General features: G+C 60.8%; 52 protein-coding genes and 1 pseudogene (2 of these 53 running past the window's edge). 31 read left to right on the forward strand and 22 right to left on the reverse strand.

What is annotated here, in order from left to right; genetic code table 11:
• Both IB245_RS04820 and IB245_RS04825 read left to right on the forward strand, forming a co-directional pair.
• Nucleotides 1–951: the 3' portion of an amino acid ABC transporter permease gene (locus IB245_RS04820; protein ID WP_008025242.1), read on the forward strand. The gene continues 9 nt to the left of window position 1, outside the view; 951 of the gene's 960 nt are visible here — the last part of the coding sequence; its start codon lies off the left edge, out of view; the stop codon is at nt 949–951.
• Nucleotides 944–1,678, forward strand: a complete 735-nt coding sequence (locus tag IB245_RS04825; protein WP_008025241.1) for an amino acid ABC transporter ATP-binding protein — start codon at nt 944–946, stop codon at nt 1,676–1,678. Before IB245_RS04820 ends, IB245_RS04825 begins: the two co-directional genes overlap by 8 nt.
• 86 nt (nt 1,679–1,764) lie before the next feature.
• Here the strand turns inward: IB245_RS04825 and IB245_RS29300 are convergent, their stop codons facing one another.
• The 11 genes and pseudogenes from IB245_RS29300 to ubiE all read right to left on the reverse strand — a co-directional run bounded on the left by IB245_RS29300 (nt 1,765) and on the right by ubiE (nt 9,828).
• Complete coding sequence (locus tag IB245_RS29300) at nt 1,765–2,637, reverse strand: methyl-accepting chemotaxis protein (protein ID WP_412548038.1); 873 nt, start codon at nt 2,635–2,637, stop codon at nt 1,765–1,767.
• Nucleotides 2,623–3,681: pseudogene (locus IB245_RS29305) on the reverse strand (methyl-accepting chemotaxis protein); the annotation flags it as partial. The gene IB245_RS29300 and the pseudogene IB245_RS29305, both read right to left, overlap by 15 nt.
• A gap of 80 nt (nt 3,682–3,761) precedes the next feature.
• Complete coding sequence (locus IB245_RS04835) at nt 3,762–4,469, reverse strand: 16S rRNA (uracil(1498)-N(3))-methyltransferase (RefSeq protein WP_192226843.1); 708 nt, start codon at nt 4,467–4,469, stop codon at nt 3,762–3,764.
• Nucleotides 4,466–5,260 (reverse strand): twin-arginine translocase subunit TatC, encoded by a 795-nt coding sequence (gene tatC / locus IB245_RS04840; protein ID WP_008025235.1) that lies wholly within the window; start codon nt 5,258–5,260, stop codon nt 4,466–4,468. The genes IB245_RS04835 and tatC overlap by 4 nt, the downstream gene beginning before the upstream one ends.
• Nucleotides 5,257–5,718 (reverse strand): Sec-independent protein translocase protein TatB, encoded by a 462-nt coding sequence (tatB, locus tag IB245_RS04845; protein WP_192226844.1) that lies wholly within the window; start codon nt 5,716–5,718, stop codon nt 5,257–5,259. The genes tatC and tatB overlap by 4 nt, the downstream gene beginning before the upstream one ends.
• A 10-nt stretch (nt 5,719–5,728) precedes the next feature.
• On the reverse strand, nt 5,729–6,001 hold the full coding sequence (locus tag IB245_RS04850) for a twin-arginine translocase TatA/TatE family subunit (RefSeq protein WP_192226845.1): 273 nt from the start codon (nt 5,999–6,001) through the stop codon (nt 5,729–5,731).
• Between the two features lie 25 nt (nt 6,002–6,026).
• Nucleotides 6,027–6,359, reverse strand: a complete 333-nt coding sequence (locus IB245_RS04855; protein WP_008025232.1) for a phosphoribosyl-ATP diphosphatase — start codon at nt 6,357–6,359, stop codon at nt 6,027–6,029.
• The gene (gene hisI / locus IB245_RS04860; RefSeq protein WP_008041892.1) at nt 6,352–6,753 is read right to left on the reverse strand and encodes a phosphoribosyl-AMP cyclohydrolase; all 402 of its coding nucleotides are present in this window, start codon (nt 6,751–6,753) and stop codon (nt 6,352–6,354) included. The genes IB245_RS04855 and hisI overlap by 8 nt, the downstream gene beginning before the upstream one ends.
• An 80-nt stretch (nt 6,754–6,833) precedes the next feature.
• A complete protein-coding gene (gene ubiB, locus IB245_RS04865; RefSeq protein ID WP_008041890.1) occupies nt 6,834–8,438 on the reverse strand; it encodes a ubiquinone biosynthesis regulatory protein kinase UbiB in 1,605 nt (534 codons plus the stop codon).
• Nucleotides 8,435–9,058, reverse strand: coding sequence for an SCP2 domain-containing protein (locus tag IB245_RS04870; RefSeq protein ID WP_008025228.1), 624 nt, complete (start codon nt 9,056–9,058; stop codon nt 8,435–8,437). Before IB245_RS04870 ends, ubiB begins: the two co-directional genes overlap by 4 nt.
• Nucleotides 9,058–9,828, reverse strand: coding sequence for a bifunctional demethylmenaquinone methyltransferase/2-methoxy-6-polyprenyl-1,4-benzoquinol methylase UbiE (ubiE, locus tag IB245_RS04875; protein WP_007948968.1), 771 nt, complete (start codon nt 9,826–9,828; stop codon nt 9,058–9,060). Before ubiE ends, IB245_RS04870 begins: the two co-directional genes overlap by 1 nt.
• A gap of 155 nt (nt 9,829–9,983) precedes the next feature.
• Between ubiE and IB245_RS04880 the strand changes: the two genes are divergently transcribed.
• The 3 genes from IB245_RS04880 (at nt 9,984) to IB245_RS04890 (ending at nt 11,789) form a co-directional block, all read left to right on the forward strand.
• Nucleotides 9,984–10,259, forward strand: a complete 276-nt coding sequence (locus tag IB245_RS04880) for a polyhydroxyalkanoic acid system family protein (RefSeq protein WP_192226846.1) — start codon at nt 9,984–9,986, stop codon at nt 10,257–10,259.
• Between the two features lie 248 nt (nt 10,260–10,507).
• A complete protein-coding gene (locus IB245_RS04885) occupies nt 10,508–10,930 on the forward strand; it encodes a phasin family protein (protein WP_008025226.1) in 423 nt (140 codons plus the stop codon).
• 10 nt (nt 10,931–10,940) lie between these two features.
• A complete protein-coding gene (locus IB245_RS04890) occupies nt 10,941–11,789 on the forward strand; it encodes a phasin family protein (protein ID WP_192226847.1) in 849 nt (282 codons plus the stop codon).
• A 192-nt stretch (nt 11,790–11,981) separates the two neighbouring features.
• Here the strand turns inward: IB245_RS04890 and IB245_RS04895 are convergent, their stop codons facing one another.
• The 10 genes from IB245_RS04895 to IB245_RS04940 form a co-directional block, all read right to left on the reverse strand.
• Nucleotides 11,982–12,602 (reverse strand): TetR/AcrR family transcriptional regulator, encoded by a 621-nt coding sequence (locus IB245_RS04895; RefSeq protein WP_008041885.1) that lies wholly within the window; start codon nt 12,600–12,602, stop codon nt 11,982–11,984.
• A gap of 149 nt (nt 12,603–12,751) precedes the next feature.
• Nucleotides 12,752–14,434, reverse strand: a complete 1,683-nt coding sequence (phaC, locus tag IB245_RS04900; RefSeq protein ID WP_192226848.1) for a class II poly(R)-hydroxyalkanoic acid synthase — start codon at nt 14,432–14,434, stop codon at nt 12,752–12,754.
• 114 nt (nt 14,435–14,548) lie between these two features.
• Entirely contained in the window at nt 14,549–15,403 is an 855-nt protein-coding gene (phaZ, locus tag IB245_RS04905; RefSeq protein ID WP_008041882.1) for a poly(3-hydroxyalkanoate) depolymerase, read from the reverse strand.
• 144 nt (nt 15,404–15,547) lie between these two features.
• Nucleotides 15,548–17,227 carry a class II poly(R)-hydroxyalkanoic acid synthase gene (gene phaC / locus IB245_RS04910; protein WP_192226849.1) on the reverse strand — a complete coding sequence of 560 codons (1,680 nt, stop codon included), beginning with the start codon at nt 17,225–17,227 and terminating at the stop codon, nt 15,548–15,550.
• Between the two features lie 258 nt (nt 17,228–17,485).
• The gene (locus IB245_RS04915; protein WP_085988409.1) at nt 17,486–17,863 is read right to left on the reverse strand and encodes a gamma-butyrobetaine hydroxylase-like domain-containing protein; all 378 of its coding nucleotides are present in this window, start codon (nt 17,861–17,863) and stop codon (nt 17,486–17,488) included.
• A gap of 110 nt (nt 17,864–17,973) precedes the next feature.
• Nucleotides 17,974–19,311, reverse strand: a complete 1,338-nt coding sequence (gene hslU, locus IB245_RS04920; RefSeq protein WP_008025214.1) for an ATP-dependent protease ATPase subunit HslU — start codon at nt 19,309–19,311, stop codon at nt 17,974–17,976.
• A gap of 54 nt (nt 19,312–19,365) precedes the next feature.
• Complete coding sequence (hslV, locus tag IB245_RS04925; protein ID WP_008025213.1) at nt 19,366–19,905, reverse strand: ATP-dependent protease subunit HslV; 540 nt, start codon at nt 19,903–19,905, stop codon at nt 19,366–19,368.
• A 288-nt stretch (nt 19,906–20,193) separates the two neighbouring features.
• Complete coding sequence (locus tag IB245_RS04930) at nt 20,194–20,892, reverse strand: SPOR domain-containing protein (RefSeq protein WP_008025212.1); 699 nt, start codon at nt 20,890–20,892, stop codon at nt 20,194–20,196.
• Nucleotide 20,893: 1 nt separating this feature from the next.
• On the reverse strand, nt 20,894–22,630 hold the full coding sequence (gene argS / locus IB245_RS04935) for an arginine--tRNA ligase (RefSeq protein ID WP_192226850.1): 1,737 nt from the start codon (nt 22,628–22,630) through the stop codon (nt 20,894–20,896).
• A 235-nt stretch (nt 22,631–22,865) separates the two neighbouring features.
• Nucleotides 22,866–25,085, reverse strand: a complete 2,220-nt coding sequence (locus IB245_RS04940; protein ID WP_192226851.1) for a primosomal protein N' — start codon at nt 25,083–25,085, stop codon at nt 22,866–22,868.
• Nucleotides 25,086–25,370: 285 nt separating this feature from the next.
• Here IB245_RS04940 and rpmE point away from each other — a divergent pair, with 285 nt between their 5' ends.
• From rpmE to IB245_RS04955, 3 genes are all read left to right on the forward strand, one after another.
• Nucleotides 25,371–25,589 carry a 50S ribosomal protein L31 gene (gene rpmE / locus IB245_RS04945; protein ID WP_008025207.1) on the forward strand — a complete coding sequence of 73 codons (219 nt, stop codon included), beginning with the start codon at nt 25,371–25,373 and terminating at the stop codon, nt 25,587–25,589.
• Nucleotides 25,590–25,600: 11 nt separating this feature from the next.
• A complete protein-coding gene (locus tag IB245_RS04950) occupies nt 25,601–26,413 on the forward strand; it encodes a thermonuclease family protein (RefSeq protein ID WP_192226852.1) in 813 nt (270 codons plus the stop codon).
• 183 nt (nt 26,414–26,596) lie between these two features.
• Entirely contained in the window at nt 26,597–27,865 is a 1,269-nt protein-coding gene (locus IB245_RS04955; protein ID WP_008025204.1) for a malic enzyme-like NAD(P)-binding protein, read from the forward strand.
• A gap of 281 nt (nt 27,866–28,146) precedes the next feature.
• Here IB245_RS04955 and IB245_RS04960 read toward each other — a convergent pair whose 3' ends face one another.
• The gene (locus tag IB245_RS04960; protein WP_412548039.1) at nt 28,147–30,582 is read right to left on the reverse strand and encodes a penicillin-binding protein 1A; all 2,436 of its coding nucleotides are present in this window, start codon (nt 30,580–30,582) and stop codon (nt 28,147–28,149) included.
• A 218-nt stretch (nt 30,583–30,800) separates the two neighbouring features.
• On the opposite strand from IB245_RS04960, the gene IB245_RS04965 reads away from it, so the two are divergent.
• The 23 genes from IB245_RS04965 to gspL all read left to right on the forward strand — a co-directional run.
• On the forward strand, nt 30,801–31,865 hold the full coding sequence (locus IB245_RS04965) for a pilus assembly protein PilM (protein WP_192226854.1): 1,065 nt from the start codon (nt 30,801–30,803) through the stop codon (nt 31,863–31,865).
• The gene (locus IB245_RS04970) at nt 31,865–32,431 is read left to right on the forward strand and encodes a PilN domain-containing protein (RefSeq protein WP_008041859.1); all 567 of its coding nucleotides are present in this window, start codon (nt 31,865–31,867) and stop codon (nt 32,429–32,431) included. Before IB245_RS04965 ends, IB245_RS04970 begins: the two co-directional genes overlap by 1 nt.
• Complete coding sequence (gene pilO / locus IB245_RS04975; RefSeq protein WP_192226855.1) at nt 32,428–33,051, forward strand: type 4a pilus biogenesis protein PilO; 624 nt, start codon at nt 32,428–32,430, stop codon at nt 33,049–33,051. The genes IB245_RS04970 and pilO overlap by 4 nt, the downstream gene beginning before the upstream one ends.
• Nucleotides 33,048–33,575 carry a pilus assembly protein PilP gene (locus IB245_RS04980; protein ID WP_192226856.1) on the forward strand — a complete coding sequence of 176 codons (528 nt, stop codon included), beginning with the start codon at nt 33,048–33,050 and terminating at the stop codon, nt 33,573–33,575. The genes pilO and IB245_RS04980 overlap by 4 nt, the downstream gene beginning before the upstream one ends.
• Nucleotides 33,576–33,588: 13 nt before the next feature.
• A complete protein-coding gene (pilQ, locus tag IB245_RS04985) occupies nt 33,589–35,673 on the forward strand; it encodes a type IV pilus secretin PilQ (protein WP_192226857.1) in 2,085 nt (694 codons plus the stop codon).
• Between the two features lie 4 nt (nt 35,674–35,677).
• Entirely contained in the window at nt 35,678–36,196 is a 519-nt protein-coding gene (aroK, locus tag IB245_RS04990) for a shikimate kinase AroK (protein WP_032828585.1), read from the forward strand.
• Nucleotides 36,197–36,347: 151 nt separating this feature from the next.
• Nucleotides 36,348–37,448 carry a 3-dehydroquinate synthase gene (gene aroB / locus IB245_RS04995; protein WP_008041853.1) on the forward strand — a complete coding sequence of 367 codons (1,101 nt, stop codon included), beginning with the start codon at nt 36,348–36,350 and terminating at the stop codon, nt 37,446–37,448.
• Nucleotides 37,449–37,458: 10 nt separating this feature from the next.
• Nucleotides 37,459–39,066: an AAA family ATPase gene (locus tag IB245_RS05000; protein WP_192226858.1), complete on the forward strand. Its 1,608-nt coding sequence runs from the start codon at nt 37,459–37,461 to the stop codon at nt 39,064–39,066.
• Between the two features lie 350 nt (nt 39,067–39,416).
• Entirely contained in the window at nt 39,417–43,862 is a 4,446-nt protein-coding gene (gene gltB, locus IB245_RS05005; protein WP_008025189.1) for a glutamate synthase large subunit, read from the forward strand.
• A gap of 33 nt (nt 43,863–43,895) precedes the next feature.
• Nucleotides 43,896–45,314, forward strand: a complete 1,419-nt coding sequence (locus tag IB245_RS05010; RefSeq protein ID WP_192226859.1) for an FAD-dependent oxidoreductase — start codon at nt 43,896–43,898, stop codon at nt 45,312–45,314.
• Nucleotides 45,315–45,560: 246 nt separating this feature from the next.
• On the forward strand, nt 45,561–46,628 hold the full coding sequence (hemE, locus tag IB245_RS05015) for a uroporphyrinogen decarboxylase (protein ID WP_008025187.1): 1,068 nt from the start codon (nt 45,561–45,563) through the stop codon (nt 46,626–46,628).
• A gap of 292 nt (nt 46,629–46,920) precedes the next feature.
• Entirely contained in the window at nt 46,921–48,387 is a 1,467-nt protein-coding gene (gene gbpA / locus IB245_RS05020; protein ID WP_192226860.1) for an N-acetylglucosamine-binding protein GbpA, read from the forward strand.
• Nucleotides 48,388–48,464: 77 nt separating this feature from the next.
• Complete coding sequence (locus IB245_RS05025) at nt 48,465–49,007, forward strand: cytochrome b (RefSeq protein WP_192226861.1); 543 nt, start codon at nt 48,465–48,467, stop codon at nt 49,005–49,007.
• A 101-nt stretch (nt 49,008–49,108) separates the two neighbouring features.
• On the forward strand, nt 49,109–49,513 hold the full coding sequence (locus tag IB245_RS05030) for a hypothetical protein (RefSeq protein WP_225609798.1): 405 nt from the start codon (nt 49,109–49,111) through the stop codon (nt 49,511–49,513).
• 7 nt (nt 49,514–49,520) lie between these two features.
• Nucleotides 49,521–51,449, forward strand: coding sequence for a type II secretion system secretin GspD (gene gspD / locus IB245_RS05035; protein ID WP_192226863.1), 1,929 nt, complete (start codon nt 49,521–49,523; stop codon nt 51,447–51,449).
• Nucleotides 51,446–52,927: a type II secretion system ATPase GspE gene (gspE, locus tag IB245_RS05040; protein WP_192226864.1), complete on the forward strand. Its 1,482-nt coding sequence runs from the start codon at nt 51,446–51,448 to the stop codon at nt 52,925–52,927. Before gspD ends, gspE begins: the two co-directional genes overlap by 4 nt.
• Before the next feature lie 3 nt (nt 52,928–52,930).
• Nucleotides 52,931–54,139 (forward strand): type II secretion system inner membrane protein GspF, encoded by a 1,209-nt coding sequence (gene gspF / locus IB245_RS05045; protein ID WP_192226865.1) that lies wholly within the window; start codon nt 52,931–52,933, stop codon nt 54,137–54,139.
• A gap of 3 nt (nt 54,140–54,142) precedes the next feature.
• Nucleotides 54,143–54,598: a type II secretion system major pseudopilin GspG gene (gene gspG, locus IB245_RS05050; protein WP_192226866.1), complete on the forward strand. Its 456-nt coding sequence runs from the start codon at nt 54,143–54,145 to the stop codon at nt 54,596–54,598.
• A 3-nt stretch (nt 54,599–54,601) separates the two neighbouring features.
• Nucleotides 54,602–55,069: a type II secretion system minor pseudopilin GspH gene (gene gspH / locus IB245_RS05055; protein WP_192226867.1), complete on the forward strand. Its 468-nt coding sequence runs from the start codon at nt 54,602–54,604 to the stop codon at nt 55,067–55,069.
• A complete protein-coding gene (gspI, locus tag IB245_RS05060; RefSeq protein WP_192226868.1) occupies nt 55,062–55,445 on the forward strand; it encodes a type II secretion system minor pseudopilin GspI in 384 nt (127 codons plus the stop codon). The genes gspH and gspI overlap by 8 nt, the downstream gene beginning before the upstream one ends.
• A complete protein-coding gene (locus tag IB245_RS05065) occupies nt 55,438–55,980 on the forward strand; it encodes a type II secretion system protein GspJ (protein ID WP_192226869.1) in 543 nt (180 codons plus the stop codon). The genes gspI and IB245_RS05065 overlap by 8 nt, the downstream gene beginning before the upstream one ends.
• Nucleotides 55,977–56,828 carry a type II secretion system protein GspK gene (locus tag IB245_RS05070; RefSeq protein WP_192226870.1) on the forward strand — a complete coding sequence of 284 codons (852 nt, stop codon included), beginning with the start codon at nt 55,977–55,979 and terminating at the stop codon, nt 56,826–56,828. The genes IB245_RS05065 and IB245_RS05070 overlap by 4 nt, the downstream gene beginning before the upstream one ends.
• On the forward strand, nt 56,825–57,671 hold the 5' portion of the coding sequence (gene gspL / locus IB245_RS05075) for a type II secretion system protein GspL (RefSeq protein ID WP_192226871.1). The gene runs 260 nt beyond the window's last position; 847 of the gene's 1,107 nt are visible here — the first part of the coding sequence; it begins with the start codon at nt 56,825–56,827; the stop codon falls past the right edge of the window. Before IB245_RS05070 ends, gspL begins: the two co-directional genes overlap by 4 nt.

The raw sequence follows: 57,671 nt of genomic DNA on the forward strand, positions 1-57,671 counted from the left end.
AAAAAAGCCCAATGGCCCTGGCACGTGTTGACCGTGCTGGTGCTGATCGGCCTGGCCGGCGCGTTGTATTACGCCACCTCGCTGATGTCCTACGAATGGCGCTGGAACCGCGTCCCGCAGTACTTCGCCTACCACGCCGAAGAATCCCAGCGCGCCGCCGACATCTCCACCGTCAGCGAACTGGTGCGCAAAGGCGACAAGGCTGAAGTCACGTTGCGCAACGACGCGGGTGACGAGCAACGCGTGACCGTCGACGACAACAGCCTGCAAGTCGCCCAAGGCGATGATGTGGCCGAAGGCGACGTGATCGGCGTGACTCGCCATTGGGCCGCCGGACCGCTGATGTGGGGCCTCTGGACCACCTTGTGGTTGTCCGTGGTGTCTGGCGTGCTCGGTCTGCTGATCGGCCTCGCCACGGGCTTGTGCCGTCTCTCGAATAATCCGACCCTGCGCGACCTCTCGACGATTTACGTCGAACTGGTGCGCGGTACGCCGCTGCTGGTGCAGATTTTCATTTTCTACTTCTTCATCGGCACCGTGATGAACCTGTCCCGGGAGTTCGCCGGGATCGCCGCACTGTCGCTGTTCACCGGCGCCTACGTGGCGGAAATCATCCGCTCCGGCGTGCAATCCATCGCCCGTGGCCAGAACGAAGCTGCGCGTTCCCTGGGCTTGAGCGCGGGTCAGTCGATGCGCCACGTGGTGCTGCCGCAAGCGTTCAAGCGCGTGCTGCCGCCGCTCGCCGGGCAGTTCATCAGCCTGGTCAAGGACACCTCGCTGGTGTCGGTGATTGCGATTACCGAGCTGTTGAAAAGCGGTCGCGAAGTCATCACCACCTCGTTTTCGCCATTCGAAATCCTGTTCTGCGTGGCTGGCCTGTATTTGTTGATCAACCTGCCGCTGTCGAAAATCGCCAGCCGGCTTGAGCGGAGGCTCGCGCAAAGTGATTGAAGTCCGCGATCTGGTAAAAGTCTTCGACACCCGTGGCCACGTGGTGCGCGCGGTGGATAACGTCTCCACCCAGGTGGCGAAGGGCGAAGTATTGGTGGTGATCGGTCCGTCCGGCTCCGGCAAGTCGACCTTCCTGCGCTGTCTCAACGGCCTGGAAGAGTTTGATTCGGGCTCGGTGAGCATCGACGGCCTGCAACTGGCCGATCCAAAAACCGACGTGAATGCCTACCGCCGCGAAGTCGGCATGGTGTTCCAGCATTTCAACCTGTTCCCGCACATGACCGTGCTGGAAAACCTCTGCCTCGCCCAGAAAGTCGTGCGCAAACGCGGCAAGAAGGAGCGTGAAGCCAAGGCTTTGGCATTGCTGGAAAAGGTTGGCATTGCGCAGAAGGCCAACGAGTTTCCGTCACGCCTGTCCGGCGGTCAGCAGCAGCGCGTGGCGATTGCACGGGCGCTGGCCATGGAGCCGAAGGTCATGCTGTTCGATGAACCGACCTCGGCGCTCGATCCGGAAATGGTCGGCGAAGTGCTGGATGTGATGAAAACCCTGGCCGTAGAAGGCATGACCATGGTCTGCGTGACCCACGAAATGGGCTTTGCGCGGGAAGTGGCGGATCGGGTGCTGTTTTTCGATCACGGCAAATTGCTGGAAGACGCCTCGCCGGCCGAGTTCTTCGATGCGCCGAAGGATCCGCGGGCGCAGGCCTTCCTTCGTCAGGTCCTCTGACGCCTTCGCGGGCAAGCCTCGCTCCTACAGGGATCTGCGATTAACTGTAGGAGCGAGGCTTGCCCGCGAAGGGGGGCGACTCGGTTTTAAACCCTGAACTTGCCCACCAGCATCTGCAAATGCGTCCCCAACCGCGCCAGCTCAACGCTGGACGCCGCGGTTTCTTCACTGGCTGCCGAGGTCTGCTCGGACACATCGCGCACGTTCAGCACGCTGCGGTTGATCTCTTCCGCCACCGCGCTTTGCTGTTCGGCAGCGGCGGCAATCTGTTGGTTCATCGACTGAATCGCCGACACGGTGCGGGTGATGCTTTCCAGCGAGCCACCGGCGCGGCGGGTCAGTTCGACGCTGCTGTCGGTCAGGGTGCGGCTGTTGTCCATGATGGTCGCGACTTGCTGGGTGCCGCTCTGCAGGCCGACGATCAGCTCTTCGATTTCTTCGGTGGACTTCTGGGTGCGCTGCGCGAGGCTGCGGACTTCGTCGGCGACCACCGCAAAACCACGTCCGGCTTCACCGGCGCGAGCGGCTTCAATGGCGGCGTTGAGCGCCAGCAGGTTGGTTTGCTGAGCCACGGATTTGATCACGTCGAGCACACTGCCGATCTTGTCGCTTTCGCGTTTGAGATGACCCATGGCGTCGGTGGAGTTGCCGACTTCCTTGGCCAGGCGTTCGATTTGAGCGATGGCTTCGCCGACCACCTTGTCGCCTTCGCGGGCCTGCTGATCGGCGGCGAGCGCGGCTTCGGAGGCTTCTTCGGCGTTACGTGCAACTTCCTGCACCGTGGCGGTCATTTCGTTCATCGCGGTCGCCACCTGGTCGGTCTCGACCTTCTGGCTGTTGACGCCGGCGCTGGTCTGCTCGGTGACTGCGGACAGTTCTTCAGCGGCGCTGGCGATTTGCGTGACGCCATCGCTGATGCCGCCGATCAATTCGCGCAGGCCCAGGGTCATGCTTTGCATCGCCCGCTGGAGCTGACCGAGTTCGTCCTGACGCTCGGAAACGAGGTTCTGGGTCAGGTCGCCGGCGGCGATGCGCTCGGCCACTTTCAGTGTTTGGCCCAGCGGAACGACGATCTGCCGGGTAATGGCCCATGCCGCGAACAGGCCGAAGACCAGCGCCAGGGCGGTGGCCAGCAACAGCATGTTCTTGGCGTGTGCGGCGTCAGTGTCGCGGATGATGGTTTGCGAGGCAGTTAGCTTTTTGCTGACGTCGAACAGGATGTCGCCTTGAGCGGCCATGCGTTTCAACGCGGCGGCGCTGGCGACCTGGGAGTCACGGAACTGGCTGACGGCGGCGCGGTAGGCTTTGAGTGAATCGCTGGCCTGTTGCAGGTTGGCGATGTGCTGTTCCGGCAATCTGGACGGCAGGCTTTCGAGGTTTTTCAACGCATTGTCGATGGCGTCCAGCGCCGGTTGTTCGGCTTCGGTCTTGCCGCTGTAGGTATAGCCGCGCACCTGGAAGCGAGCTTGCTGGATCAGTTTGCTCAGGTCGATAACGCTGTTGAAATCGGCGACGCTGTCGCCTTGCAGCAAGGATTTCTCGACTTCACCCACGCGCGCCACGGCGTTATCGGCCGTGGCGCCGAGTTTGCTGCGAGCATCTTCGCGGTTGGCGCCGGCCTGGGTCATGGCGGCGAAGGCTTGTTTGTACTCGCTGACTGCGGCCAGTTGCTGATCGACCATGGCTGCGTCGGCAGGTTGCTCGATCAGTGTGCGGGCGGTTTTCAAACCGGTGTCGAGTTGGCCGAGCAGGTCGTTGACGGCGCCAGGGCCTTGTTCGCCACGGCGCATTTCGTAGTCCAGGCGGGCCAGGCGCAGGTCTTTGGTCAGTTCATTGAGGCTGGCAATAAACCCGAGCTTGTCGCCGCGATTTACCACGTCACTCAGGCCGGTCCAGCCCGTGACGGTGATCAACAATGTCAGCAGCAGCACCAGACCGAAGCCGACACCCAGTTTGCGATTGACGCTGACGTTCCCCAGTTTCTCGGCTAGCCATCGGTACATGCTGCAACTCCCACGGACCACAAGTTGGTTTTATGGGAACTGTATCGGCAGGCGGTCAGGATTCTGTAGGAGCGTAATGGCTAGAAGAGGCGGGCGAGCAGCGCGGTGACGGCGGTCTCGACGCGCAGGATGCGCTCGCCGAGCTGCACCGGTTGCAGGCCGGACTTGGCCAGCAGGTCGATTTCGTAGGGGATCCAGCCGCCTTCCGGGCCGATGGCCAACGTGACCTGCTCGTCGAGGCCGCGGGGGCAGGGCGGGTAGTTGCCCGGATGGCCGACCAGGCCAAGGGTGCCTTCGGCAATCGCTGGCAGTCGATCTTCGACAAACGGCTTGAAGCGCTTCTCGATGACAATTTCAGGCAACACGCTGTCCCGAGCCTGTTCGAGGCCGAGGATCAGTTGTTCGCGAATCGCTTCCGGTTCCAGGAACGGGGTCTGCCAGAAGCTTTTCTCGACGCGATAGCTGTTCACCAGCACGATCCGTGGCACACCCATGGCCGCCACGGTCTGAAACACCCGGCGCAGCATTTTGGGACGTGGCAGGGCCAGCACCAGGGTCAGCGGCAGCTTGGCCGGTGGCGGTTGGTCGAGGGTGACGCGCAGTTCGGCTTCATCGGCGTCCAGGCGCAGCACTTCGGCCGAGCCCATCAGGCCGCCGATACGCCCGACACGCATGCTGTCGCCCACTTCACAGCGGTGGACTTCCTGCATGTGCGTCAACCGCCGATCACGCAGGATCACCCGGTCGGCCGCAATGAAATCGGCCTCTTCGAGGAGCAGCAGGTTCACGCTTGGGTCGCTGGCGGCTGGTCGTTGTGATCGTCAACCGGTTGGTCGTCCGGATGGTCGCCGCGCTTGCTGATCAAGCCGCCGAACAGGATGCCGATTTCAAACAGCAGCCACATCGGTACGGCCAGCAGCGTCTGCGAGAAGATGTCCGGTGGCGTCAGGATCATGCCGACTACGAAGCAGCCGATGATCACGTACGGGCGGATTTTCTTCAGGTATTTGACGTCGACCACGCCGATCCACACCAGCAGCACCACGGCCACCGGAATCTCGAACGCCACGCCGAAGGCGAAGAACAGCGTCATGACGAAGTCGAGGTAGCTGCTGATGTCGGTCATCATTTCCACGCCGGCCGGGGTGGCGGCGGCGAAGAATTTGAAGATCAGCGGGAATACCAGGTAATAGGCGAATGCCATGCCGGCGTAGAACAGCATGATGCTCGATACCAGCAACGGCACAGCGATGCGTTTTTCATGCTTGTACAGGCCCGGCGCAATGAAACCCCAGATCTGATGCAGGATCACCGGGATCGCCAGGAACAGCGACACCATCATGGTCAGCTTCAGTGGCGTCAGGAAAGGCGACGACACGTCGGTGGCGATCATCGTCGCGCCCACTGGCAGATACTGGCGCAGCGGCGTGGAGACGAAGGTGTAGATCTGCTGGGTGAACGCAAACAGCCCGGCGAAGATGATGAAGATCGCCGCTACACAGCGCAGCAGACGGGTACGCAACTCGGTGAGGTGCGAAACCAGCGGCATGTGCTGGTCGTTTTCTGGGAGATCGCTCATGAGGCTCGCGGCGGCAAAGTGGTGTCGTGAGGAGCCGGCGTTGTCGGCGCGGCGGCAGGAGCAACGGGTTCTGCATGCGCCACGACCGGCGCCGCTTCAACCGCTTCCACCGCTTTCACGGTTTCCGTCGGCGCAGCAGCAGGCGCGGATTCTGTCGTCGATGCATGGATCGTCTGCTCCGCCACCGGCTGAACCGGAGTGGCTTCCTGCTGGGTCGGCGTGAAAATCTTCCGCGCCTCCTGTTCCAGCGACAGAATGTGCTCGTTGTGCAGTTGCCGACGAATCTCGTCGGCACCGATTTCACGCTCAACTTCCTGTTTGATCGCATTGAAGCTGCGCTTCAGGCGACCGACCCACAGGCCGGCGGTGCGCGCAGCACCCGGCAGACGCTCGGGGCCCAGCACCAGCAGGGCCACGAGGCCGACGAGCAGCAGTTCAGAGAAGCTGATACCAAACATTAGTCAGTGCTCACACGTCTTTGCGGATCGGCTCTTCGACTTTTTGCGCCTGCACGTCGATGGTGTGCGGCTGGTTCACGGACTGGGTGGTCTGTGGCTGAGCAGGCGGAACCGGTTGGGCCGCTGCCGGATCGGCCGGTTTTTCGTCGTCGTTCATGGCTTTCTTGAAGCCCTTGATCGATTCGCCGACGTCAGTGCCGAGGTTTTTCAGTTTCTTGGTGCCGAACACCAGCACGACAACAACCAGGATGACGATCCAGTGTTTCCAGTCAAAAATGCCCATGTTGCTGCTCCTCTCTAATAGTTGTTCAGGCGGACGGGCGCGAGGCTTTCTCTGCGTGTCCGGACAGACCGAAACGACGGTCCAGTTCATCGAGTACAGCCTGTGGATGCTGCCCCAGTTGGGCGAGCATGACCATGCTGTGGAACCACAAATCGGCGGTCTCGTAGATCACATCGCTGCAGTCGCCGCTGATGGCGGCATCCTTGGCGGCGATGATGGTTTCGACCGACTCTTCGCCGACTTTTTCCAGAATCTTGTTCAAGCCCTTGTGGTACAGGCTGGCGACGTACGAGCTGTCGGCGGCGGCGCCTTTGCGCGCTTCCAGTACCTCGGCCAGTCGGGTCAGAGTGTCACTCATGTGTGTGTCCTGCGGAATAGATGGCGTGCGGGTCTTTGAGAACCGGGTCGACGGTTTTCCAGTCGCCGTTCTCGAAGACGCGATAGAAGCAGCTCTGCCGACCGGTATGGCAGGCGATGTCGCCGATCTGCTCGACCATCAGGATGATCACGTCGGCGTCGCAGTCCAGGCGCATCTCATGCAGGGTCTGCACGTGGCCGGACTCTTCGCCCTTGCGCCACAACTTGCCACGGGAACGTGACCAGTAGATGGCGCGGTTTTCGACAGCGGTCAGTTCCAGCGCTTCGCGGTTCATCCAGGCCATCATCAGGACGCGCCCGGTCTTGTGATCCTGGGCGATTGCCGGCACCAGGCCGTCGGCGTCCCACTTGATCTCGTCCAGCCAGTTTTTCATCTTCGACTCCGACAGCGGGCTCCGCACTACATGAGCAGAGTCCAACGTTCAAACAGTGTGCCAGTGGATCACACAACTGGCTATCGGCGAACGACCAGATACAAGCCGACGGCCATCATGATTCCTGCCGGCCAGTAGGCCAGTTCGTTCAACGGCCCGCCCATGGCCAGTATTGCGCCGCCGGCCAGGTGCGCGGTGCCGAGCAGGCGCAGGAACCAGTCGTCCCGGCGTCGATGCCACGATGGCGGCGGGTCGTAAGCGTGGGGCTGCGACATGCGTTCGAGCAGATCGCGCGCCATGTTGGCCAGGTGCGGCAGTTGTTCGAACTGGTTCTGCACGTTGCCGAGCAAGGCTTTGGGGCTGACGCGCTCGCGCATCCAGCGTTCGAGGAACGGCTGGGCGGTGTTCCACAGATCGAGGTCCGGGTACAGCTGACGGCCCAGGCCTTCGATGTTCAACAGGGTTTTTTGCAGCAAAACGAGTTGTGGCTGCACTTCCATGTTGAAGCGTCGAGCGGTCTGGAACAGGCGCATCAGCACCTGACCGAAGGAAATATCTTTTAACGGTTTTTCGAAGATCGGCTCGCAAACGGTACGGATCGCCGCTTCGAATTCGTTGAGTTTGGTTTCCGCCGGTACCCAGCCCGAGTCGATGTGCAGTTGCGCCACACGCCGGTAATCGCGCTTGAAGAACGCGAACAGGTTGCGCGCCAGATAATCCTGGTCTTCGGGGGTCAGGCTGCCGACGATGCCGCAGTCGATCGCAATGTACTGCGGGCTCCACGGGTTGACGGTGCTGACGAAGATGTTGCCGGGGTGCATGTCGGCGTGGAAGAAACTGTCGCGGAACACCTGGGTGAAAAAGATCTCGACGCCGCGCTCGGCGAGCATTTTCATGTCGGTGCGCTGGTCGGCCAGGGTCGCGAGGTCGGTGACCTGAATGCCGTAGATGCGCTCCATCACCAGCACTTTCGGCCGGCACCAGTCCCAATAGACTTGTGGCACGTACAGCAGCGGCGAACCGTCGAAATTACGCTTCAACTGGCTGGCGTTGGCCGCCTCGCGCAACAGGTCGAGTTCGTCGTAGATGGTTTTTTCATAGTCGCTGACCACGTCCACCGGGTGCAGCAGACGCGCGTCGGCGGAGAGTTTTTCCGCTGCGCGGGCGAGGATGAACAACCACGCCAGGTCTTGCGCGATGATCGGTTTCAGGCCGGGGCGGATGACTTTGACGACGACTTCTTCACCGGTTTTCAACTGCGCGGCATGCACCTGCGCCACCGAAGCCGAGGCCAGCGGTTCGACGTCGAAACGGCTGAACACTTCACTGATCTTTTTGCCGAGCTGTTCTTCGATCAACTTGACCGACACTTGCGAATCGAACGGCGGCACGCGGTCCTGCAGCTTCATCAGCTCATCGGCGATGTCTTCTGGCAGCAGGTCGCGGCGGGTGGACAGGATCTGCCCGAACTTGATGAAGATCGGCCCCAGGTCCTGCAGTGCCAGGCGCAATCGCGCGCCACGGCTCAGGTCCAGCGGCTTGCGCGGGAACCAGCGCCACGGCAAGGCGTAGCGCAGCGCCAGCAGAAACCACGGCAGCGGCAGGGCAAACAGCAGGTCATCGAGGCGGTAGCGAATCACAACGCGCTGGATGCGCAACAAACGGCGGACGGCAAGCAGCTTCATGCGTTATCGCTTGGGTCGAGGGATCGGGAAAGGCGCTCGAAACGCGCCTCGAGACGTTCCAGATCGAGTTTGATCTGGTCCAGTTCACTGAATCGGGCTTCGGCTTCGCGCTGACCGACGAGGGTGCGCGATTCTTCGGCCAGGTATTCGCCCAGGTTCTGACCCAGGCTGGCAAATCCTTGCTGATACCAGCGTGCGCGACTGCGCAGGTGACCGCCGACCAGTTGCGTGGCCACAGGTCCCAGCCAGCGCGAAAGTTCGTATTCCCAGTCCAGCTCCAGGTCCTGGAGGATCGCGGCCAGTTCCAGCAGCACGCCGCTGTCGCCGTCGAGTTCGACTTCAGGGGCATGCAAAACCGAGGTCTTGTCTTTGCTCATCGCCAGTTTCAACAGGCTGGAAGCCGGTGCACGCAAGGTGCAGTCGGCGCCGGTTTCCCAGTGGGTCGCCAGCATCAAGCCTTCGTCGCTGGGCAGGATGAACAGTTGCAGTGCCGGGCTGCGGCAATCGACGGCAATCACCCGGCCGCTCAAATGCGCCAGCCGCGGCAGCGCCGTGCTGTCGAGACGCAGCACCCGGTTCAGGCCGAGTTCAATGCTGGCGAGCAGACCGGCCAGCAACATCAGGGTTTGATGCCACGGTGCAGGGCCACGATGCCTGCGGTCATGTTGTGGTAAGTCACGCGGTCGAAACCGGCCTCGACCATCATCGACTTCAGTGTTTCCTGGTTCGGGTGCATGCGGATCGATTCGGCCAGGTAGCGATAGCTTTCCGAGTCGTTGGTGATCAGCTTGCCCATCAGCGGCATGAAGGCGAACGAGTAGGCGTCGTAGGCTTTGGACATCAGCGCGTTGGTCGGCTTGGAGAATTCCAGCACCAGCAAACGGCCGCCCGGCTTGAGTACGCGCAGCATCGAGCGCAGTGCGTCTTCTTTATGCGTCACGTTGCGCAGGCCGAATGCGATGGTCACGCAGTCGAAATGGTTGTCCGGGAACGGCAGCTTTTCAGCGTCGGCCTGAACGAATTCGACGTTGCCGGCCACACCCAGGTCCAGCAGGCGGTCACGACCGACCTTGAGCATGGATTCGTTGATGTCGGCCAACACCACCTGGCCGGTCGGCCCCACGAGGTGCGAGAATTTTTTGGTCAGGTCGCCGGTGCCGCCGGCAATGTCCAGCACGCGGTTGCCGGTGCGAACGCCCGACAGCTCGATCGCAAAACGCTTCCACAAACGGTGCATGCCGCCCGACAGGAGGTCGTTCATCAAGTCGTACTTGGCGGCTACCGAGTGGAAAACCTCAGCGACTTTTTCCGCTTTTTGGCTTTCCGGAACGTTTTTGAAACCGAAGTGCGTGGTGGGTTCGGCATCGCTGCCTTTGCGCTGATCAGTCATATCGCTGTCACCAGAAGAGAATGCGGGACATTCTAATCCCGGTGGCCTGCTTTGTCTTGGCAAGGCTGAAGGTAAGATGTAGAACCGCCGGGACGTTTTGCCGCAGGCGCGGTCAAGATGCTTCAGGAAAGTATTCATAAAGCAGGAGTCATTCGATGGCCCGTATTAGTGTTGAACGTGCCCACGGCCTGGGCAAGGAAGCGGCCCGCGAGAAGGCCGACCAGTTGGCGCAGAAACTGTCCGATCAATATGGCCTGGAGCCGCAGTGGTCCGGCGACACCCTGAACCTCAAGCGTTCCGGGGTGAAAGGCGCGGTGCATGTTGCTGAGGATTCGATTCGCGTTGATGTGGAATTGGGCCTGATGATGTCGGCCATGAGCGGCATGATCAAATCGGAAATCGAAAAGGCCCTCGATAAAGCCCTCGCGTAAATCCGATTGTTCCCTTGGAATACGATCATGTGGGAGCGGGCTTGCTCGCGAATGCAGCCTGTCAGTTAACTGAGATGTCGACTGGCACGACGCTTTCGCGAGCAAGCCCGCTCCCACATTTGTTTGTGGTGAATCCAAAGGTTTATGTCAGTTGTTAGGGTGCCGTTTCTAATTTTTCTCCCTACTTTGTGCATGAGCCCGACACTTTCGCGGGCAGTTCCTCAAACCTTCTGCGCGTGAGGTGCACCATGGCCAAAGTTATTTTGAAGAAAAAAATCGACGCTTCGACAACTGCTCTGAGCGACGTCAAATCCTATGCCCGCAAGATCTGGCTGGCAGGCCTGGGTGCCTACGCCAAGGTCGGCCAAGAGGGCAGCGATTACTTTCAAGAGTTGATCAAGGCTGGTCAAACTGTTGAAAAGAAAGGCAAAAAGGTAGTTGCCGAGAAACTTGAAGCAGCTAACGCCGAGATTGATGAAGCCAAGAGCGAAGTAAGCACTTTCAAAGGCAAGGTCGAAGTTCAACTCGACAAGGTCGAGAAGGCTTTTGACTCGCGTGTCGCAAGTACCTTGAATCGTATTGGCATTCCGTCTAAACATGACGTTGAGGCACTCTCTGCTAAGCTCGATGAGCTGACGGCATTGCTCGAACGCGTCGCGCGTAAATCTTAAGGAGAACGGGATGGCTGGTAAAAAGAACACCGAAAAAGAAGGCAGCTCGTGGATCGGGAAAGTCGAAGACTACTCCCGCAAAATCTGGCTTGCTGGTTTAGGCGTGTACTCGAAGATCGACACTGACGGCAGCAAGCTCTTCGATACATTGGTCAAAGACGGCGAGAAAGCCGAGAAGCTAACCAAGAGCGCTGTCGGCAAGAAAGTCGATGCCGCCAAGGACTCCGCTACCTCTGCCAAATCGCGCATCACTGGCGTGAAAGATCGTGCGCTGGGCAAGTGGGATGAGCTGGAAGGGGCTTTCGACAAGCGCCTGAACAGCGCCATTTCGCGCCTGGGTGTCCCGAGCCGCAACGAAGTGAAAGCGCTGCACAGCAAGGTCGATACCCTGACCAAGCAAATCGAAAAACTCACCGGTGCCAAGGTTGCGCCTGTTGCGGCGAAAACCGCAGCAGCCAAACCAGCGGCGAAAACCGCTGCCAAGCCACTGGCAAAAGCTGCCGCTAAACCGGCTGCAAAACCCGCCGCGAAAGCAGCGGCCAAGCCGGCTGCCAAAACGGCCGCAGCAAAACCTGCCGCAGCCAAGCCAGCAGCGAAGCCGGTTGCCGCCAAAGCCGCCGCTAAACCGGCTGCTAAACCTGCAGCAGCCAAGCCTGCGGCAAAACCTGCCGCCGCGAAAAAACCAGCAGTGAAAAAACCGGCAGCGCCGAAAGCTGCTGCTCCAAAACCAGCAGTGGCTGCCGCCAAACCGGCAACCCCGTCGACTCCGGTGAGCAGCTCGAACTCTGCTACCGCGCCGACCCCTGCTGTAACCCCGACTGCCGCGCCAGCTCCATCGACGCCAACCAGTCAGTCCTGATTTCAGGGCTCAAAAAAACGCCCGGCCTGCAAAGGTCGGGCGTTTTTGTTTGTGCACGGTTCAGCAAACACCACGGCCCCCTGTGGGAGCTAGCCTGCTAGCGATAGCGGTTCATCAGTCAACAACAATGTCGCCGGATAAATCGCTATCGCTAGCAGGCTAGCTCCCACAGGGGACCGTGGTATTCAGGTGTTATCCGTGTTCTTCGAGGTATTGGAGTGCCAGTTGCTCCGTCGCCACCTTGATCGGCGGCAGCAGATGCGGCGCCACTAGCATCATGATCTGATACACCACCAGCCTTACCTCTCCTTCGCGATCCAGAATCCGCTGGTAATCCAGCGAAAACAGCAGCGTCATGGTGATCTGTTCCACCAACTGCCCCAACGCCTGAGTGTCGCTGACCAAGTGCCCTTGAGCCTTCAATCGCGCCAGCAATGAAGCCAGTGTGCGCTTCAGCGCATTGAGCAGGTTGCGAATCCCCTTGGCCAGTTTCGGCAGGCGCCCGGCGAGGTTCGACAGGTCCTGAAAGAGAAACCGATAGTGCGACAGGCGCTCGACGATCAGGTGCAGGAACAGCCAGTAATCTTCCGGTGCCAATTCCACATCGGACGGTGGATCGAGCAGCGGCGCAAGCTCCGCCTGGAAGCGCTCGAACAGCCCGAGAATCAGCGGTTCCTTGCCGTGAAAGTGGTAGTAGAGGTTGCCCGGGCTGATGCCCATTTCGTTGGCAACTTCCATGGTGGAGACGTTCGGTTCGCCCTTCTGATTGAACAACTGCAGGGCACATTCGAGGATCCGGTCGCGGGTTTTCATCCAGTCTTCTTAATGTTCAAGTCCTGCCGCGCTCAAATCCTGTAGGAGCCGGCTTGCTGGCGATCGCATCACCGCGGTGGGTCGTGAACCGCGGTGATGCGATCGCCAGCAAACCGGCTCCTACGGAGGCGGCAGTGGTGTGTTGGGTGTCAGCGCACGCGCACGTAAGTACCGGGTGCCGCCTCCATGGGTGGATAGTTCTGGTTGCCGAGGGCCATGTGGGTTTCCTTTTGCGCGCCCGAACGCTCCTGAATCCAGCTCAGCCACTGCGTCCACCAGCTGCCATCGACTTGCTTGGCGTCGTAATACCAGGCCCGCGGATCGCTGCTCAGTTTCGTGCTTTCAATGAAGTTGGCTTTCGGGTTGGACGGCGGGTTGAGGATGCTCTGCACATGACCGCTGTTGGACAGCACGAAGCGTCGCTCGCCACCCAGCAGCAGCGTCGAGCGATACACCGCATCCCACGGCGTGATGTGGTCGTTGATGCCGGCCACGCTGAAGCTGTCGACGGTGACTTTCTGCAAGTCGATCGGCGTGCCGCACACTTCCAGGCCCCCCGGATGACTCAGCGGGTTGTGCTTGAAGAAGTCCAGCAGATCACCGTGAAAGGCGGCCGGCAGGCGTGTGTTGTCGTTGTTCCAGTAGAGGATGTCGAACGCCGGCGGCTCCTTGCCCAACAGGTAGTTGTTGACGAAGTAGCTCCAGATCAAATCGTTGGGGCGCATCCAGGCGAAGACCTTGGCCATGTCGCGACCGTCCAGCACGCCCTTCTGATAGGACCGACGCTTGGCCGCTTCCAGGGTCTGTTCGTCGGCGAACAGGGTCGCGGGGCTCTCCATCTGGCTGTCGAGCAGGCTCACCAGATAGGTTGCGCTGGATACACGGCGCAGTTGCCGCTTCGCCTGCAAATGACCTTGCAGCGCGGCAATGGTCAGCCCGCCGGCGCAGGCGCCCATCAGGTTGATTTCCCGGGCGCCGGTGATCGCCCGGCATACATTCATCGCTTCTTCGACGGCTTCGACGTAGGTCGAAAGGCCCCATTCGCGATGGCGCACATCGGGGTTGCGCCAGCTGATCATGAAGGTTTGCAGGCCGTTTTTCAGGGCGAACTGGACGAAGCTGTTGTTCGGGCTCAGGTCGAAAATGTAGTACTTGTTGATCTGTGGCGGCACCACCAGCAGAGGTTTGGAATACTGCTTTTCGCTCATCGGCTTGTACTGGATCAGTTCCAGCAGCTCATTGCGAAATACCACGGCGCCGGTGGTGGTCGCGACCGTCTTGCCGACCTCGAAGGCCTGCTTGGTCACTTGCCTGGGCAGGCCGTCGTTGTGCAGGAAGTCATCGACCAGGTGACTGATGCCACGCACCAGGCTGTTGCCGCCGGAGTTGAAGATTTCCTTGACCGCCAGCGGATTGAGCAGGGTGTTGGACGGTGACACCGCATCATTGAGCAAAGCGAACGCGAAGTGGGCGCGGGCGCGATCGTCCGGGTCCATGTTGCTCTCGTCGATCCAGCTTTTGACCTGTTTCTGCCAGCTCAGGTAGGCCTGCAAGCTGCGGCGATAAAACGGGTTGAGGCTCCATGCGGGGTCGGCAAAGCGATTGTCGTTGGGGTTGGTCGGGTGCAGGGTTTCGCCCAGCAACACGCGCCCCAGTTGACCGCCCAGCTTCAACGCATGGCGGGCGCTGTGCACGGGGTTGCGCAAACCATGGGCGGCAACGCTGCGCAGGGTCGAAAACAGATCCCGACCACGCAGGCCGGTAATCGCACTCTGTGCGTTGATGAACGCTGCGGGAGTCGGTAAAGATTCCCTCGCTGGCTTGTCGCGCATGACTCAACACTCCTTCGTCTTCAGGCCAAATACAAACACACCGAACCAGAACACCATAGACGCTGTAACGGGTTGTTGCGCGGCGCGGCGTCCTGCCGACCGACGATAAGTCGGTTAGCCGCCCGATGGGGCCGGATGCGGATGCATCACGGCGCGCTGCCGTTCTTCCTCGAGAAACTTCATGATGATCGGCGCCACGGCCTCGGCGCGGGTGATCAGGAACAGGTGCCCGTCATCGATGATGTGCAACTGGGCATTGGGAATCCGCCAGGCCAGCACGCGCATGTTGATCAACGGGATCAGCGGGTCATCGTCGCCGGCCAGCACCAGCGTCGGCTGGTGGATCTTGTGCAGCCAGTGAATGCTGGTCCAGCCGAGCCCGGCGAACAGCTGCCAGTAGTAACCGAGCTTGCCTGCCGAGCGCACCTTCGCCGCATGGCTGGCCGCCAGTGTCGGATCGCGACGGAACGAGCCGCCGTAGATCATTGGCGCAATGCGGATCACGTGCGATGGCTGGATGTAGCGCCGTGGGCTGGCCATCATCCACAGTACTTTTGGTTTGCCCGGCACCATCACCGCACCCGCCGCCGTCGCCGCCAGCACCAGTTTCTTGCAGCGCTCGGGGTAGTCGTAAGCAAACTGCTGGGCGAGGGCGCCACCCCATGACACACCGATCACGTTCACTTGCCCGTAATCGAGATAGTCGAGCATCCGCGCCGTGAGTTTGGCCAGGCCCGGAAAACGATACGGCCGGTTCGGCGTCGACGAACCGCCGACACCGGGCACGTCGAAAGCGATGACTTCGAGGTCCGGGTCCAATGCGGCGACAAACGGAAACACCAGCTCCAGGTTGGCGCCGATGCCGTTGAATATCAGCAAGGGCGTCAAGTGAGGCTTGCCGGGGCGTACTGCCGTGCGGAGGGTCTGGCCATCCAGGTCGACGGTACGAAAAATGAACGGTTGCGGCATGCTTCAAGCCCTGTGGGTTAATTATCCCGGTCCCCTGTAGGAGCGAAGCTTGCTCGCGAAGGCGTCAGATCAGTCGAAATCTACGTTGAATGAATGACCGCTTTCGCGAGCAAGCTTCGCTCCTACGGGGGGCGGGTGTGTCAGTTACCGCTCATGTACGTAAGTGCCCGGTGCTGCTTCACCTTCCGGATAAGCCTTGTTGCCCAGTTTTGTCGGGGCTTTTTTCAATTCGCCCGAACGCTCGGCCTGCCAGGCTTGCCAGTGCAGCCACCAGGAATCGGTGTGCTTGGTGGAGTTTTCCTGCCACTCCTCAGCCTTCAACGGCATCTCGGCGCTCGTCATGTAGCGCGATTTCGGGTTGCCCGGCGGGTTCAGAATGCTCTGGATATGCCCGCTGCTGGACAGTACGAATTCGACCTTGCCGCCGAACAGTTGCGCCGACTTGTAGCAGGACTTCCACGGCGTGATGTGGTCGTTGGTGCCGGCCAGGGAAAAGATGTCGGCCGTGACCTGCTTCAGGTCGATTGGCGTGCCGCACACTTCCAGTGCATCCGGGCGGATCAGCGGATTGTTTTTGAACATCTCGATCAGATCGCCGTGGAACGCGGCGGGCAACCGGGTGGTGTCGTTGTTCCAGAACAGAATGTCGAACACCGGCGGCTCGTTGCCGAGCAGGTAGTTGTTGACCCAGTAGTTCCAGATCAGATCGTTGGGGCGCATCCAGGCGAACACTTTCGCCATGTCGCGGCCTTCGAGTACGCCGGCCTGATAGGAATGGCGCTTGGCGGCTTCGAGGGTCTGTTCGTCGACGAACAGTGCGACGTCGCTGTCCAGGGTGGTGTCCAGCACGCTGACCAGCAGCGTCAGGGCGTTGACTTTTTTCTCGCCGATTGCGGCGTAGTGGCCCAGCAACGCGGTGCAGGTGATGCCGCCGGAGCAGGCGCCGAGCATGTTCACGTCTTTGCTGCCGGTGATTGCGGTGACCACATCAACCGCTTCCTTGAGCGCTTCGATGTAGGTCGACAGGCCCCATTCGCGCTGTTCCTTGGTCGGGTTGCGCCAGCTGACGATGAAGGTCTGCACATGATTGCGCAGGCAGAAACGCGCCAGGCTTTTGTCCGGGCTCAGGTCGAAAACGTAGAACTTGTTGATCTGTGGCGGCACCACCAGCAATGGACGCTCATGCACCTGCTCGGTGGTCGGCCGGTACTGGATCAGCTCCAGCACGTCGTTACGGAAAACCACCGCACCTTCGGTCACGCCCAGGCTCTTGCCGACTTCGAATGCGCCCATGTTGACCTGACTCGGCATGCCGCCGTTGTGCACCAGATCCTTGGCCAGGTGCGAGAGGCCGTCGAGCAGGCTCTTGCCACCGGTTTCGAAGAAGCGTTTGACCGCTGCCGGGTTGGCCGCCGTGTTGGTCGGGGCCATGGCTTCGGTCATGAGGTTGATCACGAAATGCCCGCGTGCCACATCCTTGGGCCCGAGGTTACTGTCGTCGATCCAGTCGTGGAGTTCCTTGCGCCACGCCAGGTAGGTTTGCAAATAACGTTTGTAGAGCGGGTTCTGGCTCCAGGCCGGATCGGCAAAGCGACGGTCATCGCTGGTCGGTAGCAGCTCGGATTTGCCGAACAGCACGTTCTTCAGTTCAAGACCGAAATGAGCGACATGCTTCGCACTGTGAATCGGTTGTTTAATGGCCTGCCTGAGCACCATTCGAGCAGAAGCCAGTAGATCCTTTCCACGCAGCCCAACGACAGGATTAAGCCCCAAGGTGTTTTCCGAGGCTTGATTCTTCAAGTCATCGTTATTCTTGTTACTCATCTACGACGCTCCATTGTCCTGAGACGAGTACCTGAGTCCAGCCGTGTAGTCACACAGCCAATGCCAGGTACTACTGCTCGGGTGACCGATAATTCTGCATCGCTGCTTTTTAGTTCAGAGAGCACTGCAGGTAACTTGCCAGCTCCATTGGTTACCCGAGTTTAATTTTTTTCGCAAGCAGGCTAATGACTGACCTCGCGGCCAAGCATTCAAACAGATGAAATTAGAAAATGCCTTCTAATGCGCAAGAGGCGCGGGTTAGAGCATCAGCTTGACGACAGATTCGTTAGGGTCGCGGGTCTTTCCGGCGGCTTTCAGTTCGGCAAGATAATCGTTCCAGAGATCCTCTTGGCGCACGCCCAACTGGTACAGATATTCCCAGGTGAACAGGCCGCTGTCGTGGCCGTCGTCGAAGGTCAATTTCAGTGCGTACTGACCGGCCGGTTCTACCTTGGTCAGGCCTACGCCGATCTTGCCAAATTGCAGGATAGGTTTGCCGTGGCCCTGGACCTCGGCGGAAGGAGAGTGCACGCGCAGGAACTCGGCGGGCAGGTGATGTTCCTCGCCGGACGCGTATTTCAGCGACAGGGTTTTCGAGGCTTTGTGCAGTTTGATGTCGGTGGGGATCATGACCAAAGTCCGTATTGAAGCGCGAGGTCTGAACCTCTGTAGGAGCCGGCTTGCTGGCGATGGCGATTTCAAGTACGCCATCGCCAGCAAGCCGGCTCCTACAGGAGGTCGCATACCTACAGGATATAACGGGACAGGTCTTCGTTCTGCGCCAATTCGCCGAGGTGGTTGTTGACGTAGTCGGCGTCGATCAGGATCACCTTGTCGTCGTGAGCGCTGGCCAGGTCGCCGGCGCTGAACGACACCTCTTCGAGCAGGCGCTCAAGCAGCGTGTGCAGGCGACGGGCACCGATGTTCTCGGTTTTCTCGTTGACCTGCCAGGCGATCTCGGCGATGCGCTTGATGCCATCCGGCTGGAACTCGATGGCCAGGCCTTCGGTTTTCAGCAGTGCGCAATATTGCTCGGTGAGCGAGGCGTGCGGTTCGCTGAGGATGCGTTCGAAGTCTTCCGGCGTCAGCGCCTTCAGCTCGACACGAATCGGCAGGCGGCCTTGCAGCTCAGGCACCAGATCGCTCGGCTTGCTCAAGTGGAACGCACCGGAAGCGATGAACAGGATGTGGTCGGTCTTGACCATGCCCAGTTTGGTGTTGACGGTGCAGCCTTCGATCAGCGGCAGCAAGTCGCGTTGCACGCCTTCACGGGACACGTCGACGCCACCGGAGTTACCGCGCTTGGCAACCTTGTCGATTTCGTCGATGAACACGATGCCGTGCTGCTCGACCGCTTCCAGCGCCTTGGCCTTCAACTCTTCATCGTTGACCAGGCGGCTGGCTTCTTCGTCGCGGACCAGTTTCAGCGCTTCCTTGACCTTGAGCTTGCGGCTCTTGCGTTTGCCCTTGCCCATATTGGCGAACAGGCTCTGCAACTGGTTGGTCATTTCTTCCATGCCCGGTGGCGCGGAGATATCGACACCGGACACTTCGGCGACTTCGATTTCGATCTCCTTGTCATCCAGCTGGCCTTCGCGCAGGCGCTTGCGGAACAGCTGGCGGGTGTTGGAGTCGGCCGACGGGGCGTCATCGTTGTTGAAGCCCATGCGCGCCGGTGGCAGCAGGGCGTCGAGGATGCGCTCTTCGGCGGCGTCTTCGGCGCGGTGGCGAACCTTGGTCATTTCCTGTTCGCGCAGCAGCTTGATGGCAGCATCGGCCAGGTCGCGAATGATCGACTCGACATCGCGGCCGACGTAGCCGACTTCGGTGAACTTGGTCGCTTCGACTTTGATGAACGGAGCGTTGGCCAGTTTGGCCAGGCGACGGGCGATCTCGGTTTTGCCGACACCGGTCGGACCGATCATCAGGATGTTCTTCGGCGTTACTTCAACGCGCAGCTCTTCCGGCAGTTGCATCCGGCGCCAGCGGTTACGCAGCGCGATGGCGACGGCGCGTTTGGCATCGTCCTGGCCGATGATATGGCGGTTGAGTTCGTGGACGATTTCACGGGGAGTCATGGACATAATATTTTGACGGACCTTAAACAAGATGAGTCGTGGCGTGGGGCCGAAACAGACTTACTCGTCGCCTTTGGCGCAGTCCTGCTCCTCAATGGTCTGGGTGTGGTTGGTGAATACACAGATGTCGCCGGCAATGCCGAGGGCGGTTTCGACGATTTCCCGGGCTGACAGGTCGGTTTTCTTCAGCAGCGCACTGGCGGCGGCCTGGGCGTAGGCGCCGCCGGAACCCATGGCGATCAGGCCTTGTTCAGGCTCAACAACGTCGCCGTTGCCGGTGATGATCAGGGACGCGTCTTTGTTGGCGACCGCGAGCATGGCTTCGAGGCGGCTGAGGGTGCGGTCGGTGCGCCATTCTTTGGCGAGTTCGACGGCGGCGCGAACCAGATGGCCCTGGTGTTTCTCCAGTTGACCTTCGAAGCGTTCGAAAAGGGTAAAGGCGTCAGCCGTGGCGCCAGCAAAACCGGCGAGGACTTCGCCGTGGTAGAGGCGACGAACTTTCTTCGCGTTGCCTTTCATCACGGTATTGCCGAGAGAAACCTGGCCGTCGCCGCCCATGACGACTTTGCCGTGGCGGCGAACTGAAACGATGGTGGTCAAGGGAGAGTCTCCACGCAGCGGGGCGAAAATGCCTTATGCCAACTCATATGGGGGTGGTGGAGCGTTTTTCAACTGCGGGGCGGGAGAGGGGACGAGCGGTGTTGCGCGGGGGAGGTGTGTTGTCTGGTTTGACGCCTTCGCGGGCAAGCCTCGCTCCTACAGGTAATGCACCGTTCACAAATACGGCGAACGGTGCATTTGACGGCGTTCGCAATATCGCAAACGCCCCGTTACCTGTAGGAGCGAGGCTTGCCCGCGAAGAACGATAACGCGGTCTTGCGGACGGTATCAGCGGTTCTGGCGTTGTTGTAACAACAGGTTGCTGAACCCGGCGCCGGACAGTTGTTTCTGCGCGGTGGTCAGCTGTTCGCGGTTGCTGAACGGCCCGACCAACACCCGATACCAGGTCTCGTCCTTCACCGTGCCGGACTCAACCGACACCGCCTGACCGAGCAGGATGATCTGCGCGCGCACCTTGTCTGCATCAGCCTCCTTGCGGAACGAACCGGCCTGCAGGAAGAACTTGGTCACCGGTGCCGCCTTGGCCACGGGTGGCGGTGGCGGCGGGGTGATGCCAGCCAATGCCGCCTGAGCCCGCGCCGTGTCGATCTTCGCCGCTTCCGCCGGGGTTACCGGCGTGGTCGGTACAGCCGGCGTCGGCGGTGTTTTCTCCGGCACGGCGTCCGGCGGCACGATGACTTCCGATTCCGGCAGCAAGGTGTAGAAGTCGTACTTCGGCTTCACCGGTTGCGTCGGGCTCGGCGGGGTCTTGTTGGCCTCGGCGACCTTGGTGGCTTTCTGCTGCTCGATCTTCTCGCGCTTGACGCTGTCGCTGCCCTTGCCCGGTTCGAGCTTCATCAGGAACACAATGAACGCGCCGACCGTCAGGCCGATGGCCATCCACAGCCAGCCCGGGATCGGTTGCTTTGCAGGAGCTTGGTAACGGCTGGCGCCACGCTTGGGTGCAGGTTTTTTCTTGGCAGCCAACTTACATACGCTCCAGAGTTTCCAGACCCAAGAGTTCCAGGCCTTGCTTGAGAGTGCGGCCGGTCAGCGCAGCAAGACGCAGGCGGCTTTGCATTTGCGCCGGGGTTTCAGCACTGAGGATCGGGCAGTTCTCGTAGAAGCTGGAGAACAGGCCGGCAACGTCGTACAGGTAGGTGCAGAGGATGTGCGGCGTACCTTTCTCGGACACGTTGTTCAGGATTTCGCCGAATTGCGCGAGTTTGGCTGCCAGCTCATGTTCATGCGCGGCTTCCAGGACGATCTGGCCTTCGACTTCGCTGAAGTCCTTGCCGAGCTTGCGGAACACGCCCGCCACGCGGGTGTAGGCGTACAGCAGGTACGGTGCGGTGTTGCCTTCGAAGTTCAGCATCAGGTCGAAGTTGAAGCTGTAGTCGCTGGTCCGGTGCTTGGACAGGTCAGCGTATTTGACCGCGCCGATGCCCACGACCTTGGCGATGTTGCGCAGCTCGTCTTCGGCCAGCTCCGGGTTTTTCTCTTTGACCAGGTTGTAGGCGCGTTCCTGGGCTTCGGTCAGCAGGTCGATCAGCTTCACGGTGCCGCCATCGCGGGTCTTGAACGGACGGCCATCGGCGCCGTTCATGGTGCCGAAGCCCATGTGTTCCATTTCCATCGGGTGCGTCACGAAGCCGGCCTTGCGGGCGACGGCGAACACTTGCTGGAAGTGCAGCGCCTGGCGCTGGTCGACAAAGTACAGCGCGCGATCAGCCTTCAGCTTGCCACTGCGATAACGCACTGCCGCCAGGTCGGTGGTGGCGTAGAGGTAGCCGCCATCCGCCTTGACGATGATCACCGGCAGCGGGTCGCCGTCAGCGTTCTTGAACTCGTCGAGGAACACGCACTGCGCGCCGTTGCTCTCGACCAGCATGCCAGCGGCCTTGAGGTCGTTGACCACATTGATCAGGTCGTCGTTGTAGGCGCTTTCGCCCATCACGTCGGCCATGGTCAGTTTGACGTTCAGCAGTTCGTAGATTTTCTGGCAATGCGACAGCGAGATGTCCTTGAACTTGGTCCACAGTGCCAGGCAATCCGGGTCGCCGGCTTGCAGCTTGACCACCAGGCCACGGGCGCGGTCGGCGAACTCTTCGGATTCGTCAAAACGGCCCTTGGCGGCGCGGTAGAAGTTTTCCAGGTCCGACAGCTCGTCGCTGGTGATCGGGTTTTCTTGCAGGTACGCCATCAACATGCCGAACTGGGTGCCCCAGTCGCCCACGTGGTTCTGACGGATCACTTCGTCGCCGAGGAACTCCAGAACGCGAGCCACGCCGTCGCCGATGATGGTCGAGCGCAAGTGGCCGACGTGCATCTCTTTGGCGAGGTTCGGTGCCGACAGGTCGACCACGGTGCGTTGCGCCGGGCCGGCCTTGCGCACGCCGATGTGCTCGTCGGCCAGTGCGGCGTCGAGGCGGGTGGCCAGGGCGTCGGTGTTCTGGAAGAAATTCAGGAAGCCAGGACCGGCGATTTCGGTCTTGGTGATGTTTTCGTCAGCCGGCAGCGCAGCGATGATTTTCTCGGCCAGATCGCGCGGCTTCATGCCGGCCGGCTTGGCCAGCATCATGGCGATGTTGCTGGCGAAGTCGCCGTTTTTCTTGTCTCGGGAGTTTTCCACCTGGATCGCCGGCGTCAGGCCTTCAGGCAACACACCTTCGTTGACGAGTTGGGTGATGGCTTGTTGGATCAACTGGCGAATGGTGTCTTTCATGGTCTTCTCTTTCGACCGCAAGCGCGGCGGCGCTTCGATGCGCTGGTGGAAAAACTGGGCATTATCCGTTGCGAAGGCGGGCTTGCCAACTATAGCGGGCAGGTTGTGGATATGTGGTGATAAATAGGACCCCTTCGCGGGCAAGCCTCGCTCCTACAGGGTCGAGTCGTTTGCCAATATTGTGAACGACACAAACCCGTAGGAGCGAGGCTTGCCCGCGAAGGCAATATTGAAATCAATACAAATCGACCGGGTCGACATCCAAAGACCAGCGCACCGCCCGCCCGCTCGGCATCTGCTCCAGCACCAGCAACCAACTGGCCAGCAACCGGTGCAGCGGCGCCCGGGCCGTTGCCTGCAACAATAACTGCGCGCGATAACGCCCGGCCCGACGTTCCATCGGTGCAGGCACCGGCCCGAGCAATTCGATCCCGGTCAGATTCTGTTCAGCCAGCAAACGCTCGGCCTCGCTGCACGCCTCGTCGAGAAACCCTTCAGCCTGCCCCGGTTTGTGTGCTTCGGCCCGCAGCAGCGCCAAATGCGCAAACGGCGGCAAACCGGCGGAGCGTCGTTCGCTCAGCGCCTGTTCGGCGAACGCGAAGTAGCCTTGTTCAGTCAGTTGCACCAGCAGCGGATGGTCCGCCAGATGGGTCTGGATGATCACTTTGCCCGGCTCTTCAGCCCGGCCTGCGCGACCGGCGACCTGCACGATCAGTTGCGCCATGCGTTCGCTGGCGCGGAAGTCACCGGAGAACAATCCGCCGTCGGCATCGAGAATCGACACCAGCGTCACCCGTGGGAAGTGATGCCCTTTGGCAAGCATTTGCGTGCCCACCAGAATGCACGGGTGACCCTTCTGAATGGTCGCGAACAGCTGATTCATCGCGTCCTTGCGCGACGTGCTGTCGCGGTCGACCCGCAGCACCGGAACATCCGGGAACAGAATGGCCAGGCGTTCCTCGGCACGCTCGGTGCCGGCGCCTACCGGCCGCAAATCCACTTTGCCGCACTTCGGGCAGTGCCGGGGCACGCGTTCGACGTAGCCGCAATGGTGGCAGCGCAGTTCGCCGGAGCGCTGGTGCACGGTCATTCGCGCATCGCAGCGCTGGCATTCGGACATCCAGCCGCAGTCGTGGCACAACAGCGTCGGGGCGAAACCTCGACGGTTGAGAAACACCAATACTTGCTGGCCGGCCGCGAGTGTCTGGCCGATGGCTTGGTGCATCGGCCCGGAAATGCCGCTGTCGAGCGGGCGACTTTTCACATCCAGGCGCAGGAAGCGCGGCTGCTTGGCGCCGCCAGCGCGTTCATTCAAGCGTAGGAGGCCGTAACGCCCGGTGTAGGCGTTGTGCAGGCTTTCCAGCGAAGGCGTGGCGGAACCGAGCACGATCGGGATGTTTTCCTGCCGTGCGCGCACCAATGCCAGGTCACGGGCGTGATAGCGCAGGCCTTCCTGCTGTTTATAAGAGCCGTCGTGCTCTTCGTCGATGATGATCAAGCCGGGGTTTTTCATCGGCGTGAACAGCGCTGAACGGGTGCCGATAATAATGTCGGCGTCGCCGTCGCGCGCGGCGAGCCAGGCTTCGAGGCGCTCGCGATCGTTGACCGCCGAGTGGATCAGCGCAATCCGCGCATTGAACCGTTGTTCGAAGCGCGCCAGGGTTTGCGGGCCGAGGTTGATCTCCGGGATCAACACCAGTGCTTGCTTGCCGGCTTCAAGGGTTTCGCGGATCAACTGCAAATAGACTTCGGTCTTGCCGCTGCCGGTGACCCCGGCCAGCAGGAACGCGTGATAACTGTCGAACCCGGCGCGAATCGCTTCATAGGCGGCGCGTTGTTCAGGGTTGAGCGGCAATTCCGGTTGCGCCAGCCAGTGCTCGTGGCGTGCGCCGGGGGCGTGCTTGCGGATCTCCACTTGCACCAGATCCTTGGCCAGCAGCAGATCCAGGCTGTCCTTGCTCAGCATCAGCTTGCTCAGCAACTGATGGGCGACGCCATGAGGATGCTGCGCCAGGGTTGCCAACGCCTCACGCTGACGCGGTGCCCGGGCGATGCGCGGGTCATCGAGGCTGGCGCCAGGCGCGGCGGACCAGAAACGTTCCTGGCGCGCTTCGGCCAGCTCGCCCTGACGCAACAACACCGGCAGCGCCCAGCTCAAGGTGTCGCCGAGGCTGTGCTGATAATACTTAGAGGTCCACAGGCACAGCTTGAACAGCGCTGGCGGCAAGGGCGGCGTGGCATCGAGCAGGGCCAGGGCCGGTTTGAGCTTTTCTGCCGGCACTTCGCTGGTGTCGGTGACCTCTACCAGAATCCCGATCATCTCCCGCCGGCCGAAAGGTACGCGCAGGCGCATGCCCGGTTGCAACTGGGCGCGCAGGACTCCGGCCGGGGCACGGTAATCGAACAGGCGGCGCAGGGGCGAAGGCAGGGCGAGGCGCAAAATGGCGTCGGGCACGCGGGGGGTCTCGATCAGCAAACAATAGGGGGCGTGACATATAACCTGTAGGAGTGAGCCTGCTCGCGATAGCAATCTTGCAGTCAACATTGAGGCGACTGGTAGACCGCTATCGCGAGCAGGCTCACTCCTACAGGGGATCGCGTATTGGGTCGGGAGCCTAGCAGACGGTCGGTCTCAGCGACAGCTTGCGTGATTGAGATTGTCTGGTAGAATCCGCGGCCTAATTACGTGCGGTATTCAACAATAGTGTTGGGTGGCGGCACGCAGCCTGAGGAAGACACCATGAAAGCTGATATCCATCCAGAATACCCAGCCATCGCTGTTACCTGCAGCTGTGGCAACAAGTTCGAAACCCGTTCGACCTTCGGCAAAGCCCTGGCGATCGACGTTTGCAACGAATGCCACCCGTTCTACACCGGTAAGCAAAAGACTCTGGACACTGGCGGCCGCGTTCAGCGCTTCGCAGACCGTTTCGGTGCTTTCGGCGCGAAAAAGGCCTAAGGCCAATCATTTTGGAAGGTCGTTCCGGCTTCTCCAGACTGATAAAAAAGGCGTCCCTTGCGGGCGCCTTTTTTGTGTCCGCGATTTGGCTTTCGGGCGCCCAGGCCTTCTGCCCGGTGCCGAGCGGGCTGACGTCAGTCGCGGTGCAACGGGTGGTGGATGGCGACACGCTGCGCCTGAGCGATGGCCGCAGCGTGCGCATGATCGGCTTGAATACGCCCGAGCTGGGCAAGCAGGGCCGCTCCGACGAGCCGTTTGCCGTGGCGGCGCGCAAGCGCCTGGAAGCATTGGTGGCTGCCAGCGGCGGGCGGGTCGGTGTGCTGCCGGGTAAAGAGAGCAAGGATCACTACGGTCGTACCCTTGCGCATCTTTATGGCGCCGATGGCGCCAACCTCGAAGCGCAGATGCTCGCAGAAGGGCTCGGTTTCCAGGTGGCGGTCGCGCCGAATGTCGATCTGGTGGCCTGTCAGCAAGCAGCGGAACGCAGTGCACGGCAAGCCGGGCTCGGTGTGTGGCGCCAGTCGCCTGTACTGAAAGCGGAGCAGATCAACACGTCCGGCTTCGCGGTGGTCAGTGGGCGTGTGAGCAAGGTTCAGCGCAATCGCGGCGGTGTTTGGATCGAGTTGCAGGATTCTCTTGTACTGCGTGTTGCGCCCAATTTGCTGGAGCAATTTGATGGTGCGGCGCTGGAGCGCCTGAAAGGCAAGCAGGTCGAGGCCCGTGGCTGGGTCGTGGACCGTTCGCGCCGTGGCGGATTGCAAGCGGGGCAAGCGCGCTGGCTCCTTCCATTGACCGATCCGGCGATGTTGCAAGCGGCGCCTTGATAAAAAAATTGTAGACATTTTTATTGTCGATTGTGAACAGTCTATCCCTTGTGTTCCGTGGCTCTTGGCCCAAAGTCGTAGGGCGGGGCGCTTGACAGGGGTGACTGGTCAGTCTTGTGGGGACTTTGCGAGGCGCGTATCCTCGCTGACCAGTCTGTCCAACAGTAAAAGCGGAATGCCCCCATGTCTGATCTGAAAACTGCCGCTCTCGAATATCACGCCCATCCTCGTCCAGGTAAGCTGAGTGTCGAGCTCACCAAGGCCACCGCTACCGCCCGCGACCTGTCGCTGGCCTACAGCCCCGGCGTAGCCGAACCAGTACGCGAAATCGCCCGCGATCCTGAACTGGCCTACAAATACACCGGTAAAGGCAACCTGGTTGCAGTCATTTCCGATGGCACCGCGATTCTGGGCCTGGGTAACCTCGGCCCATTGGCTTCCAAGCCAGTGATGGAAGGTAAAGGCGTGCTGTTCAAGCGCTTCGCCGGCATCGACGTTTTCGACATCGAAGTCGACTCCGAAAGCCCGCAAGCCTTCATCGACACCGTCAAGCGCATCTCCATCACCTTCGGTGGCATCAACCTGGAAGACATCAAGGCACCTGAGTGCTTTGAGATCGAGCGCGCTCTGATCGAGCAGTGCGACATCCCGGTGTTCCACGATGACCAGCACGGCACCGCAATCGTGACTGCCGCCGGCATGATCAACGCCCTGGAAATCGCTGGCAAAACCCTCGCCGACGCCAAGATCGTCTGCCTGGGTGCCGGTGCGGCCGCCATCTCCTGCATGAAATTGCTGGTGAGCATGGGCGCCAACATCGAAAACATCTACATGGTTGACCGTACCGGTGTGATCCACTCCGGCCGTGACGACCTGAACCAGTACAAGGCTGTCTTCGCTCACGCGACCGACAAGCGCACCCTGGCTGACGCCCTGCAAGGCGCAGACGTGTTCGTTGGCCTGTCCGGTCCGAACCTGCTGAGCGCTGAAGGCCTGCTGTCCATGGCGGCCAACCCGATCGTGTTCGCGTGCTCGAACCCGGATCCGGAAATCTCCCCGGAACTGGCACACGCCACCCGTAACGACGTGATCATGGCGACCGGCCGTTCGGACTACCCGAACCAGGTCAACAACGTACTGGGCTTCCCGTTCATCTTCCGTGGTGCCCTGGACGTTCGCGCCAAGCGCATCAACGAAGAAATGAAAGTGGCAGCAGCCAACGCCCTGCGTGAACTGGCCAAACTGCCGGTTCCTCAGGAAGTGTGCGACGCCTACGGCGGCATCAAGCTGGAATTCGGTCGTGAGTACATCATTCCGAAGCCAATGGACAAGCGTCTGATCACCCTGATCTCCGATGCCGTGGCCAAGGCTGCAATCGAGACCGGCGTGGCAACTCTGCCGTATCCGAAGAACTACCCGCTGAAAAGCGTGGATGATGTGTTCAACGGCTAAGCCGTTGTAACGCTTCAACCGAAGCCCCGGCTCTTGTGAGCCGGGGTTTTTTATTGCCTGTGGTTTGTGTGTTGCCTGTGCGGGCCTCTTCGCGGGCAAGTCGGATCGCCGCACCGCTCGCTCCTACGGGTTTTGTGCCGGTCGCGAATACTGCGTACAACACAAAACCTGTAGGAGCGAGGCTCGCCCGCGAAGAGGCCGGGTAACACAACCCATAAATCGCAGACAACAAAAAGCCCCGCACTTCTCTCGAAGGCGGGGCTTTTCGGGTGGTGCTGCGATCAGAACAGATCGATCGGCGCCGCTTCATCCGCTGGCAGCGGGCTGCCCGGTGCATTGCCGTTGCCCAGCTCATTCACCGACGGTGGCGTATCTTCGGCCTTGAACAGTTCGAAGTACGCTCCAGGCGTGCCTGGGGTGGCTGCCCGGCCGCTGATCGGGTCAACCCGCAGGCTGAGGATGCCTTCCGGTTCTGGTTGCGTGTGCGGCGGCTTGTCTTTGAGCGCGGCGCCCATGTAGTTCATCCAGATCGGCAGGGCGACGGTGCCGCCGAACTCGCGTTTGCCCAGGCTTTCCGGCTGGTCGAAACCGGTCCAGACGGTGGTCACGTAATCGGCGTTATAGCCCGAGAACCAGGCATCCTTCGATTCGTTGGTCGTACCGGTTTTGCCTGCAATGTCGGGGCGCCCCAAGGCCAGTGCGCGACGGCCGGTGCCGAGTTTGATCACGTCCTCGAGCATGCTGTTGAGGATGTAAGTGGTGCGACCATCGACAATGCGTTCGGCCACGGCCGGCGCCTGAGGTGTTGGCAGACCTGGAGCTTCGCCCGGCGTCGCGTTGACCGTAAAGGCCTCGGCGGTCGGCGCGGCGATGCCGTCGGTGGCCGCATCGCCTTTCGGCACGCTTGGCGGATTGGCGACGAACAGCATGTCGCCATTGCGGCTTTCGATCTTGTCGATGATGTACGGGGTGATCTTGAAGCCGCCGTTGGCGAACGTGCTCCAGCCGGTGGCGATTTCCATTGGCGTCAGGGTCGCGGTGCCCAGGGCGAGCGACAGGTTGCGCGGCAGGTCCTGCTTGTTGAAGCCGAACTTGCTGATGTAGTCGATGGTGCGATCGACGCCCAGCGCCTGCACCAGGCGGATCGACACCAGGTTGCGCGACTTGTACAGCCCTTCACGCAGGCGGATCGGGCCGAGGAAGGTGTTGGTGTCGTTCTTCGGACGCCAGACCTTGTCCAGGTATTCGTCGACGAACACGATCGGTGCGTCGTTCACCAGGCTGGCGGCGGTGTAGCCGTTATCCAGCGCGGCGCTGTACACGAACGGTTTGAAGCTTGAGCCCGGCTGACGCTTGGCCTGCAGGGCACGGTTGTAGTTGCTCTGTTCGAAGGCGAAGCCGCCGACCAGCGAGCGAATTGCGCCGTTCTGCGGATCAAGGGAGACCAGTGCGCCCTGAGCTTGCGGGATCTGGCTGAATTTCAGTGAGTTGTCCGGCTGACGCTGTACGCGAATCAGATCACCGACCTGAGCCACATCCGAGGGCTGCTTCGGATTGGCGCCCATGCTGTTGGTGTTCAGGAACGGCCGCGCCCATTTCATGCTGTCCCAGCCGATGTGTTCGTCGCCGGTACGGGTCAGCACTTGCAGGCCGTTCTTCTCGACCTGCGTGACGATGGCCGGCTCAAGGCCGCTGATGGTGCGCTGCTTGGTCAGCTCCGAGACCCAGGCCTCGCGGGTCTTGCCCGGCAGGCGCGATTCGGGACCGCGATAGCCGTGACGCTGATCGTAGGTCATCAGGCCTTCGTGGACGGCCGTGTTGGCCATTTCCTGCAGGTTGCTCGGCACGGTGGTCGTGACGCGGAAACCCTCGGTGTAGGCATCGCTGCCGTAGCGGCCGACCATTTCGGCGCGGGCCATTTCAGCAATGTACGGCGCGTTCACTTCCGGGGTCGGCACGTGATAGCTGGCGTTCAGCGGCTCGTTGATCGCGGCGGTGTAATCGCTCTCGGTGATCTTGCCGAGCTTGTACATGCGGCCAAGGATCCAGTCGCGACGTTCCTTGCTGCGAGCCGGATTGGCCAGCGGGTTGAAGCGCGACGGAGCTTTCGGCAGGCCGGCGATCATCGCCATCTGCGCCAGGCTGACGTCACGAATCGACTTGCCGTAGTAAACCTGCGCCGCGGCCTCGATGCCGTAGGCGCGGTTGCCCAGATAGATCTTGTTGACGTACAGCTCGAGGATCTCGTCCTTGGTCAGCTGCCGTTCGATCTGCAGGGCCAGGAGGATTTCAGTGGTCTTGCGCGAGAAGCTGCGTTCGCTGGTCAGGAAGAAGTTCTTCGCCACCTGCATGGTGATGGTGCTGCCGCCGGACTGGATGTGTCCGCTTTTTACCAATTGGGTAGCGGCACGCATCAGGCTGCTGGGATCGACGCCGTAGTGGTTGGCGAAATTGTCGTCTTCAGCACTTAGTAACGCATTAATGAAATTGGGGGGAATGTCGGCGAAACGGATCGGTGTGCGGCGCATTTCGCCAAACTCTGCGATCAACTTGTTGTCGCTGCTGTAGACGCGCAATGGAATCTGCAACTGGATGCTTCGCAGTGCCTCCACAGAAGGCAATCCCGGACTAAGGTAAAGAAACGCGCCACTCAGACCAAGGAGCAGTCCGCAGAAAACGGCGACGATGGACCAACCGAAGAATTTCAGCAGACGAATCAAGGCTTTGGGATATCCAGGGCAAAGAATGAATTAGGCAGCAGGGTTCAGATAAACAGGGAACGACCCGCGCTTGCAGTAAAAACCGGAAAAAAACGCTGGGCATTATAAGCATTTTTACGTCGAGAGCGTCATTTGCGCTGCTGTCAAGACGGGTGGTTTGAACGCAACGGACATTACAGAGTCCGTAAGACACGGATAGTCATAGGGAATTGGTAGTGCTAGGACTCTTCAATAAAAAAGCCAATACGCTTTTGGGGATCGACATCAGCTCCACGTCGGTGAAGCTGCTTGAGCTTAGCCGCCAGGGCGACCGCTATCGGGTCGAGGCTTATGCGGTAGAACCGCTACCCGCCAACGCGGTGGTCGAGAAAAATATCGCCGAGCTCGAAGGCGTGGGTCAGGCCCTTTCACGCGTGCTGCTCAAGGCCAGAACCAGCCTCAGGAATGTGGCCGTGGCCGTGGCCGGTTCCGCCGTCATCACCAAAACCATCGAAATGGATGCAGGTCTTTCCGACGACGAGCTGGAAAACCAGCTGAAGATCGAGGCCGATCAATACATCCCTTATCCACTGGACGAAGTCGCCATCGACTTTGAAGTTCAGGGCGTATCGGCACGCAACCCGGAACGGGTCAGTGTGCTGCTGGCAGCCTGTCGCAAGGAAAACGTCGAAGTCCGTGAAGCGGCGCTCGCACTGGCCGGCCTGACGGCGCGCGTGGTTGATGTCGAGGCTTACGCGCTGGAACGCTCCTTCGGCCTGCTGACCGGGCATCTGGCGGCGTCTCGCGAGGATCTGACAGTCGCCGTGGTCGACATCGGCGCGACCATGACCACCCTGAGCGTGCTGCGCAACGGGAAAATCATCTACACCCGCGAACAGTTGTTCGGCGGTCGTCAACTGACGGAAGAAATCCAGCGGCGTTATGGCCTGACCGTTGAGCAAGCGGGGCTGGCGAAGAAGCAGGGCGGTTTGCCGGACGATTACGTCAGCGAAGTGTTGCAGCCCTTCCGTGATGCGCTGGTGCAGCAAGTGTCCCGTTCGTTGCAGTTTTTCTTCGCTTCCGGCCAGTACACCTCGGTCGACCATATTCTGTTGGCTGGCGGCACCGCTTCGGTTCCGGGGCTGGACCGATTGATCGAGGAGCGACTGGGCACTTCGACGCAAGTGGCCAATCCATTCTCCGACATGACCCTGGGCAGCAAGGTCAACGCCGGTGCCCTAGCCAGCGACGCGCCGGCGCTGATGATCGCCTGTGGGTTAGCCCTCAGGAGCTTTGACTGATGGCGCGGATCAACCTTTTACCTTGGCGCGAAGAGCTGCGGGACGCACGTCGCAAACGCTTTTTGCTGGCGCTGGTCGGCGTGCTGGTGGGCGCTGTGGCAGTGGTGCTGGTCGCGGATCGGGCCATCAACGGCGCCATCGACCGACAGGTCGCCCGAAACGATTACATCGGTAAACAGATTGCGGTGGTCGACGAGCGGATCAAACAGATCAGCGACCTCAAGGCCCGGCGTCAGCAACTGGTCGAACGCATGCGCATCATTCAGGACCTGCAAGGCAATCGTCCGATCAGCGGGCGGATCTTCGATCAGTTGGCGCGCACCTTGCCGGACGGGGTCTATTTCACCGAGGTAAAAATGGAAGGTAAAACCCTGTCCATCACCGGCGCGGCAGAATCCAATAACCGAGTTTCCGACTTGATGCGCAATCTGGATGCATCGGACTGGTTCGATGCGCCCACCCTGACAGAGGTCAAGGCGACCACCGCAGGCCAACTGGATCAGGCCAACGTCTTTCAGTTGACCGTGCGCCAGACCCAGCCTGCTGCCGTGGAGGCCGTTCAATGAGGCCGGCCGAATGGATCGAAGGGCTGCGCAAGATCGACATCAACGATCTGGACACCAACAACATGGGGTCCTGGCCGCCCGCCATAAAAGCGCTGGCGGGTCTTCTATTGATGATTCTGGTGTTGGCGCTGGGCTACAGCTTTTCCATCAGCGACCTTGAGAGCCAGCTTGAACTCAAGCGCGAGGAAGAGTCGACCCTCAAGGAGCAATTCGCCACCAAGGCCCACATGGCGGCGAATCTTGAGCTGTACACCCAGCAGATGAAGGAAATGGAGAACTCCTTCGGCGTGCTCCTGCGGCAATTGCCCAGCGACACCGAAGTGCCCGGTCTGCTGGAGGACATCACCCGTACCGGCCTCGGAAGCGGGCTGGAGTTTGAAGAGATCAAACTGCTGCCAGAGGTGGCCCAGCCTTTCTACATCGAACTGCCGATCCAGATCACCGTCACCGGTGCCTATCATGACCTCGCCACGTTCGTCAGTGGCGTGGCCGGGCTGCCACGGATCGTCACCCTGCATGACTTCGACCTTGCCCCGGCCAACCCCGAAGGCGGCGCGAAATTGCGCATGAGCATCCTCGCCAAGACTTACCGCTACAACGACAAGGGGCTGCAAAAATGAGCCCGGTTCGTATTTTTCCGATGATCGGGATGTTGGCCGCCCTGGCCGGTTGTGATGGCAGCAATGACTTCAGTGATCTCGACGCTTACATGAACGAAATGCGTCTGCGTGCGCCCGGCAGGATTGAACCAACGCCGACATTCCGGTCTTACCCAACGTTCACCTACAGCGCGGCTAACTTGCGAAGCCCGTTTTCCCGGCAGCTCAGAATTGATCTGGCCGGCCAAAAGCATGGCGCGCGCAATGTCAAACCAGACCCCAGCCGGGTCAAGCAGTACCTCGAAGGTTTCAACATCGAGCAGTTTGAAATGGTCGGCACGATCTCCAATGCGGCGGGCTCCTTTGCGCTGTTGCGCGGGGCGGGCGGTGTGCATCGGCTGAAAGTCGGCGATTACCTGGGGCGCAACGATGGCCGGATCGTCGCCATCAGCGGCTCGCAAGTCGATGTGGTCGAAATCGTTCCTGACGGCGAAGGCGCCTGGCTGGAGCGGCCACGGACTATCCCTTTGAAAGAGCACTCATAGTGGAACTCGAATAATGAACAGGATTTTCGCAACCTTCGGTATTTCGCTATGGATAGCGTTGCTGTCGCCGATGGTACAAGCGGCCAACCTCAAGGCGCTGGATGTTGCCGCGCTGCCGGGAGACCGCGTCGAGTTGAAGTTGTCATTCGATGGCGCGCCGCCGGAGCCCCATGGTTACACGACGGAGCAGCCTGCGCGGATTGCGCTGGATCTGCCTGGCGTGGTCAGTCAGTTGGCGAGCAAGACCCGTGATCTTGGTGGCGGCAACGCCCGCAGCGCCACAGTGGTGGAAGCCAAGGACCGCACACGGCTGATCATCAATCTGACTCAATTGACCCCGTACACCGCACGGGTCGAAGGCAACAACCTGTTTGTTGTGGTCGGGCGGGGAGGCAGTAACGCTGCCGCGCCTGCCGCCAGGCCTTCGCGGGTCGCCACGGCAACTGCGGCGCCGGCCAAGGCTTATGCGCCGGCGAGCAAGGCCATTCGCGGCGTGGATTTCCAGCGTGGAACCCAAGGCGAAGGCAACGTGGTCATCGACCTGTCGGACCCTTCCATCGCCCCGGACATTCAGGAACGCGATGGCAAGATCGTCCTTAATTTTGCCAGAACCCAATTACCAGAACCTCTGCGAGTGCGCCTGGACGTCAAGGATTTCGCCACGCCGGTGCAGTTCGTCAACGCCAGTGCCACCGGGGACCGGGCGACCATCAGCATCGAGCCCAGCGGCACCTTCGATTACTCGACCTACCAGACCGACAACAAGCTGACCGTCAGCATTCGCCCGATGACCGTCGATGACCTGCAAAAGCGCAACGCCGAACGTTTTGCCTACACCGGTGAAAAGCTCTCGCTGAACTTCCAGGACATTGACGTGCGCTCGGTGCTGCAACTGATCGCCGACTTCACCAACCTCAATCTGGTGGCCAGCGACACGGTGCAGGGCGGCATCACCTTGCGCCTGCAAAACGTGCCATGGGATCAGGCGCTGGACCTGGTGCTGAAAACCAAGGGGCTGGATAAGCGCAAGATCGGCAACGTGCTGCTGGTAGCGCCGGCCGACGAGATTGCCGCGCGCGAACGTCAGGAGTTGGAATCGCAGAAGCAGATTGCCGATCTGGCGCCATTGCGTCGTGAGCTGCTGCAGGTCAATTACGCCAAGGCGGCGGATATCGCCAAGTTGTTCACGTCGGTGACCAGTGCCGAGGCAAAAGTGGATGAGCGGGGTTCGATCACTGTCGATGACCGGACCAACAACATCATTGCCTATCAGACCCAGGATCGCCTCGACGAACTTCGCCGGATCGTCGCGCAACTGGACATCCCGGTGCGTCAGGTGATGATCGAGGCGCGAATCGTCGAAGCCAACGTCGACTACGACAAAAGCCTCGGCGTGCGCTGGGGTGGTTCGTTGCAGAACAAGGGCAACTGGAACACGTCCGGGGTCAGCAACGGCGCCGATGCTTCGTCGACCATCGGCACGCCTGGCAGCACCAGTACCAACTCGCCGTTCGTCGATATGGGCGCCGCCGCCAATACCTCGGGGCTCGGTATCGCCTTCATCACCGACAATGTGCTGCTGGATCTTGAGCTGACCGCGATGGAGAAAACCGGTAACGGCGAAATCGTCTCACAGCCCAAAGTGGTCACGTCCGACAAGGAAACCGCAAAAATCCTCAAAGGCACCGAGATCCCGTACCAGGAAGCCAGCTCCAGCGGCGCCACATCGGTGTCCTTCAAAGAGGCCTCGCTGTCGCTGGAAGTGACGCCGCAGATCACCCCGGACAACCGGATCATCATGGAGGTCAAGGTCACCAAGGACGAACCGGACTACCTGAACAAGGTCCAGGATGTACCGCCGATCAAGAAAAACGAGGTCAACGCCAAGGTCCTGGTCAATGACGGCGAGACCATCGTAATCGGTGGCGTTTTCTCAAATACTCAGAGCAAGGTTGTAGATAAGGTGCCATTTCTCGGCGATGTGCCGTATCTTGGCCGCCTTTTCCGGCGTGACGTGGTTTCGGAGAAAAAATCCGAGCTGCTGGTATTTCTCACTCCGCGTATCATGAACAACCAGGCGATTGCTGTGAGTCATTGATTCTGTGCGAAATTTGATTCTTGTTGGACCGATGGGGGCTGGAAAAAGCACCATCGGCCGGTTGCTGGCCAAAGAGCTGCGCCTGCCATTCAAAGATTCCGATAAGGAAATTGAATTGCGCACGGGCGCCAATATCCCATGGATCTTCGATAAGGAAGGCGAACCGGGCTTTCGTGACCGCGAGCAGGCGATGATTGCCGAGCTGTGCGATTGCGACGGCGTGGTGCTGGCGACCGGTGGCGGTGCAGTCATGCGCGAAGCCAATCGTCGGGCGCTGCGTGCCGGTGGTCGGGTGGTTTATCTGCACGCTTCCGTGGAGCAGCAGGTCGGCCGCACTGCCCGCGACCGCAATCGGCCACTGTTGCGTACTGCCGACCCGGCCAAGACCCTTCGGGATCTGCTGGAGTTGCGCGACCCGCTTTATCGGGAAATCGCCGACCTGGTGGTTGAAACGGATGAGCGGCCGCCGCGTATGGTGGTGCTCGATATTCTCGAGCGCTTGCAGCAGCTGCCTCCCCGTTAAAGCGCAGCGCGAAATGCGCTATCCTCGGCGTCCTGCCACGACCGCTCAAGGTTGTGGCGGATGGCTACCGAACGGCGTCACACCATCAGATGCCCTGGATACTCGATAACTCAAGGCGGGATGCCTGATTTCATCTTCACTGTGGGGACACATGCAGACACTCAAGGTCGATCTAGGCGAGCGCAGCTACCCGATTCATATTGGCGAAGGTTTGTTGGATCAGCCTGAGCTGCTGGCCCCGCATATTCGCGGACGGCAAGTGGCGATCATCTCCAACGAAACCGTTGCGCCGCTCTATCTTGAACGTCTGACCCGCAGCCTTGCGCAGTATTCGGTGATTTCCGTGGTGCTGCCCGACGGTGAAGCCTTCAAGACCTGGGAAACCCTGCAACTGATTTTCGACGGCTTGCTGACCGCACGACACGACCGTCGCACGACCGTGATCGCCCTCGGTGGCGGCGTGATTGGCGACATGGCCGGGTTTGCCGCCGCCTGTTACCAGCGTGGCGTCGATTTCATCCAGGTCCCAACCACACTGCTGTCGCAAGTCGACTCCTCGGTGGGCGGCAAGACCGGGATCAATCATCCGCTGGGCAAAAACATGGTCGGCGCGTTCTATCAGCCGAACGTGGTGCTGATCGATACCGCCTCCCTCAATACCCTGCCGGCCCGCGAGTTGTCCGCCGGGCTTGCTGAAGTCATCAAATACGGCTTGATCTGCGACGAGCCCTTCCTGACCTGGCTCGAAGAAAACGTCGATCGCCTGCGCGCCCTGGACCAGGTCGCCCTGACCTATGCCATCGAACGCTCCTGCGCGGCGAAGGCAGCGGTGGTCGGCGCCGATGAAAAGGAAACCGGCGTTCGCGCCACGTTGAACCTGGGCCACACGTTCGGCCACGCCATCGAAACCCACATGGGCTATGGTGTCTGGCTGCATGGTGAAGCGGTCGCTGCCGGTACGGTAATGGCGTTGGAAATGTCCACGCGTCTGGGCTGGATCAGTGAGCAAGAGCGTGATCGCGGCATTCGCCTGTTCCAGCGTGCCGGCCTGCCGGTCATCCCGCCTGAAGAGATGACTGAAGCCGATTTTCTCGAACACATGGCAATTGACAAGAAAGTGATCGACGGTCGTTTGCGCCTGGTGCTGCTGCGCCACATGGGCGAAGCAGTGGTGACCGACGATTATCCGAAAGAGGTTCTACAGGCCACGCTGGGAGCGGATTACCGCGCCCTGGCTCAGCTTAAAGGTTAATAAGATCCCGATGACTAGTTTGCACGCCGACGAGGCTTTCCTCGGCCATTACCAGTTGAGTCATGACCCTTTTGCTCCACGGGTGCCTGGCTTCAAATTCTTCCCGGCCCAGCGCAAACCTGTGCTGGGTCAGCTGCACCACCTGGCTCGTTACAGCCAGTTGCTGCTGGTGGTCACCGGCCCGCAAGGCAGTGGCAAGACCCTGTTGCGTCAGGCCCTGGTGGCCAGCACCAATAAACAGTCCGTTCAAAGCGTGGTGGTTTCCGCCCGTGGCGCCGGTGATGCGGCGGGCGTGCTGCGTCAAGTGGCTCAGGCGCTGAACGTCGCCGAGGCCGAGACCGGCGCGATTCTGGCTCAGGTCGTGCAGCTCGCGCTGACCGGTCAGGAAGTCTATTTGCTGGTGGACGACGCCGAGCAGCTCGACGAGTCCGCGCTCGAAGCCTTGATGGAGCTGGCCGCCGGTGCGCCGGAAGGCCGCCCGCACGTGTTCCTGTTCGGCGAATCCTCGCTGATCGCTCAACTTGAGGCGCTGAGCCTTGAAGAAGAGCGCTTCCACGTCATCGAGCTGCAGCCTTACACCGAAGAAGAAACCCGCGAATATCTGGACCAGCGGCTCGAAGGTGCTGGACGGGGTATCGAACTTTTCACCGCAGAACAGATCTCTGATATTCACGAAAGCTCCGACGGCTGGCCTGGCAACATCAACCAGGTTGCCCGCGATGCAATGATCGAAGCCATGATTGCCAGCCGCTCAGCGGTCAAGCGTCCAAGTATGGGGTTCAACATGCCGAAGAAACACGTATTGGCGATTTCCGCCGTCGTCGTGGTCGCGGTAGCCGCCGCCTGGTTGATGCCGGGTCGCAGCAAAGCACCGACCACCGGCGCACCTGCCAACGAACAGGCGCAACTGCCGCTTGGGCAGGGCACGCCACAACCTAACAGCGGCGGCGCACCTGCCGTGGAATTCGCCGGTAATTCGCAACCGATGCCATTGCCGTTGGTCGGCAACTCGCAGCCGGTCATGCGTGGCCCGCTGGCTGAAGCCGCCGGTGGCATCACCGAGGGCGACGATGGCGTGCCGGTAGAGGGTTCCAGCGCTACACCGCCGACCGTGACCACCATCGCCCCTCCTGCGGGCATCCAGGCCGGTCCTGCGCCGACGCCAGCCGCCAAGCCGACGCCTGCACCAGCACCGACTCAGGTCGCGACGGCCAAGCCGGTTCCGGCGGCGCCTGCAGCGAAGCCTGCACCAGCGCCTGCGCCAGCCAAGCCAGCGGCCGTCGCAACCGCCAAGCCTGCCGAGAAACCAGCGGCTGCGGCCAAGGCTGCCGGCGGCACCTGGTACGCCGGTCAGGCTCCGGGTAACTACGTGGTGCAGATCCTCGGCACCAGCTCCGAGGCGACCGCGCAAAACTTCGTGAAAGAGCAGGGCGGCGAGTACCGTTATTTCAAGAAAGTCCTCAACGGCAAGCCGCTTTACGTCATCACTTACGGTAACTTCGCCAACCGCGATGCAGCCGTTACCGCCATCAAGGCCTTGCCAGCGAAGGTTCAGGCTGGTAAACCTTGGCCTCGCACTGTCGCCAGCGTCCAACAGGAACTGGCAACAACTCGCTGAAGATTCGGCGGCCTTACCCAGGCCGCCTCTCCCGGCACCTCAAAATTTCTACAAGCGCATGCCGCCTCTACAGGCCGCGTGCCTTGTGGTGTCTGCGTCACAGTAGTCTTTGAGTCGTTGCAGTCAAAATTAAAAAAGTTTTGACTAGCACAGCAGATCGCTTTAAACCTTTCACAAATGCGACATAGATTTGCGACATTTCGTCGTCAAATTTGTGAGCCTCTGTGTCGGTGTGTACAATGACCTCCCTTTTGCCCCCGCAAAGCTGGCGTACGTTCGGCGCGGATGGTAAGTGGTTGAATTGAAAAGAAATTTGCCTCGATAAGAGGCAGCCTGGTGAGAAAGTGTCTATGAAAGCAGGTCTGTACCAACCAGATGAATTCAAGGATAACTGCGGTTTCGGCCTGATAGCCCATATGCAGGGCGAGCCCAGTCATACCCTTTTGCAAACGGCCATCGAGGCCCTGACCTGCATGACCCACCGCGGTGGGATCAACGCCGACGGCAAGACCGGTGACGGTTGCGGTCTGCTGATTCAAAAGCCGGACGTGTTCCTGCGAGCCATCGCCCAGGAAACCTTCGGCGTCGAACTGCCCAAGCAATATGCGGTGGGCATGGTCTTCTTCAACCAGGACCCGGTCAAAGCCGAAGCCGCTCGCGAGAACATGAACCGCGAGATCCTGGCCGAAGGCCTGACCCTGGTCGGCTGGCGCAAAGTGCCGATCGACACCAGCGTCCTCGGCCGCCTGGCCCTTGAGCGCCTGCCGCAGATCGAGCAGGTCTACATCGGCGGTGAAGGCCTGAGCGATCAGGACATGGCGATCAAGCTGTTCAGCGCACGTCGTCGCTCGTCCGTGGCCAACGCCGCAGACGTCGATCACTACATCTGCAGCTTTTCGCACAAGACCATCATCTACAAAGGCCTGATGATGCCGGCGGATTTGACCGCCTTCTATCCAGACCTCAGCGATCAGCGCCTGCAAACCTCGATTTGCGTGTTCCACCAGCGCTTTTCCACCAACACCCTGCCGAAATGGCCGCTGGCCCAGCCATTCCGCTTCCTCGCCCACAACGGCGAGATCAACACCATCACCGGCAACCGCAACTGGGCCCAGGCCCGTCGCACCAAGTTCACCAACGATCTGATGGATCTGGAAGAACTCGGCCCGCTGGTGAACCGCGTCGGTTCCGACTCCTCCAGCATGGACAACATGCTCGAGCTGATGGTCACCGGTGGCATCGACCTGTTCCGTGGCGTGCGGATGATCATTCCGCCTGCGTGGCAGAACGTCGAAACCATGGACCCGGACCTGCGTGCGTTCTACGAATACAACTCGATGCACATGGAACCGTGGGACGGCCCGGCCGGCGTGGTAATGACCGACGGTCGTTACGCGGTGTGCCTGCTCGACCGTAACGGTCTGCGTCCGGCGCGTTGGGTCACCACCAAGAACGGTTTCATCACCCTGGCGTCGGAAATCGGTGTCTGGAACTACCAGCCTGAAGACGTGATCGCCAAGGGCCGCGTTGGCCCGGGCCAGATCTTTGCCGTGGACACCGAAACCGGCCAGATCCTCGACACCGACGCGATCGACAACCGTCTGAAGTCCCGTCATCCGTACAAGCAATGGCTGCGCAAGAATGCCCTGCGCATCCAGGCGACCATGGAAGACAACGACCACGGTTCGGCGTTCTACGATGTCGATCAGCTCAAGCAGTACATGAAGATGTATCAGGTCACGTTCGAAGAGCGCGACCAGGTGCTGCGTCCGCTCGGCGAACAAGGCTACGAAGCCGTTGGCTCGATGGGCGACGATACGCCGATGGCCGTGCTGTCCCAGCGCGTGCGCACGCCGTACGACTATTTCCGTCAGCAGTTCGCGCAGGTGACCAACCCGCCGATCGACCCGCTGCGTGAAGCCATCGTCATGTCGCTGGAGATCTGCCTCGGTGCCGAGCGCAACATCTTCCAGGAGTCGCCGGAACACGCCTCGCGCGTAATCCTCAGCTCGCCGGTCATTTCCCCGGCCAAGTGGCGCTCGCTGATGAACCTCGATCGTCCGGGCTTCGAGCGCGCGATCATCGACCTCAACTACGACGAAAGCGTCGGCCTCGAAGCGGCTGTGCGCAACGTCGCCGATCAGGCTGAAGAAGCCGTTCGCGCCGGTCGCACCCAGATCGTCCTGAGCGACCGTCACATTGCACCGGGCAAGTTGCCGATCCACGCTTCCCTGGCCACCGGCGCGGTACACCACCGCCTGACCGAAAAAGGCCTGCGTTGCGACTCCAACATCCTGGTGGAAACCGCCACCGCACGCGACCCGCACCACTTTGCGGTGTTGATCGGCTTCGGCGCCTCGGCGGTCTATCCGTTCCTGGCTTATGAAGTGCTGGGCGACCTGATCCGTACCGGTGAAGTCCTGGGCGACCTCTATGAGGTGTTCAAGAACTACCGCAAAGGCATCACCAAAGGCCTGCTGAAAATCCTGTCGAAGATGGGTATCTCGACCATCGCCTCCTACCGCGGCGCTCAATTGTTCGAAGCCATCGGCCTGTCCGAGGAAGTCTGCGACCTGAGCTTCCGTGGCGTGCCGAGCCGCATCAAGGGCGCACGTTTCGTCGACATCGAAGCCGAGCAGAAAGCCCTCGCCGCCGAAGCCTGGAGCCCGCGCAAGCCGATCCAGCAAGGCGGTCTGCTGAAGTTCGTCCACGGTGGCGAATATCACGCCTACAACCCGGACGTGGTCAACACCCTGCAAGCCGCTGTGCAGCAGGGCGACTACAGCAAGTTCAAGGAATACACGTCGCTGGTGGACAACCGTCCGGTGTCGATGATCCGCGACCTGTTCAACGTCAAGACGCTGGCCACGCCGCTGGACATCAGCGAGATCGAACCGCTGGAATCGGTGCTCAAGCGCTTTGACTCCGCCGGCATTTCGCTTGGCGCACTGTCGCCGGAAGCTCACGAAGCCCTGGCCGAAGCCATGAACCGCCTCGGTGCGCGTTCCAACTCCGGCGAAGGCGGCGAAGACCCGGCGCGCTACGGCACCATCAAGAGCTCGAAAATCAAGCAAGTGGCGACAGGCCGTTTCGGTGTCACCCCGGAATACCTGGTCAACGCTGAAGTGCTGCAGATCAAGGTCGCTCAGGGCGCCAAGCCCGGCGAAGGCGGTCAACTGCCAGGCGGCAAGGTCAACGGTCTGATCGCCAAGCTGCGTTACGCAGTGCCGGGCGTGACCCTGATTTCGCCGCCACCGCACCACGACATCTATTCGATCGAAGACTTGTCGCAGCTGATTTTCGACCTGAAACAAGTCAACCCGAAGGCGCTGGTCTCGGTGAAGCTGGTAGCAGAAGCGGGCGTCGGCACCATCGCCGCCGGTGTGGCCAAGGCCTATGCGGACTTGATCACCATCTCCGGCTACGACGGCGGCACCGGCGCATCGCCGCTGACCTCGATCAAATACGCGGGCGCTCCGTGGGAACTCGGCCTGGCCGAAACCCACCAGACCCTGCGTGGCAACGACCTGCGCGGCAAAGTCCGGGTACAGACCGACGGCGGCCTGAAAACCGGCCTCGACGTGATCAAGGCGGCCATCCTCGGCGCTGAAAGCTTCGGTTTCGGCACCGCGCCAATGATCGCGCTGGGCTGCAAATACCTGCGTATCTGCCACCTGAACAACTGCGCCACCGGCGTCGCGACTCAGAACGAGAAGCTGCGCAAGGATCACTACATCGGCACCGTCGACATGGTGGTGAATTTCTTCACCTACGTCGCCGAAGAAACCCGTGAGTGGCTGGCCAAGCTGGGCGTGCGCTCCCTCGAAGAGCTGATCGGTCGCACCGATCTGCTGGAAGTCCTCGAAGGCCAGACCGCCAAGCAGAACCACCTGGACCTGACCCCGTTGCTGGGCAGCGATCACATCCCGGCAGACAAGCCTCAGTTCTGCCAGGTCGACCGCAACCCGCCGTTCGACAAAGGCCTGCTGGCCGAGAAAATGATCGACATGGCCACCTCGGCCATCAACGACATGAGCGGCGCCGAATTCGCGCTGGATATCTGCAACTGCGACCGTTCGATCGGCGCGCGGATCTCCGGTGAAATCGCGCGCAAGCACGGCAACCAAGGCATGGCGAACGCGCCGATCACCTTCCGCTTCAAAGGGACGGCCGGTCAGAGCTTCGGTGTGTGGAACGCCGGCGGTTTGAACATGTACCTGGAAGGCGACGCCAACGACTACGTCGGCAAAGGCATGACCGGTGGCAAACTGGTCATCGTTCCGCCGAAGGGCAGCGCCTACAAGACTCAGGACAGTGCCATCATCGGCAACACCTGCCTGTACGGCGCCACCGGCGGCAAGTTGTTCGCTGCCGGCACTGCGGGCGAGCGTTTCGCAGTGCGTAACTCCGGTGCTCACACCGTGGTGGAAGGCACTGGCGATCACTGCTGCGAGTACATGACCGGTGGTTTCGTCTGCGTCCTGGGCAAAACCGGTTACAACTTCGGCTCAGGCATGACCGGCGGTTTCGCCTACGTGCTCGATCAGGACAACACCTTCGTTGACCGGGTCAACCACGAACTGGTGGAAATCCAGCGGATCAGCGGCGAAGCGATGGAAGCCTACCGTAGCCACCTGCAACGCGTGCTGAACGAGTACGTCGAGGAAACCGACAGCGAGTGGGGTCGTGAACTCGCGGAAAACCTCGATGACTACCTGCGCCGTTTCTGGTTGGTCAAGCCCAAGGCTGCCAGCTTGAAAACGTTGCTTTCCAGCACCCGTGCCAACCCGCAGTGATATGCGCCTGAAGAGTTTGATGAGGTTTTAACAATGGCTGAACGTCTGAATAACGACTTCCAGTTCATCGACGTCGGGCGCAAAGATCCGAAGAAGAAACTGTTGCGTCAACGCAAGAAAGAGTTCGTGGAGATCTACGAACCCTTCAAACCCCAGCATTCGGCCGATCAGGCCCACCGCTGCCTGGGTTGCGGTAACCCGTATTGCGAATGGAAGTGCCCGGTGCACAACTTCATTCCGAACTGGCTGAAACTGGTGGCCGAGGGCAACATCCTCCAGGCCGCCGAGCTGTCGCACCAGACCAACACCCTGCCGGAAGTCTGCGGCCGGGTGTGCCCGCAGGATCGTCTGTGCGAGGGTGCCTGCACCCTCAACGACGGCTTCGGCGCGGTGACCATCGGTTCGGTCGAGAAGTACATCACCGACACCGCGTTCGCCATGGGCTGGCGCCCGGACATGTCCAAGGTCAAGCCGACCGGCAAACGTGTCGCGATCATCGGCGCAGGCCCGGCCGGTCTCGGTTGTGCCGACGTGCTGGTACGCGGCGGCGTGACCCCGGTGGTGTTCGACAAGAACCCGGAAATCGGCGGTCTGCTGACCTTCGGCATCCCGGAGTTCAAGCTGGAAAAGACCGTGCTGAGCAATCGCCGCGAAGTTTTCACCGGCATGGGCATCGAGTTCCGCCTGAACACCGAAGTGGGCAAGGATGTGTCCGTCGAGCAACTGCTCGAAGAATACGATGCCGTGTTCATGGGCATGGGCACCTACACCTACATGAAGGGCGGCTTTGCCGGTGAAGACCTGCCGGGCGTGCATGACGCGCTGGACTTCCTGATCGCCAACGTCAACCGCAACCTGGGCTTTGAAAAGTCGCCGGAAGATTTCGTCGACATGAAAGGCAAGAAGGTTGTGGTACTGGGCGGCGGCGACACGGCGATGGACTGCAACCGTACGTCGATCCGCCAGGGCGCCAAGTCGGTGACCTGTGCGTATCGTCGTGACGAAGCGAACATGCCTGGCTCGCGCAAAGAGGTGAAGAACGCCAAGGAAGAAGGCGTGAAATTCCTCTACAACCGCCAGCCGATCGCCATCGTGGGTGAAGACAAGGTTGAAGGCGTGAAGGTGGTCGAGACCCGTCTCGGCGAGCCGGACGCTCGTGGCCGTCGCAGCCCCGAGCCGATCCCGGGCTCCGAAGAGATCATCCCGGCCGACGCCGTGGTCATCGCTTTCGGTTTCCGTCCTAGCCCGGCTCCGTGGTTCGAGCAGTTCAGCATCCAGACCGACAGCCAGGGCCGCGTAGTTGCGCCTGAACAAGGTCAGTTCAAGCACCAGACCAGCAACCCGAAAATCTTCGCCGGTGGCGATATGGTTCGCGGTTCCGACCTGGTGGTGACGGCGATCTTCGAAGGCCGCAATGCGGCGGAAGGGATCCTGGACTACCTGGGCGTCTGATCGCACTCCAACATTGGAATGCAACCCCTGTAGGAGCTGGCTTGCCAGCGATAGCATCACTTCGGTCTGACTGACAGACCGAGGTGTCCGCATCGCCGGCAAGCCAGCTCCTACAGTGCTTTGTGGTGTTGCGAAGATGTGGTTCCCCCGCGACAAATTGACCCGATAGACAAAAGGCTGACCTGCATCCGTGCCTTTTGCGTCGAGCTCTGAGAAAATGCCCGCACTTTTTTTCCGGATGCCGACATGACTGCCCTGAAGAACGACCGTTTCCTTCGCGCCCTGCTCAAGCAACCTGTAGACGTCACCCCTGTGTGGATGATGCGTCAGGCCGGTCGCTACTTGCCTGAATACCGCGCCAGCCGTGCCAAGGCCGGCGACTTCATGAGCCTGTGCATGAACCCGGCGTTCGCTTGCGAAGTCACCATGCAACCGCTCGACCGCTATCCGCAACTGGACGCGGCAATCCTGTTCTCCGACATCCTCACCATCCCGGACGCCATGGGCCAGGGCCTGTACTTCGAAACCGGTGAAGGTCCGCGCTTCAAAAAAGTCGTCAGCACGATGGCCGATATCGAAGCCCTGCCGATTCCTGATCCGCACAAAGACCTCGGTTACGTGATGGACGCGGTCAGCACCATCCGCCGCGAACTGAACGGTCGTGTACCGCTGATCGGTTTCTCCGGCAGCCCATGGACCCTGGCCACCTATATGGTCGAAGGCGGCTCGTCGAAAGACTTCCGCAAGACCAAAGCCATGCTCTACGACAACCCGCAAGCCATGCACCTGCTGCTGGACAAGCTGGCGCAGTCGGTGACCTCGTACCTCAACGGCCAGATCATGGCCGGCGCGCAAGCGGTGCAGATTTTCGACACGTGGGGCGGCAACCTGTCGGCGGCGGCGTACCAGGAATTCTCCCTGGCCTACATGCGCAAAATCGTCAGCGGCCTGATCCGCGAACACGAAGGCCGCAAGGTTCCGGTCATCCTGTTCACCAAGAACGGCGGCCTGTGGCTGGAAAGCATCGCTGATGCCGGTGCTGATGCGCTGGGCCTGGACTGGACGTGCGATATCGGCAATGCCCGGGCTCGCGTTGGCGACAAAGTTGCCTTGCAAGGCAACATGGACCCGACCGTGCTCTACGCCAAACCGGAAGCCATTCGTACCGAAGTCGGACGGATCCTCGCCAGCTATGGCAAGGGTAGCGGCCACGTGTTCAACCTGGGTCATGGCATTACGCCGGAAGTCGATCCGGAACATGCGGGTGCGTTCCTGCGCGCGGTGCATGAGCTGTCGGCGCAGTATCACGAGTAGTTCTCTCAGGTTCCATCAAGCCTGTCCGGCCAACGCCGGGCAGGCTTTTTTTTTGTCTGAAATACCGTGTGCCCGCCTAATCCGTTTCATCCTGTAAGAATGTTTTCCCTCTTTGTCAGACAAGTGAAGAGAGAGAGTAATCCCCATCTAAACGGCGACTTGTCCTACATAGAATTCGTGCCCATCTCCGTAAGGTTTCAGACCTTCGTCCGGTGCCGCCCACCGAACGAGATTACGAACAGCGGCGTCCTTGTGGCGCCTTAATTTTCGATAAGTAGTCTGGAACACACTCATGAAAAAGACCTTCTACAAGGGAGGTGCGCTAAGCGCATGCTCCTCTTCAATGATCCTGTTATCGGCAATGCTGGCGTCTCAAACTGTTTCGGCCCATGGCTATATGGAAGTGCCGCCTTCGCGCGCGCTGCTGTGCCAGAAAGGGGGGAACACCAACTGTGGTGCCGCGCAATACGAGCCTCAAAGTGTTGGCGAAACGTTCAAAGGTTTTCCGGCTGGTACAGGCGGTGCGCCTTTGCAAGGGCCGATCGATGGCAAGATTCCGAGTGGCGGTCATCCATCGTTCTCCGCTATGGATGCTCAGTCCGCTACCCGTTGGCAATTAACGGAGATCAAAGACCGCAACATCGATTTCCAATGGCGCTACACCCAGGCTCACCCGGCCACCAAGCATGAGTACTTCATCACTCGCAACGGCTGGAACGTTAACGAATCCCTCAAGCGCGCCTCGTTCGAAAGCACCCCGTTCTGCGTCGTCGAGGGAAATCATCAGCTGCCGGTGTCCGGCGCCAAACACAACTGCAACATTCCTGACGACAAATCCGGTCAGCACGTCATCCTCGGGATCTGGACCGTCGGTGATACCGACGCGGCGTTTTACAATGCTGTCGATGTGAACATCCTCGGCGAACCGTCGTTGCCCGGTGGCTGGTCTTCCGTTGGCGGCATCACGCCATCGGCCCAATTGATGATCGGCGACAAGGTCAAGGCCCGTGCATTCTCTGCCAACGGTGTCAGCCCGAATTTCGACGTCGAGATCTCCATCGACACTGCCGAGGAAGGCTCGCCGAACAAATGGGCGTTCAAACTCGCAGAAAAAATCAACAGCACCCAATCGCTTATCCGTGCCGGTATTCGTGATGAGAGCGGCAACATCGAACCGGTCCGGGGTAACAACACCCTCTACGCCCAGAAAGAAAGCGGCGTAACCCGATTCGAAGTTCAGCTGGACATGAAGGAAGACACCGCCGCGCGCATGTCGGTGGCCTCCCAGCAAGCCGAATACGTTCTGGACAAAGGCCTGGCCAACGTCCAGTTCAGCATGATCTCGAACCGTGCGATGAACGTCGAAGCGACCCTGTTCGACGAGAACAACAAGCCGGTCGGCTCTGTCGCGAAGCAAGTAGACAGCGGTCCGACCTGGCTGACCATGGATGTTCGCAGCAATCCCGGCAAACACACCCTGACGCTGGTCGGCACCACGCTGGATGGCCGCACCACTCGCCAGGACACCCAACCCACCCACATGACCGGTGAAGGCGCGGGCATCGAGCACGACTTCGTGTTCCCCGAAGGCATCAGCGAGTACACCGCCGGCACCAAAGTGCTGCAACCGAAGACCAATGAAATCTTCGAGTGCAAGCCATTCCCCGCGTCCGGTTACTGCAAGCAATACACCCCGACGGCCAACGGCTTTGAGCCTGGTGTAGGGGCGCACTGGCACATGGCGTGGGACAAAATCTAAGTCTCTCGTAACACTTCAGGCGATCCGGAACAGGATTGCCTGAAGGCTTATCTTCCTGTTGAAAAGTCGAGTCGAAAATGACGGTTTCGGGTTACTCCACCCAACGCGTATGGCTGCACTGGGTGTCGGCGGCGGTGATCATCTGGACGCTGGCGTCGGGGTTCTACGTGGCCTTTGTGGACGTGCCAGCCCGCGTCGGTGAGCGGGTTGCCTTTATCAATGTGTCGCTGACGACGGTGTTCATCCCGTTTTTTGTCTGGCGGCTGTTTATTTTTGTCGTTCACGCCCGGCAGACGAGCGTGAACACCTTGTCGCCCATGGAAAAACTCGCGCTGTATGCCCACACACTGATCTACCTGACGGTGAGTGTCGTGTTGGTGACCGGTGTGTTGATGATGGACCGCCCGATTGATGTATTCGGGTGGTTCGATATTGCGCAGCCGCTGAGTGATCCAGCGCTTATCGCGCTGTTTGTCACCATTCACGTTTGGTCGTGCCTGGTGCTTTCACTGCTGATCGCGATGCATGTCGGTGCGGTGATTTTCCATGAACTGTGCGGTCACCGCGTACTGCGGCGAATGTCCTTGTGCAGCAAGTTTGGCAGTGGCCGCGCCGAGTGAACGGGCGACTCTGTTCCCTCTGCCTGCTGCTGGTGACCGTCGCGTACGGATCCTTTCTGGTGTGGCAAGAGTGGGGATTTCGTCAAAGCCGTGTCGCACCGATGCCTGTCGTTTCAACGATAGCGACGCCACCGCCCCGAGCACCTCTGGATACCACCGCGGTGGCGACGGTACTCGGTCTGACGGCGGGAGCCACGTTGTTGGCCAGCGCCGAGCCGCTGACCCTGCAGGCCAGTTTTGTCCTGGCCAGAGGGTTGTCCAGAGCGCTGCTGGCAGACGCTCAAGGCTCGCGGATTTATCAGGTGGGCGATCCGTTGCCGGGCGGCAGCGTCCTGCGCCGCGTCGAGGCGAATCAGGCGGTGTTGTGGAACAAGGGGCGAGAAGAAGTGCTGACGCTGCAGACGTCTGCCACGCAGCTCTTGCGTCGATTCGACCCGCAAACCGAGGCTCCGGCCCCCGCGACTCCTGCGCATTTTCTACGCCCGCTCTCCGGGCCGTCAGAGTGATCAGCCCATGAATTGTTTCATCAGCGCGCAGGCGTTGCGCACCCTGCTTTTTCTCGCTGCGTTGACGCTGTCACTCTTTCACGGCGGGGTACGGGCCGAGGAAGAAAAATGGCAACTGGCGATGAACAATGCCGAGCTGCGCGACATCGTCGAGGAAATCTCCACCATTCTCGGGACCACGGTGGTGCTTGATCCCAGAGTCTCCGGGCGCATCACCGTCATGTCCCGTCAGGCCCTCGACCGCGAAGGTGTTCGCCGATTGTTTTATTCGGTGCTGGATGCCCACAACTTCACGGTCATCGACGAGGGTGACCGGATCCTGATTACGCCGGTCACCGAAGCGAAAACCCGCGCCGGCCAAGGCATTGCAAAAAACGCCACGGCTTCGCAATTCATCACCCGGGTCGTCGAACTGAACACCAGCAGCGCTTCCGACATCGCCGGCCTGGTTCGGCCGCTGGTGTCGGCCAACGGCTATGTCGGTCCTTCGGTGTCAGCCAATGCGCTGGTGGTCACCGATACTGCGGCCAATGTGAACCGTATCGCGCAGGTGGTCCGGCAACTGGATTCCGGGCAGAACAACCAGCATGCCGTGGTGCAAATGCAGCACGCACAGGCTGCTGATGTAGCGACTGTCATGGAGTCCTCGCTGGGCAAACGCAGCGCTGATACGGCGATCCAGGTGCTGGCCGACGCCAGAACCAATCGGCTGATTCTCATTGGTCCACCGTCGGTTCGCCAGCGCCTGATCGACCTCGCACGCCGTCTCGATACCCCCGCGACCGCCACCCTCGACAATGCGCGGGTGATTCGCCTGCGTCACAGCGATGCCAGGCAATTGGCCGAAGTCCTCGAAACGATGGGCCAGGGCCGAAAGCCGGCAACGGCCGTCGGTGGCGCCCGGGATAACTCACCCGGCACGACGTTCATGATCAAGGCCGACGAAAGCCAGAATGCGCTGGTGCTGATCGCCGAACCGGCGCAAATCCGCACCATCGAGGACATCGTGCGTCAGTTGGACCAGCCTCGGGCGCAGGTGCTGATCCATGCCGCCATCGTCGAGATTTCCGGGGACATCGCCGAGGCCGTGGGTGTTCAGTGGAGCGTCAGCGGCAGCGATGCAAAAGGCTTCATCAACTTCCCCGGCACCGACATTCCGATCATCGGCGGGCTGAACTTTGACGAGAAAAAATCCGCGCCGGAAGGCGCCATCCTGCAACTGGGCAATGACCGCTTCGGCGCGTTGGTTTCGGCGCTGGCCAGCAACACCCGCAGCAACCTGTTGTCCACGCCGAGCCTGCTGACCCTGGACAATCAGGAGGCAGAAATCATCGTCGGCCAAAACGTCCCGTTCAAGACCGGCTCCTACGCCACCAACAGCAACGGCGCGGAAAATCCGTTTACCACCGTCGAGCGCAAGGATGTGGGTATCAGCCTGAAGATCAAGCCGTACATCAACGAAGGCTCGACGTTGCGCCTGGAGGTCGCGCAGGAAGTGTCGGACATCGCGCCTTCGGTATCGGGCATCGATTCTTCGGACCTGATCACCAACAAGCGTGCGCTCAAGAGCACGATCCTGGCGGACGATGGCGAAATCATCGTCATCGGCGGGCTGATCAGGGACAGCGTCCGCACCCAACAGAGCGGGGTGCCGTTGCTGCGCGACATTCCCTACCTCGGTGCGCTGTTTCGCTGGACCCGCGACACCCAGACCAAAAGCAACCTGATGGTGTTTTTGCGGCCGACCATCGTGCGCAGCAAGGAAGACCTGTCAGACGTCAGCCAGCAGCGTTACAACGCGCTGCGTGAATTGAGCAAGCCCGGCGCGCGAGGGAACAACTCCTTGCTGCTGCCGGCCGAGGCGCGTCAATTGTTCGACCCCGCGCCCGACGCCCCCGTGTTCGATTTGCGCAAGCAGGCGGCGGAATCGCCATGAGCGAGTCGCGTGAATCCCTCCAGCCATTGCCCTTCGGTTTCGCCCGGCGTTTCGGCGTACTGCTGGAGCACGACGGGCCGGGCTCAAGCCTTGTACTGCGCGCCAATACGCCGCTCACGGCCCTGTCGGAAGCCCGTCGGGCAAGCGCTCGGAATCTGTCGATGCGGGTGCTTGAGCCTGATGTATTCGCCGCACGTCTGGCCGTCGCTTATCGCGAAGGTCAGAGCGCAGCCGAGCAAGTTGCCCAAGGGCTGGACGAAGAGCTGGACCTGCTCAGCCTGGTCGATCAAGTCCCGCAAACCGCCGACCTGCTGGAGCAGCAGGGCGACGCGCCGATCATCCGGTTGATCAACGCACTGCTCAGCGAAGCGGTGCGCGAGCACGCGTCGGACGTGCACCTGGAAACCTTCGAGCAGTACTTGTCGGTACGCATGCGCGTCGACGGGCAATTGCGCGAAATGCTCAGGCCCCGACGCGAACTGGCCACCTTGCTGGTGTCGCGGATCAAGGTCATGGCACGCCTGGACATTGCTGAAAAACGGGTCCCGCAGGATGGTCGAATGGCCCTGCGACTGGCCGGGCACGAAGTCGATGTGCGGGTCTCCACGCTGCCTTCGGCCCACGGCGAACGGGTGGTGCTGCGCCTGCTCGACAAGCAGGCCGGGCGCCTGGAATTGCCGCGACTCGGTATGCCTGCCGATACCCTCGCCGCGTTGCGCCAGTTGCTCGCAAAACCTCACGGCATTCTGCTGGTGACCGGGCCCACCGGTTCCGGCAAGACCACCAGTCTGTACGCCGCGCTGAGCAGCCTGAACGATCAGACACGCAACATCCTCACGGTCGAAGACCCCATCGAATATCACCTGCCGGGTGTGGGGCAGATGCCGGTCAATCCGAAAGTGGACATGACGTTTGCCCGCGGCTTGCGGGCGATTTTGCGTCAGGATCCGGACGTGGTGATGGTCGGCGAAATCCGTGATCGCGAGACGGCGGAAATCGCCGTCCAGGCATCGCTGACCGGGCACCTGGTGCTCTCGACGTTGCACACCAACAGTGCCGTCGGTGCAGTGACGCGGCTGGTGGACATGGGCGTCGATGCCTACCTGCTGGCATCGTCGCTGGTGGGCATTCTGGCCCAGCGTTTACTGCGCACGTTGTGTCCCCATTGCAAGACGGCGTACAGCGCCGATGAGGCCACGTGCGAGCGCCTCGGGCTCGATTCGGCAGCGCCACCGCAACTGTTCAGGGCCGTGGGATGTGACCAGTGTCAGCACGGTTATCGCGGGCGGATCGGGATCTACGAGCTGATCAGCGTGACGCCCGCCGTCTCGGTTCTGATTCATCAAGGTGCGAGTGAGCAGGCGTTGATAGAAGAGACGCGCAAGGTCTCCCGCAGCCTGTTTCAGGACGGTCGCCAGCGGGTGCTGGAGGGCGTGACTAGCCTCGACGAATTACTGCGCGTGACGCAGGAGGATTAGCGAGTGCCGACGTTCGATTACCGCGCTGACGACGCCCAGGGTCGACGCTGCAAAGGCCGACTGGAGGCCGACGGCCCGCGACATGCCCGGCAACTGATGCGTGAACGCGGCTTGTGGCCGCGTGAGTTGAGCGAGGTCAGGGCAGGTGGCGACACGGGGACGCAGCCTCGCAGCGGACGTCTGAGCGCGGCGGATCTGGCACTGTTGACCTTGCAGCTGTCCACCCTCGTTCAGGCAGGGCTACCTCTGGAGGAAGCCCTTGAAGCGGTGACGAAGCAGAGTGCGAAGCGCAAGGTTGCCGGTTTGTTGTCGGCGGTCAGGAGTCGGGTGATGGAAGGTCATGCCCTGTCGACGGCGCTGGCTCAATTTCCCAAGGCGTTCCCCGAATTGTTCCGCGCCACTGTCGCGGCTGGCGAACGTTCCGGTCACTTGGGGCATGTGCTGGAACAACTGGCCGCTTACACCCAGGCCCGCCAGGCGTCGCGGCAGAAAATCCAGATGGCCCTGGTGTACCCGTTGATCCTGATGTTGGCCAGCGTCGCGATTGTTGGTTTTCTGCTTGGCTACGTGGTGCCCGACGTGGTGAAGATCTTCGTCGACAGTGGCCAGCCGTTGCCCTGGCTGACACAGGCACTGATCGCCCTCAGCAATGGGCTGCGCAATCACTTTCTGTTGTTGATGGGCGTGCTGGCGACGTTGCTCGGCCTCTGGCGCTGGAGCCTGCGCCAGCCGGTCTGGCGCCTGCGCTGGCATCGTCTCGCGTTGAAACTGCCGGTCATGGGCGAGGTGTTGCGGGCGATGGAAGCCGCACGGTTCGCCAGCACGCTGGCAATCCTCGGCAAAAGTGCAGTGCCATTGGTGGACGCGCTAGAGATCGCGGCGGCCGTCATCGGCAACCTGACCATCCGCAGCCGCATGGCCGATGTCGCGCGCTCGGTCCGTGAAGGTGGAACGCTGACCCGCGGCCTGGAACTGAGCGGCGACATCCCGCCGATGATGCTGCACATGATCGCCAGCGGTGAACGCGCCGGTGAGCTCGATCGCATGCTGGTGCGGGCTGCCGAGCAGCAGGAAAGCAGTCTGGCGGCGCGTATCGCACTGGTCGTGAGCCTTTTTGAACCGGCCATGCTGGTGCTGATGGGCGGCGTGGTGCTGCTGATCGTCATGGCCATCCTCCTACCGATTCTCAGCCTCAACCAATTGGTGAATTGACCCATGAATGCAGCACAGAGAAACAGTCCTCGCGCTCAACGCGGTTTTACCCTGATCGAAATCATGGTGGTGGTCGTCATCATCGGCGTGCTGGGGGCCATTGTGGTGCCGCAGTTCATGAGCCGTCCCGACCAGGCCAAAGTCACCGCCAGCAAAATTGATCTCCAGGCCATCGCCACGGCCCTCGAAATGTATCGCCTCGACAACTTCAACTACCCCTCGACGCAACAGGGGCTGGAAGCCTTGAACAAACCACCTTCCGGCCTGCCGGCGGCGAGGAACTGGAACCCTCAGGGTTATCTGAAAAGCCTGCCGGTCGATCCGTGGAACACGCCCTATCAGTACCTCAATCCCGGTGTGCATTCGGTGGACGGCAGCTATGACTTGTACTCCCTCGGTTCCGATGGCGTGAAGGGTGGCGAAGGGCATGCGGCCGATATCGGCAACTGGGGCGACTGAATCATGCGCCAGCGTTGTCGGGGATTCACCTTGCTCGAACTGATGATCGTGATCGTTTTGATCGGCGTGCTGTTGGGCATGGTGAGCTTCGCCACCGGGTCGAATCCGGCGCGTCAGGCCCGGCAGGAAGCGCACGGGATCGTGGGCGTGATTCAACAGTTGCGCGAACGCGCAGTGCTCGATGGCCAGGAGTTCGGCCTGCGGCTGAGTGTCGAGGGTTATCGGGTGATGAGGCTCGATGTTCAGGGCTGGGAACCGATGGCGGCTTTTTATCGATGGCCCGAAAACGTGCGGCTACAGCTTGAGCAGGACGGTCATCCGGTAACCCTTGGCGCCGACGATGGACCTCCTCAGTTGCTGATGTTCAGCAACGATGAAACCAGCGTCTTTACGCTGTCGTTTGGCAGCGACAAAAAGACGTGGCTCAGCCTGTCCAGCGATGGCCTTGGCCAGGTGGTGATCGATGGCTAGCCGGCCGTTTGCTTCACGCATGCGTGGCTTCACCTTGCTGGAAATCATGGTGGCCCTGGCGATCTTTTCGACGCTGGCGGCCGCCGTGTTGTCGGCGAGCCAATACGTGGTCAGGCAAACCGGCGCGGTCGAGGAACGGCTCTTCGCCGCGTGGCTGGCAGACAACCATCTGAATGAACTGCGCCTGCAAACCGGATGGCCCCTCGACCAGCAACAACGGATCGTGTCGATGGATCGCCGCGACTGGTTGCTGCGCCAGCGCATCAGCGTTTCGCCTGATCCGCGCCTGCTCAAGGTCGATGTTGACGTCAGCCTTTCCGGGCGTGAGCAAACCGTACACCGCGCCAGTGGCTGGATACCTCATCGTGATGAATAAGCAGAGCGGTTTCACCTTGCTGGAACTGGTCATCGCCATGGCGATCTTCGCGTTGCTGGGCCTGGCCAGTTGGGGGCTGTTCGATGGCGTGGTGCGCGTGCAACGAGGGACGACGGCGCATGAGCGTGAGTTCCGAAGCCTGCAACGGGCGGTGGCGGTGATCGAACGGGATGTGCTGCACGCCACCGATCAACCTGTCGTGCTCCAGCAATCGGTGTTGCAGTTGCAGCGCAGCCATTGGCGCAACCCTTTGGACCAGCCGCGCAGCGAGCGCCAGTTGCTGACCTATCGACTCGATAACGGCACGCTGTGGCGTGAAAGTCAGGGGGAGGGGGTGCCGATCGTGCAGCGGCAAAAACTGCTGGGCGATGTTCGAGACTTGAGTTGGCGGGTGTTTGACGCACAGTCCGGTTGGAGCAGCGATTGGCCATCCGGGCGGGGCGTGAAGCGGCCGATGGCGGTGGAAGTGCAATTCTCTACGGGCCGTTTCGAGGCGATTCGTCGGGTATTGCTGTTGCCCGGCGCGTTGCCATGAGGAGGCATCAACGCGGCATCGCGTTGATCAGCGTGTTGCTGGTCATGAGTCTGGCGTTGTTGATCACCAGCGGCTTGCTGCGCAGCCATCGCCTGTCGCTGCACAGCAGCGGCCAGGCCCTGCAGCACATTCAAATGCGCCAACTCGCCGTTGCGGGGGAAAGCTGGGCGCTTTTGCGCTTGCGGGACGCGGCGCAGGGCTCGCAAAAAACCGTCGACCTGACCCAGGACTGGGCGCGGATGACTCCCGACTTCGACGTCGAAGACGCGCAGATCCGAGTTGATATCGAAGACCTCGCCGGGCGCTTCAATCTCAACTCATTGTTGACTCAGGGGCAGATCGACCAAGTCACCCTCAACCGCTGGGCGCGCTTGCTCGACGTGCTGAATCTTCCACCGTTGCAACTTGCTCAGGTGGGAGCGTTCCGAGAACTGAGCCAACTGCGCCTGCTGCCGGGGGTTGATGCTCATGTGCTGCGTCAACTTGAGCCTTGGGTGGCGATGTTGCCCGGCCACGCAACGCTGAACGTCAACACGGTCCCGGCGTTGGTGCTGAGGACGCTCGATGACGTGGACGCGACCACGGCTGCGGCGCTGGTTCGTCAGGCTTCGACGACGGGATGGGCCAGCGTACAGGCCTTTACGCAAGACCCGCTGCTCTCCGGTGCAGGCCTGAGCAGTCATGGACTTGGCACCGGCAGCCGCTGGTTCCGCATCACGGTGCAGGTCACTCAGGGACAGCGCCGATTGCGGCTGGCCACGGAGGTCGAACGCGACGCCGACACGCACCAATTCAACGTTCTGCAACGACGCCTTCTTCCTTCGACTGCCCACGAGATGCCGCGATGAATACCTGGCTTTACCTGACAGCCGAGGGCCTGGGCGAACCGTCGGCAGACTGGCCTTGCTGCGTCTGGTCCTCGACTCGGCAACGCCAACTCATGCCCTTGAATCAAGCGGCGCAGCTGCTGAACGGGCAGGCGGTGGACCTGCTGTTGCCCATGGAATTGTGCAGCTGGGTGCGCAGCGCTCCATGGCCTTCCAAACGCCAACCCGGCACGCAAGCCGTCGCGTTTGCCGTGGAAGATCAATTGAGCGAAGCGCTGGAAACGTTGCACCTGAGCATCGGCGCTCGCGATCAGGAAGGGCGTTATCCGGTCATGGTGATCGACCGTCAGCGGTTTGCCGCGATGCTCGCGTTACTGGCCGAAGAGGGCGTTGAGGTGCGTTCGGTGTTCGTCGATGCCGATGTCTTGCCCCTGGATCAGGCACTCGGTGTTTGGTGGTTCGGTCGATGGCTGGTCGGCGGAGGGCTGCCGGCCCGCCTGGCGTTAACGGACGACGGGGTGAAGTTACTGGGACCGGCCTTGCCTGCGGGGATTCAATGGGTCGACGAGCGTCAGGGTGCAACGGATGTCGATCAATACCTGGCCCACCGACCAGCGCAGGCCATCAATCTGCTGCAAGGCGAATTCGCCCTGCGCAACAAACGTCTGCCCTGGCGCCTCGGCGGTTTGACGATCCTGACGTTGCTGTTGCTGACCTGGGGCGCCAGCGCTGCGCGAATCCATTTTCTGGAGAGTGAAACACGCAGGCTCTACAGCCAGAACGAGCAACGGTTCAAGGCGCTTGACCCCGAGCAGAGCCGCATCGTCGATCTGGCAACGCAGCTCAACGCACTACAACAGCAGA

This window comes from Pseudomonas sp. PDM02 (assembly GCF_014852285.1).
GTDB classification, from domain to species: domain Bacteria; phylum Pseudomonadota; class Gammaproteobacteria; order Pseudomonadales; family Pseudomonadaceae; genus Aquipseudomonas; species Aquipseudomonas migulae.

Excerpts from the sequence above, each read along its gene's own strand:
- phaZ (WP_008041882.1), bottom strand. The coding sequence starts at position 15,403 with ATGCCGCAACCGTTCATTTTTCGTACCGTCGACCTGGATGGCCAGACC.
- IB245_RS05065 (WP_192226869.1), top strand. The coding sequence starts at position 55,438 with ATGAATAAGCAGAGCGGTTTCACCTTGCTGGAACTGGTCATCGCCATG.
- IB245_RS05000 (WP_192226858.1), top strand. The coding sequence starts at position 37,459 with ATGACTAGTTTGCACGCCGACGAGGCTTTCCTCGGCCATTACCAGTTG.
- gspG (WP_192226866.1), top strand. The coding sequence starts at position 54,143 with ATGAATGCAGCACAGAGAAACAGTCCTCGCGCTCAACGCGGTTTTACC.
- aroB (WP_008041853.1), top strand. The coding sequence starts at position 36,348 with ATGCAGACACTCAAGGTCGATCTAGGCGAGCGCAGCTACCCGATTCAT.
- gspI (WP_192226868.1), top strand. The coding sequence starts at position 55,062 with ATGGCTAGCCGGCCGTTTGCTTCACGCATGCGTGGCTTCACCTTGCTG.
- IB245_RS05010 (WP_192226859.1), top strand. The coding sequence starts at position 43,896 with ATGGCTGAACGTCTGAATAACGACTTCCAGTTCATCGACGTCGGGCGC.
- IB245_RS29300 (WP_412548038.1), bottom strand. The coding sequence starts at position 2,637 with ATGCAAAGCATGACCCTGGGCCTGCGCGAATTGATCGGCGGCATCAGC.
- ubiE (WP_007948968.1), bottom strand. The coding sequence starts at position 9,828 with ATGACTGATCAGCGCAAAGGCAGCGATGCCGAACCCACCACGCACTTC.
- IB245_RS04850 (WP_192226845.1), bottom strand. The coding sequence starts at position 6,001 with ATGGGCATTTTTGACTGGAAACACTGGATCGTCATCCTGGTTGTTGTC.
- hslU (WP_008025214.1), bottom strand. The coding sequence starts at position 19,311 with ATGTCCATGACTCCCCGTGAAATCGTCCACGAACTCAACCGCCATATC.
- gbpA (WP_192226860.1), top strand. The coding sequence starts at position 46,921 with ATGAAAAAGACCTTCTACAAGGGAGGTGCGCTAAGCGCATGCTCCTCT.
- tatB (WP_192226844.1), bottom strand. The coding sequence starts at position 5,718 with ATGTTTGGTATCAGCTTCTCTGAACTGCTGCTCGTCGGCCTCGTGGCC.
- IB245_RS04885 (WP_008025226.1), top strand. The coding sequence starts at position 10,508 with ATGGCCAAAGTTATTTTGAAGAAAAAAATCGACGCTTCGACAACTGCT.
- IB245_RS05030 (WP_225609798.1), top strand. The coding sequence starts at position 49,109 with ATGCCTGTCGTTTCAACGATAGCGACGCCACCGCCCCGAGCACCTCTG.
- IB245_RS04970 (WP_008041859.1), top strand. The coding sequence starts at position 31,865 with ATGGCGCGGATCAACCTTTTACCTTGGCGCGAAGAGCTGCGGGACGCA.
- IB245_RS04880 (WP_192226846.1), top strand. The coding sequence starts at position 9,984 with ATGGCCCGTATTAGTGTTGAACGTGCCCACGGCCTGGGCAAGGAAGCG.
- rpmE (WP_008025207.1), top strand. The coding sequence starts at position 25,371 with ATGAAAGCTGATATCCATCCAGAATACCCAGCCATCGCTGTTACCTGC.
- hisI (WP_008041892.1), bottom strand. The coding sequence starts at position 6,753 with ATGAAAAACTGGCTGGACGAGATCAAGTGGGACGCCGACGGCCTGGTG.
- IB245_RS04870 (WP_008025228.1), bottom strand. The coding sequence starts at position 9,058 with ATGTTGCTGGCCGGTCTGCTCGCCAGCATTGAACTCGGCCTGAACCGG.
- IB245_RS04895 (WP_008041885.1), bottom strand. The coding sequence starts at position 12,602 with ATGAAAACCCGCGACCGGATCCTCGAATGTGCCCTGCAGTTGTTCAAT.
- IB245_RS04955 (WP_008025204.1), top strand. The coding sequence starts at position 26,597 with ATGTCTGATCTGAAAACTGCCGCTCTCGAATATCACGCCCATCCTCGT.
- phaC (WP_192226848.1), bottom strand. The coding sequence starts at position 14,434 with ATGCGCGACAAGCCAGCGAGGGAATCTTTACCGACTCCCGCAGCGTTC.
- IB245_RS05025 (WP_192226861.1), top strand. The coding sequence starts at position 48,465 with ATGACGGTTTCGGGTTACTCCACCCAACGCGTATGGCTGCACTGGGTG.
- gspH (WP_192226867.1), top strand. The coding sequence starts at position 54,602 with ATGCGCCAGCGTTGTCGGGGATTCACCTTGCTCGAACTGATGATCGTG.
- tatC (WP_008025235.1), bottom strand. The coding sequence starts at position 5,260 with ATGAGCGATCTCCCAGAAAACGACCAGCACATGCCGCTGGTTTCGCAC.
- IB245_RS04890 (WP_192226847.1), top strand. The coding sequence starts at position 10,941 with ATGGCTGGTAAAAAGAACACCGAAAAAGAAGGCAGCTCGTGGATCGGG.
- pilQ (WP_192226857.1), top strand. The coding sequence starts at position 33,589 with ATGAACAGGATTTTCGCAACCTTCGGTATTTCGCTATGGATAGCGTTG.
- argS (WP_192226850.1), bottom strand. The coding sequence starts at position 22,630 with ATGAAAGACACCATTCGCCAGTTGATCCAACAAGCCATCACCCAACTC.
- IB245_RS05070 (WP_192226870.1), top strand. The coding sequence starts at position 55,977 with ATGAGGAGGCATCAACGCGGCATCGCGTTGATCAGCGTGTTGCTGGTC.
- ubiB (WP_008041890.1), bottom strand. The coding sequence starts at position 8,438 with ATGAAGCTGCTTGCCGTCCGCCGTTTGTTGCGCATCCAGCGCGTTGTG.
- gspE (WP_192226864.1), top strand. The coding sequence starts at position 51,446 with ATGAGCGAGTCGCGTGAATCCCTCCAGCCATTGCCCTTCGGTTTCGCC.
- pilO (WP_192226855.1), top strand. The coding sequence starts at position 32,428 with ATGAGGCCGGCCGAATGGATCGAAGGGCTGCGCAAGATCGACATCAAC.
- IB245_RS04855 (WP_008025232.1), bottom strand. The coding sequence starts at position 6,359 with ATGAGTGACACTCTGACCCGACTGGCCGAGGTACTGGAAGCGCGCAAA.
- gltB (WP_008025189.1), top strand. The coding sequence starts at position 39,417 with ATGAAAGCAGGTCTGTACCAACCAGATGAATTCAAGGATAACTGCGGT.
- IB245_RS04980 (WP_192226856.1), top strand. The coding sequence starts at position 33,048 with ATGAGCCCGGTTCGTATTTTTCCGATGATCGGGATGTTGGCCGCCCTG.
- phaC (WP_192226849.1), bottom strand. The coding sequence starts at position 17,227 with ATGAGTAACAAGAATAACGATGACTTGAAGAATCAAGCCTCGGAAAAC.
- gspD (WP_192226863.1), top strand. The coding sequence starts at position 49,521 with ATGAATTGTTTCATCAGCGCGCAGGCGTTGCGCACCCTGCTTTTTCTC.
- hemE (WP_008025187.1), top strand. The coding sequence starts at position 45,561 with ATGACTGCCCTGAAGAACGACCGTTTCCTTCGCGCCCTGCTCAAGCAA.